This window comes from Devosia sp. RR2S18, assembly GCF_030177755.1.
Classification (GTDB): Bacteria; Pseudomonadota; Alphaproteobacteria; order Rhizobiales; family Devosiaceae; genus Devosia; species Devosia rhizosphaerae.
Map to the genome: position 1 here is coordinate 634,277 of NZ_CP126539.1, position 57,671 is coordinate 691,947.

At 58.9% G+C, this 57,671-nt stretch carries 45 protein-coding genes and 2 pseudogenes (2 of these 47 running past the window's edge); 34 read left to right on the top strand and 13 right to left on the bottom strand.

Going from position 1 to position 57,671, the window contains the following annotated elements; translation table 11 throughout:
- Together QOV41_RS03165 and QOV41_RS03170 are read left to right on the top strand one after the other, a co-directional pair.
- On the top strand, positions 1 to 1,128 hold the final stretch of the coding sequence (locus tag QOV41_RS03165; RefSeq protein ID WP_284579461.1) for a type I restriction endonuclease subunit R. Its footprint begins 1,860 nt before the window's first position; the window shows 1,128 of its 2,988 coding nt (coding positions 1,861-2,988); its start codon lies beyond the left edge, outside the window; it ends in the stop codon at positions 1,126 to 1,128.
- A gap of 375 nt (positions 1,129 to 1,503) precedes the next feature.
- The gene (locus QOV41_RS03170; protein ID WP_284581433.1) at positions 1,504 to 2,037 is read left to right on the top strand and encodes a hypothetical protein; all 534 of its coding nucleotides are present in this window, start codon (positions 1,504 to 1,506) and stop codon (positions 2,035 to 2,037) included.
- Here the strand turns inward: QOV41_RS03170 and QOV41_RS03175 are convergent.
- The gene (locus QOV41_RS03175) at positions 1,927 to 2,397 is read right to left on the bottom strand and encodes a DUF2924 domain-containing protein (RefSeq protein WP_284579463.1); all 471 of its coding nucleotides are present in this window, start codon (positions 2,395 to 2,397) and stop codon (positions 1,927 to 1,929) included. The two genes, QOV41_RS03170 and QOV41_RS03175, sit on opposite strands and share 111 nt — an antisense overlap.
- 591 nt (positions 2,398 to 2,988) lie before the next feature.
- On the opposite strand from QOV41_RS03175, the gene QOV41_RS03180 reads away from it, so the two are divergent.
- Together QOV41_RS03180 and QOV41_RS03185 are read left to right on the top strand one after the other, a co-directional pair.
- Positions 2,989 to 3,462 (top strand): HD domain-containing protein, encoded by a 474-nt coding sequence (locus QOV41_RS03180; RefSeq protein ID WP_284579465.1) that lies wholly within the window; start codon positions 2,989 to 2,991, stop codon positions 3,460 to 3,462.
- Between the two features lie 104 nt (positions 3,463 to 3,566).
- Positions 3,567 to 4,442, top strand: coding sequence for a GIY-YIG nuclease family protein (locus QOV41_RS03185; RefSeq protein ID WP_284579467.1), 876 nt, complete (start codon positions 3,567 to 3,569; stop codon positions 4,440 to 4,442).
- A 49-nt stretch (positions 4,443 to 4,491) separates the two neighbouring features.
- On the opposite strand, the gene QOV41_RS03190 is transcribed toward QOV41_RS03185, so the two are convergent.
- From QOV41_RS03190 to QOV41_RS03200, 4 genes and pseudogenes are all read right to left on the bottom strand, one after another.
- Positions 4,492 to 5,418: a hypothetical protein gene (locus QOV41_RS03190; protein ID WP_284579468.1), complete on the bottom strand. Its 927-nt coding sequence runs from the start codon at positions 5,416 to 5,418 to the stop codon at positions 4,492 to 4,494.
- A 23-nt stretch (positions 5,419 to 5,441) separates the two neighbouring features.
- Positions 5,442 to 6,164, bottom strand: coding sequence for a ribonuclease J (locus QOV41_RS19705; RefSeq protein ID WP_350151213.1), 723 nt, complete (start codon positions 6,162 to 6,164; stop codon positions 5,442 to 5,444).
- Positions 6,165 to 6,209: 45 nt separating this feature from the next.
- Positions 6,210 to 6,764: pseudogene (locus QOV41_RS19710) on the bottom strand (MBL fold metallo-hydrolase); the annotation flags it as partial.
- Positions 6,761 to 8,572 carry an inositol monophosphatase family protein gene (locus QOV41_RS03200; protein ID WP_284579472.1) on the bottom strand — a complete coding sequence of 604 codons (1,812 nt, stop codon included), beginning with the start codon at positions 8,570 to 8,572 and terminating at the stop codon, positions 6,761 to 6,763. The gene QOV41_RS03200 and the pseudogene QOV41_RS19710, both read right to left, overlap by 4 nt.
- A 95-nt stretch (positions 8,573 to 8,667) precedes the next feature.
- Here QOV41_RS03200 and QOV41_RS03205 point away from each other — a divergent pair, with 95 nt between their 5' ends.
- A complete protein-coding gene (locus tag QOV41_RS03205) occupies positions 8,668 to 9,339 on the top strand; it encodes a hypothetical protein (RefSeq protein WP_284579473.1) in 672 nt (223 codons plus the stop codon).
- On the opposite strand, the gene QOV41_RS03210 is transcribed toward QOV41_RS03205, so the two are convergent.
- Genes QOV41_RS03210 through QOV41_RS03225 form a run of 4 tightly spaced genes read right to left on the bottom strand, consistent with a single transcriptional unit; the run spans position 9,336 to position 17,755 of the window.
- The gene (locus tag QOV41_RS03210) at positions 9,336 to 12,569 is read right to left on the bottom strand and encodes a UvrD-helicase domain-containing protein (RefSeq protein WP_284579474.1); all 3,234 of its coding nucleotides are present in this window, start codon (positions 12,567 to 12,569) and stop codon (positions 9,336 to 9,338) included. The two genes, QOV41_RS03205 and QOV41_RS03210, sit on opposite strands and share 4 nt — an antisense overlap.
- A 2-nt stretch (positions 12,570 to 12,571) precedes the next feature.
- On the bottom strand, positions 12,572 to 15,268 hold the full coding sequence (locus tag QOV41_RS03215) for a PD-(D/E)XK nuclease family protein (RefSeq protein ID WP_284579476.1): 2,697 nt from the start codon (positions 15,266 to 15,268) through the stop codon (positions 12,572 to 12,574).
- A gap of 58 nt (positions 15,269 to 15,326) precedes the next feature.
- Positions 15,327 to 17,420, bottom strand: a complete 2,094-nt coding sequence (locus tag QOV41_RS03220) for an AAA family ATPase (RefSeq protein ID WP_284579478.1) — start codon at positions 17,418 to 17,420, stop codon at positions 15,327 to 15,329.
- A gap of 56 nt (positions 17,421 to 17,476) precedes the next feature.
- Positions 17,477 to 17,755, bottom strand: a complete 279-nt coding sequence (locus tag QOV41_RS03225; RefSeq protein ID WP_284579479.1) for a hypothetical protein — start codon at positions 17,753 to 17,755, stop codon at positions 17,477 to 17,479.
- Positions 17,756 to 17,844: 89 nt separating this feature from the next.
- Between QOV41_RS03225 and QOV41_RS03230 the strand changes: the two genes are divergently transcribed.
- From QOV41_RS03230 to QOV41_RS03280, 11 genes and pseudogenes are all read left to right on the top strand, one after another.
- On the top strand, positions 17,845 to 18,852 hold the full coding sequence (locus QOV41_RS03230) for a helix-turn-helix transcriptional regulator (RefSeq protein WP_284579480.1): 1,008 nt from the start codon (positions 17,845 to 17,847) through the stop codon (positions 18,850 to 18,852).
- Positions 18,853 to 19,006: 154 nt separating this feature from the next.
- On the top strand, positions 19,007 to 20,227 hold the full coding sequence (locus QOV41_RS03235) for a hypothetical protein (protein WP_284579482.1): 1,221 nt from the start codon (positions 19,007 to 19,009) through the stop codon (positions 20,225 to 20,227).
- Complete coding sequence (locus QOV41_RS03240; RefSeq protein WP_284579484.1) at positions 20,224 to 22,014, top strand: phospholipase D-like domain-containing protein; 1,791 nt, start codon at positions 20,224 to 20,226, stop codon at positions 22,012 to 22,014. Before QOV41_RS03235 ends, QOV41_RS03240 begins: the two co-directional genes overlap by 4 nt.
- Before the next feature lies 1 nt (position 22,015).
- Positions 22,016 to 24,568: a DEAD/DEAH box helicase family protein gene (locus QOV41_RS03245; RefSeq protein WP_284579486.1), complete on the top strand. Its 2,553-nt coding sequence runs from the start codon at positions 22,016 to 22,018 to the stop codon at positions 24,566 to 24,568.
- A 1,020-nt stretch (positions 24,569 to 25,588) separates the two neighbouring features.
- Positions 25,589 to 28,237, top strand: coding sequence for an AAA domain-containing protein (locus QOV41_RS03250; protein ID WP_284579487.1), 2,649 nt, complete (start codon positions 25,589 to 25,591; stop codon positions 28,235 to 28,237).
- Positions 28,188 to 29,633 carry a coiled-coil domain-containing protein gene (locus tag QOV41_RS03255; protein WP_284579489.1) on the top strand — a complete coding sequence of 482 codons (1,446 nt, stop codon included), beginning with the start codon at positions 28,188 to 28,190 and terminating at the stop codon, positions 29,631 to 29,633. The genes QOV41_RS03250 and QOV41_RS03255 overlap by 50 nt, the downstream gene beginning before the upstream one ends.
- An 8-nt stretch (positions 29,634 to 29,641) precedes the next feature.
- Positions 29,642 to 31,642: an AAA family ATPase gene (locus QOV41_RS03260; protein WP_284579490.1), complete on the top strand. Its 2,001-nt coding sequence runs from the start codon at positions 29,642 to 29,644 to the stop codon at positions 31,640 to 31,642.
- A gap of 494 nt (positions 31,643 to 32,136) precedes the next feature.
- The gene (locus QOV41_RS03265) at positions 32,137 to 33,222 is read left to right on the top strand and encodes a DUF2357 domain-containing protein (protein WP_284579492.1); all 1,086 of its coding nucleotides are present in this window, start codon (positions 32,137 to 32,139) and stop codon (positions 33,220 to 33,222) included.
- A gap of 512 nt (positions 33,223 to 33,734) precedes the next feature.
- A complete protein-coding gene (locus QOV41_RS03270; RefSeq protein WP_284579494.1) occupies positions 33,735 to 35,621 on the top strand; it encodes a hypothetical protein in 1,887 nt (628 codons plus the stop codon).
- A gap of 36 nt (positions 35,622 to 35,657) precedes the next feature.
- The gene (locus QOV41_RS03275) at positions 35,658 to 36,056 is read left to right on the top strand and encodes a DUF6508 domain-containing protein (RefSeq protein WP_284579496.1); all 399 of its coding nucleotides are present in this window, start codon (positions 35,658 to 35,660) and stop codon (positions 36,054 to 36,056) included.
- Between the two features lie 91 nt (positions 36,057 to 36,147).
- A pseudogene (locus QOV41_RS03280) lies at positions 36,148 to 36,985 on the top strand (IS630 family transposase); the annotation flags it as partial.
- Positions 36,986 to 37,182: 197 nt separating this feature from the next.
- On the opposite strand, the gene tnpC reads toward QOV41_RS03280, so the two are convergent.
- The 3 genes from tnpC to tnpA all read right to left on the bottom strand — a co-directional run bounded on the left by tnpC (position 37,183) and on the right by tnpA (position 39,539).
- Entirely contained in the window at positions 37,183 to 38,727 is a 1,545-nt protein-coding gene (gene tnpC / locus QOV41_RS03285; RefSeq protein ID WP_284578503.1) for an IS66 family transposase, read from the bottom strand.
- 69 nt (positions 38,728 to 38,796) lie between these two features.
- Positions 38,797 to 39,150 (bottom strand): IS66 family insertion sequence element accessory protein TnpB, encoded by a 354-nt coding sequence (gene tnpB, locus QOV41_RS03290; protein WP_284577182.1) that lies wholly within the window; start codon positions 39,148 to 39,150, stop codon positions 38,797 to 38,799.
- Entirely contained in the window at positions 39,147 to 39,539 is a 393-nt protein-coding gene (gene tnpA, locus QOV41_RS03295) for an IS66-like element accessory protein TnpA (protein ID WP_284577183.1), read from the bottom strand. Before tnpA ends, tnpB begins: the two co-directional genes overlap by 4 nt.
- Here tnpA and QOV41_RS03300 point away from each other — a divergent pair.
- On the top strand, positions 39,538 to 39,849 hold the full coding sequence (locus QOV41_RS03300) for a transposase (RefSeq protein ID WP_284579498.1): 312 nt from the start codon (positions 39,538 to 39,540) through the stop codon (positions 39,847 to 39,849). The genes tnpA and QOV41_RS03300 overlap by 2 nt on opposite strands.
- Before the next feature lie 110 nt (positions 39,850 to 39,959).
- Here QOV41_RS03300 and QOV41_RS03305 read toward each other — a convergent pair whose 3' ends face one another.
- Positions 39,960 to 40,793 carry an IclR family transcriptional regulator gene (locus QOV41_RS03305; RefSeq protein WP_284579500.1) on the bottom strand — a complete coding sequence of 278 codons (834 nt, stop codon included), beginning with the start codon at positions 40,791 to 40,793 and terminating at the stop codon, positions 39,960 to 39,962.
- A 133-nt stretch (positions 40,794 to 40,926) separates the two neighbouring features.
- Between QOV41_RS03305 and QOV41_RS03310 the strand changes: the two genes are divergently transcribed.
- The 17 genes from QOV41_RS03310 to QOV41_RS03390 all read left to right on the top strand — a co-directional run.
- The gene (locus QOV41_RS03310) at positions 40,927 to 41,862 is read left to right on the top strand and encodes an N-carbamoyl-D-amino-acid hydrolase (protein ID WP_284579502.1); all 936 of its coding nucleotides are present in this window, start codon (positions 40,927 to 40,929) and stop codon (positions 41,860 to 41,862) included.
- A 90-nt stretch (positions 41,863 to 41,952) separates the two neighbouring features.
- Positions 41,953 to 43,152, top strand: a complete 1,200-nt coding sequence (locus QOV41_RS03315) for an ABC transporter substrate-binding protein (protein ID WP_284579503.1) — start codon at positions 41,953 to 41,955, stop codon at positions 43,150 to 43,152.
- Positions 43,153 to 43,240: 88 nt separating this feature from the next.
- Positions 43,241 to 44,101 (top strand): branched-chain amino acid ABC transporter permease, encoded by an 861-nt coding sequence (locus QOV41_RS03320; RefSeq protein WP_284579505.1) that lies wholly within the window; start codon positions 43,241 to 43,243, stop codon positions 44,099 to 44,101.
- A gap of 46 nt (positions 44,102 to 44,147) precedes the next feature.
- Positions 44,148 to 45,158 carry a branched-chain amino acid ABC transporter permease gene (locus tag QOV41_RS03325; protein ID WP_284579506.1) on the top strand — a complete coding sequence of 337 codons (1,011 nt, stop codon included), beginning with the start codon at positions 44,148 to 44,150 and terminating at the stop codon, positions 45,156 to 45,158.
- Positions 45,148 to 45,945, top strand: a complete 798-nt coding sequence (locus QOV41_RS03330) for an ABC transporter ATP-binding protein (RefSeq protein ID WP_284579507.1) — start codon at positions 45,148 to 45,150, stop codon at positions 45,943 to 45,945. The genes QOV41_RS03325 and QOV41_RS03330 overlap by 11 nt, the downstream gene beginning before the upstream one ends.
- The gene (locus QOV41_RS03335; RefSeq protein WP_284579509.1) at positions 45,942 to 46,661 is read left to right on the top strand and encodes an ABC transporter ATP-binding protein; all 720 of its coding nucleotides are present in this window, start codon (positions 45,942 to 45,944) and stop codon (positions 46,659 to 46,661) included. The genes QOV41_RS03330 and QOV41_RS03335 overlap by 4 nt, the downstream gene beginning before the upstream one ends.
- A 41-nt stretch (positions 46,662 to 46,702) precedes the next feature.
- On the top strand, positions 46,703 to 48,160 hold the full coding sequence (gene hydA, locus QOV41_RS03340; protein WP_284579510.1) for a dihydropyrimidinase: 1,458 nt from the start codon (positions 46,703 to 46,705) through the stop codon (positions 48,158 to 48,160).
- A gap of 17 nt (positions 48,161 to 48,177) precedes the next feature.
- Positions 48,178 to 48,912 (top strand): aspartate/glutamate racemase family protein, encoded by a 735-nt coding sequence (locus tag QOV41_RS03345; RefSeq protein WP_284579512.1) that lies wholly within the window; start codon positions 48,178 to 48,180, stop codon positions 48,910 to 48,912.
- 23 nt (positions 48,913 to 48,935) lie between these two features.
- Positions 48,936 to 50,249, top strand: coding sequence for an alanine racemase (locus tag QOV41_RS03350; RefSeq protein WP_284579513.1), 1,314 nt, complete (start codon positions 48,936 to 48,938; stop codon positions 50,247 to 50,249).
- A 24-nt stretch (positions 50,250 to 50,273) separates the two neighbouring features.
- Positions 50,274 to 50,654, top strand: coding sequence for a RidA family protein (locus QOV41_RS03355; protein ID WP_284579514.1), 381 nt, complete (start codon positions 50,274 to 50,276; stop codon positions 50,652 to 50,654).
- Between the two features lie 230 nt (positions 50,655 to 50,884).
- Positions 50,885 to 51,799: an N-carbamoyl-D-amino-acid hydrolase gene (locus QOV41_RS03360; protein WP_284579515.1), complete on the top strand. Its 915-nt coding sequence runs from the start codon at positions 50,885 to 50,887 to the stop codon at positions 51,797 to 51,799.
- 58 nt (positions 51,800 to 51,857) lie between these two features.
- Positions 51,858 to 53,159, top strand: coding sequence for an ABC transporter substrate-binding protein (locus tag QOV41_RS03365; RefSeq protein ID WP_284579517.1), 1,302 nt, complete (start codon positions 51,858 to 51,860; stop codon positions 53,157 to 53,159).
- 17 nt (positions 53,160 to 53,176) lie between these two features.
- Entirely contained in the window at positions 53,177 to 54,037 is an 861-nt protein-coding gene (locus QOV41_RS03370; RefSeq protein ID WP_284579518.1) for an ABC transporter permease, read from the top strand.
- The gene (locus QOV41_RS03375) at positions 54,030 to 54,836 is read left to right on the top strand and encodes an ABC transporter ATP-binding protein (protein WP_284579519.1); all 807 of its coding nucleotides are present in this window, start codon (positions 54,030 to 54,032) and stop codon (positions 54,834 to 54,836) included. Before QOV41_RS03370 ends, QOV41_RS03375 begins: the two co-directional genes overlap by 8 nt.
- Positions 54,833 to 55,669, top strand: coding sequence for an ABC transporter permease (locus tag QOV41_RS03380; protein ID WP_284579520.1), 837 nt, complete (start codon positions 54,833 to 54,835; stop codon positions 55,667 to 55,669). Before QOV41_RS03375 ends, QOV41_RS03380 begins: the two co-directional genes overlap by 4 nt.
- A 25-nt stretch (positions 55,670 to 55,694) precedes the next feature.
- Positions 55,695 to 56,720, top strand: coding sequence for an Ldh family oxidoreductase (locus QOV41_RS03385; protein WP_284579521.1), 1,026 nt, complete (start codon positions 55,695 to 55,697; stop codon positions 56,718 to 56,720).
- Positions 56,721 to 57,671, top strand: partial view of an iron-containing alcohol dehydrogenase gene (locus tag QOV41_RS03390; RefSeq protein ID WP_284579522.1) — the 5' portion only. Its footprint extends 264 nt past the window's final position; only the first 951 of its 1,215 coding nucleotides appear in the window; the start codon lies at positions 56,721 to 56,723; its stop codon lies off the right edge, out of view.

Consider the following 57,671-nt stretch of genomic DNA (forward strand, 5'->3'; position numbering starts at 1 on the left):
CAGAAGTGGACCGAGGCGGAACTCAACGGGTTTGCCGAGACCGAGCTGCCCGGCCGCTTCGATGGCTTCAAGCCTGATGGCACGCCCTATGTCGAGAGCTATCAAATCTTGATCGTCGCCGAAAAATACCAGACCGGATTCGATCAACCCAAGCTCTGCGTCATGTATGTTGATCGCAAGCTCGCCGGTCTCCAGGCGGTGCAGACACTGTCGCGTCTCAACCGCACCATGACCGGTAAGTACATAACTCAAATCCTCGACTTCCAGAACACGATCGAGGACATCCAGAACGCCTTTCGGCCCTATTTCCAAGGTGCCGCCCTCGAGTCCATGTCGGATCCCAACCAGGTCTATGACCTCGAAGGCCGTCTTCATCGCTTCGGCTATTTGGATAAAGAGGAGATCGAGCGCTTCGCCCAGACCTACTTCAAGCGCGAACTCGACGGTTCCGACCGCCCGCGGCTTGAGGGATTGGTGCGCGCGGCTGTCGCTCGCTTTGAGGCCGACGACGATGAAGGCAGGCAGGAGGAGTTCCGTCAGCTCCTCAAGAGCTTCAACCGTTTCTACGCTTTCATCGCTCAGGTTATGCGGCTCGAGGACACAGACCTGGAAAAGCTCGCCACTTATGGCGAGTGGCTCTCCCGCCTCTTGCCCAACCGCCAGATTCCGCCTGAGATCGGCATCACGGAGGACATGCTCCGGCTCCACGCTTTCCGCGTCGAGCAGAAGGAGGACGGCGTTGCTTCGCTCTCACCGACCGACGGTGAGGCGCTACCCGGAATCAGCGAGTTTGGTGCCAAGCCCTACACCGAAGACGAGCGAAGGGAATTGTCAGAGCTCGTCAAGAGCTTCAACGATCGCCATGGCACCAACTTCTCCGAGGCCGACATGCTTCGCTTCGAGCAGGTCAACCGCGAGATCCTTGACGAGGACCTCACCGAGATGCTGCGCAACAACCCGCCGGACGTGGTGTATTCTGCTTTTTCGCAGGCCTTCTTCCAAGGCGCGATCCGCATGTTCCAGCGGGACAATGAGATGCGCAACGTCGTGCTCTCGGATCCTGAGATCCGTGCCACGGCGACGCGACACTTTTTCAACAGGGCCCTCAGAGAAGCCCGCTCGCCCTAGTTTGCCCTATATACGTGCGCTAACTGGTGCGATGTTGACGACCAAAGCGCTGCTGTTGCCGGAGGTGAGGCGAATGCCGGCGCGGTCCATCATTATTTGGTGCCGGGCCGTGAGGAGCTAAGGCTCACAACGGAGAACTCACCCTCAACCGCTGACACTGTTGTCGACTCGCATACTCCAACGCGAGAGGTGAACATGAAGACAATGCTATTGCTCGCGGCCGCTGTACTCGGCGCCTGTTCCTTTTCGCCCACATCTGGCGCCTTCGCTCAGTCCGATGGCGCGGTGCCCTGCGATGACTTCCAGGCTCGTATCAACGAAGGGTTAGCAGAAGGCGGACAGCAGCCAGTCCGGTGGGTGCCCGATGAGGTCTCCATGGGACTCACGACAGTTCGCATCCGGGACTTTCCGGAGACCGAAATGGTGCTGAGCTGCGACGAGAATGGTTTTATCGCTTTCGGCGGCAGTCTATACGAGCGCACTGCACAGTCCGAATTACGCTGGCGCACAATGCTCCTTTCGATGGTTCGAGCCATTGATCCTGTAGCAAGTCTCGACCATGGACGTGCAGTTCTGCAATCGTTAGATCAGGCAGCAGGAACTAGAACATGGGCCGACAACCAAGTGCCAGTCGGGCAATATCGCATCGAGGTTCAAAGTTCCGGTGGCGAGTTCGCCGACTCTATCGAGATCGAGCCGGACTTGGGGATCTCGTATAGAAGTCCAAGCACTATTGATGAAAGCATCCTCCTCCGCTGTGATGCGACAGACAATCTGCTGGCAAACGGTGCTGCAGCCTCAGAACGCCGGTTCGCACATATCATCATGCGGACGATCACCAGACTTAAGGCCGAAGAAGACAAGACCGTTCCAGGAAGTGCCGGTGATGCGCTTCGCTATCGGGCTTAGGGACTTGTATGGCTGACCTTGGTAGTCGAAACCGTCGTGCAGTACAGTTACCGTGTGCTCAACCCCCTTCCACTCTCGCACCAGCCGGGTCCCAGGCTGCGGCACGCGGTCTGATCGTACTTTCCGAACATCACTTTTCCCACCATCGAGTTCCTGTCCCATCGCCTCTAAGCGCTTTAGAGTCTGCGCGCTAAGGCCGCCGAATCTAAGCTCTTGCAGGCGGTAGGCGAGCCTATCCTCAAGAGTTCGACGGTTGAACGGACCTGGCTCTGAGCCGAATAGCTCCCGCCAGCGTTGTTTCAGGGCATCGACTGGTAGTTCTCTGAGTTGGGCGATCTGGGCAACCGGTGAAATCGTCATAGCGCAACCTTCTTTGAGATAGATGAGGTGTTAGCGCTCTGTTTCAGGTTCTCTTCCAGTCCAATCACGGGAGGATAGGAAGCTTTGCAGCTTGACTGAGAACTGGACTGCCGGATGAAGGCGGTTGCTAGCAAGGTAGTAAGCTCAAGAAGGGGATTGTCGTTGGTGCCTTTGCTGCCAGACCCCTTGTTCATCGGTATCACCTAGTTCCAAGCTGAGAGACCGGAACGTGGCAGCGCTACTTGGACGGGCCAAGGGTGAAAACCGTCGTGGTATTCTGCTCGCGGTTATTACCCCCGAAAGCTTGGATTTACTTCTTCGATACAACGCCGCTGCCGCTGTCCATTCGACAATGGCCTCTACCTCGCATCGTCAGGTGCACCTTGGCTTCTAACGTTGGGAGCCCTCGAGCTGTCGAAACATTGCACGGAAGACGGTTTGCGCAGGTGGGAGCCCTGTTGATGTCGCTTTCCGTCTCAGTTGCTCGTTTGCTCGGGCGTAGCTATCGTGACCGCATCGCTGGCGATTTCCGGCCTTCGAACATTTGGGCGAAACTTACGATGAAGGTCTCCACGCCGCCTGGAGCAGCGAATGAGCACACTTGAGCGAGCGCTCGCGCTGGCAGCGGAATCGCACGCAGGTCAACTGGACAAAGGCGGGGCGCCCTATATCCTGCACCCGCTCCGGGTAATGGCTGCTATGACTTCCAACGAGGAACGTATCGTGGCCGTGCTTCATGACGTAGCGGAGGATTGTCCTGCATTCCCGCTCTCTCGTTTGGCAGCAGAATTCGGTGACCGGATCGGCCACGCGTTGGACGCCCTCACTAAACGTACTGGTGAGCAGTACAGCGAGTACCTGGATCGCGTCGCCGCGAATCCCCTAGCACGCGCTGCAAATCTTGCTGACATCAAAGACAACAGCAATCTGGAACGGCTTGGCCGGCATCCTCTTGCTGAAGACGAGGAACGTCGGGCGAAGTACGCGGTGGCCTTGTCCTTGCGCAAACTGACTGACGCGTTTGCTTGTCTGAAGCACTGCACCCGGGTTCAAGGAGCCCGATGAATGCCGGAGTCTCCCAGCGCTAACGGCGACGACATATCCGCGCGTGACACATCTGCAGCTCCTCGATAACTTGCTGGCGTCGGAAACGCTGGTGGCGAGCTTAGGTGGACTTCAACGATTTACTTGGCGCCGCATCAATCAACCCTGCAGGCGTCATCGTGTTTCGGCATAGGCCGCCTGAGCCCAAACTCAATAGCGTCATGCCTTGGCTCGCTGCCGAGCGCCCTGACCTGTTCAACGCCTATCAGCAGACGCATGGGCATAGAGTCGAGGCAGCTTTGTTGGGCGCGGAATACGTCGCATCCTTCTTGGGCCACGAACCCAGCAGCGCCCTGTTCGTGGGCCTTTATCGGGTTGGGCAAACCCGGCGCCTGACCCACAAAGAGTACTGGGAAGTTCCTGCATACGCCGAAATGAAGCAGTGGGGAATGACTGGGTTCTCTGAGGAGAGCGGCCGCTCCCATACTTTGTGGTTCGACCTGCAACTGACGGATTTCTACTCGGCTTGGAGTGGCAAGCTAGTCGTCGGCTGGCCGCCTCCGGAGCGCTCCTGGTGGCGTCGGGCTCACAAAAACAAGTTGCCCGTACAGGCTATTCACGAGAGTAGCGCCTTCGTCCCAGCGATGCCGGACTGGCAGGATCTGGTTGTCAGCTGGCAGCAGCTCTCCGTGCTGCCGACTGCATGGAAGAATGCTTTGTCTCATTGGCGTGGGGTCTATCACATCTTCGATGCCGCTTCAGGAAAAGGGTATGTGGGCTCCGCCTGTGGTGCGGACAACATTCTCGGGAGATGGAGCCAATATGCCTCGTCCGGTCACGGCGGAAACCGGCTGCTAAAGCAGCTCGACCCGACGAATTTCCAGTTTAGCGTCTTACAGCGGCTATCACCCGACCTACCGGAAACCGAGGTTGTCCAGATCGAGTCTAGTTGGAAGAAGAGGCTTCACACACGAGCGCCTTTTGGACTCAATGACAATTAAGGGACACTGCGCAAAGCCGCCGACGTCAGCCAAAGACGGGTATATGGGGTTAGGCTATGTATGCAGCGACACGCTCGCGGAAGTCCGCCAAGCTCATCATGCAGGCATCATGCATTCCATATCCGGCGAAGCTCGCGGCGAAGAAGCGCAAGTTGAAGTCAGGGGTTTCCTCAATCTTCTCCAGCGCATTAAGAAGCTTGCTGCTGCGGGGGTTGTGATTGGCTAGCAGAAACACGACCTCTGGGACGCCAGAAACCTCGACCGAAGTTACCGCCTTGCTCCGGTTGAATTTGACAAGTCCCAGTCTGTCCAGCTGTTCAAACTGTCCGGCTATGGTTTCGTTGAGCTGGCTTCGGGTTTCCGTCCGACCGAGCATGGTTTTCAAATCGGCGATGTGCTTAGCGATGCTGGCGGTACCTTCGTAAGCGTCGATTCCGTACTTCATTTCAATGAAGACTGGTACGCACCGTGAACCGCTCTTCCGCTCGCTGCTTAACCACCTCAGTCCCACCATGTCCAAGCGCGCACCGACTGCTGAGTCCGCATACTCGATGTCCGTAATGAAGTACTCGGTGCTGTTAGCGATGCCGGACCGGTTGTTCTCCCAGGCTACAAGCTGCTGAAACTCTCGTTCCGATTTCCGGGTTCTGGCAAAGAACAGATCCATGATCTGCTTGAGCTGCGGGAGGGCTGCAATCCATGCGTCGCAGTCGGCTTCAGCGATGATCTGCGTGGGCAGAAAGGGCACGCCGTAACCGCTGTCTCGAGCGTAGTTATGGTCGAATTCAGCGACGTACTGTCCCGACCTATCCATGCGGGAAAGGCGCAGGATACTTCCGCCTCTATAGTAGACGTTCACATAGCTACCCCGAAGAGCCAGCATCAGCGTATCGTCCGAGCGTACTCTCGTTGTGAGTGACCGGAGGACTCCATGGTCCAGATCATCAAAGAACTCTTTTGAGATCACTCCGCCCATGCTTACCCGCCTACTTGGTTTGCCTATACATCCCAGTGCTCCCCATCCTTACGCTCCAGTGCATTGCCAAATAGTTCACCAAACTGGGCCGGGGCGAAGGTGTGGATGGGGACAAGCGTTTTTGGCTGCACCGCCAAGGTCAGGCGCTTCAGATCCAAAATGCTGGCGTGTCCTGAGGTGTGTATCTGGTAGAAGGGTAACCCGCGCCGGGCGCAGTCGGCTTTAAATCCCTCACCCAGCCCTTCCTTGAGGTAGCCGTCCCATTGTGACCAGATCACTGCTGCTCCCTCCAGGGCACCAAGGGCGGAGAGTTCAGCCAGCATCCATGGGCGAACCACCATGACGGATTTTGCCGCGCTGGATGCAAGCTGTTCAGGCCACACTCGACGCCCTTTGTAGGCAGCAACGATTGACGCGATGCCGTTCTTCTTGAGCGTCACTCGTTGTGCCTGCGGGATAAACACCTGAACATCCTGCCAAGATCCTTCGGGCTTCGGGATGCTGGGCAACCCGGTAGCTTTGAGAACTTCGGCCGCATAGGCGTCCACCAGCAAGCGGCGCCCCTTACGTTTCGCAGCTCTGTAGACCGTGACGACACGGTCAATGTTCTGAGCAGAGCAGGCGACGAGCGCCATTCCTGATGTTGCGTCGAATACCTGGGCGAACTGCTCCTCCAGCTTGCTCTCCGTTGGGAAGCTCTCATCCTCCCCGATGCGGCCAATGCTGGAGCCTTCCATGAGCATCACGTCGACACTCTGGGGAGGATTTTGGATCAACCTCTCGAAGAGGGCTCCCTTGCGTCCATGAGCTCGCAAGTCTCCGCTATAGAAAAGCCTTTTGCCTCCGGCATCCACCAGGAGAGCATAGGCATCGAAACCAGAATGGTCGACAAGGTAGGGCGTGATGGTGAATGGCCCGATCTGCAACGGAGCACGGTCCTGAAGGTGCCGCGTCGCAAGGGGGGCAAAGCCACCGGGGACGAAGGCGGCTGCGGCTCTCATGATGCGCTCGGTACTGGCGCCTAGGAACAGTGGCACTGAACTACTGGCCAGCGGGATGAGGCCCCAGTGGTCGCGATGACCATGCGAAAGAACAATGCCGATGAGACTAGGGTCATCCCCTCGGAGGCCTGACACCTTTGGGAGCAGATTCATGGTAGGCTCTTCAGCGCTTAGCGGGAGCCCAAGGTCGAACAAGATCCGCTGGCCTGAGCTTTCCAGCTCTATGCAGGTGCCGCCGATTTGCTGAGTTCCCCGGTGTATCCGCACGCGCATGCCTTCGGCACTTCTTCCTGTTGATGCTGAAGATTGTCCGCACTCTGAGCTTGTGATGTTCCCCCCGCTCATCGGTCTGCTCCCGCGTCCAGAAGTCCTTCGGCAAGCTCCAGGAGATCGTCCGGCCAGTACTCCATAGGGCGAGGTTCGGCGGCTCCACCCAGTTCCATAGGGCGGCAAGACAGGATCATTCTGCGCCACTGGTCCGATATGCCCTGGCGCCCCTCGGCAGCTCCGACAAGGGCACCAGCGATTGCCCCATTAGTATCGGTGTCTCCGCCCTCGGATACAGTAGTTGCAATTGCGTCTGCCACCGAAGTGCCACCGCAGAGGTGATAGAAGGCATTCTGCAAGGCGATTAGAACCCATCCTATGCTGGTTTCGTAATCCGCAGGCTTGGAGCTTGTAGCGCGGCGTAGAATGTCTCGCACAAGATCTGCCTGATCGCTTCCCCCAGCGTACGCGAGCGCAGCGTCGAACATGTCTTCGCGCGTCCCTCCACCTACTCCAACGGAGATGGCGGCCGCGAAGGCCGAGCACGCTGCCAAACAAACAGGATGAGGGTGGGTAAGGCAGCTATCGTCGGCCGCCAGTTCTGCAGCATGCTTGGGATTACCGGAGGCGAACACCCCAATTGGGCTGACGCGCATCAACGATCCGTTGGCTTGGCTGTTCTGGTTTAGCTGCCCCAGGGCCAACGCGGCTCGTGTCGTGCCACCGACATCAAAGGGAGAGGAGCGATACCACTTCCGGTATGCCTCCAGGACCATGCTCCTCTCAAACCGTCTGTTCTGGGTGAGGCAGCGAGCGAGCGCGAGGGCCAACTCGGAGTCATCGGTCGGTTGACCTGCGATGATCGACCAAGGGCCGCCATCTGCCAACTCATGCAAACCTTTCGGGTAGCTGGACGCGATGGCTCCCTTGCCCTGAAACTCGACTAAGGCACCAAGTGCATCACCGGCCACTTGACCCAGGAGACATCCCTGCGCTCGAGAGAGCCGGCTGGAGTCCTGAACCCGCTTCCGCGGCTCTGCGGGCCGGGGGTCACCAGGATCTGGCCTCATAACCTGGGACCAGTCACGGTCTACCAGCTGCGTTACCGCGGCAGAAGCACCCCCGAAACAAAGTTCACTCCGTGCTCTTCCCTGCACGTCGTACTCGATCTTGTTGCCAGCGCTGTCGATGAGGATGCCTCCAGCGCCTATTAAGAGGGCGTGGCCTGCAGCGAAGTCCCAGGATGACAGCGGATTTAGTGCGACAGCAGCTACGGCCTCTCCGCACGCGGCGAGAGCAAGCCGGTACGCTGTGCTCGGTACAGCGACGAAGCGGGCGGGCGCGACTGCAGTGGCGTTCTCATGCGGGCTTTGCGAGGCGACATAGGAAAGCGCCACCACGGCGTCTTTCGTCAACTCCCTGCCCACCAGCAGCACATCGACGGCCGCTCCGTTGCGCCGGACTGCACCTGCGTCCTCAGCCCAGGAGATGAGATCGCCTTCATCGTCAGGATAGCCGAAAGCATAGACCACCCCCAGAATAGGTTTGGCATCGCGCAGAAGCGCAACCGAAACACTCGAACCACGGCGTCCCTGCAAAAATGCGCCGGTTCCGTCATGTGGGTCGACCACCCAGACGTATCTCGACGGTGTGCCGCCGAAACCAGCTTCTTCGCCCAGCCAACGGCAAGGCAGGGCTGAAAGCAATTGCTGCTTGAGCAGGTGTTCAACCTCCAGATCTATAGCAGCAACCTGGCCCTGTCCCCGGCGGCCAGAGGGCTTATGAAACTCCTCGCGCAGCATTGCACCTGCCGAGCGGGCAGCCGCGATTGCCACTTCGAGGATTGATGGAAGATTGATGCTTTCGGCGGATTCTCGTGTTTGCAAATTTGTCTCGCTGGTCTTTGTGGATGCAGAGACCGTACAGTCTGACTTCGTGAAAACCGGACGCCGTCGGAATTTTTAGCGAAGGAGAGCTCCTGATGTCTCTGATCCCCGACTATCAGAATTTCGTGGGGTTCTACTGGACATTCCCGGTTCCCTCGGCAGGGTTCACCAGTCTGCCCAAGGACGTTGAGGAAGCGGCTCGGCTGAGCCGTACCATTCGATATCAGCGGCAGGTCGTTCGGCACTATGTTCAAAGCTTGCGAGGCACTCTTGTGGGCGAACTCGTGTTCCTTGAGCTGCAGCCGGACCGCGGGACAGAACACATTGAAGCGACTTTGGAGAAGGCACTGTCTCTTTGCCTGAAGCACAATGCCCAATTGCTTCTGGTCGATTTCGCGCAAGAAGGAGGGTGGCGAAGTCACCCCTTCATGTTCCGCTTAATGCAGAGGGCACCAGTTTCGAGCCTCGGCTTGCCCCCAGAACCAGCCATGGTAGACGGCGAGTGGTTTGATCCTATCGTTCATTTCAGGAGAGCTCGCAAAGCCGCTTCGGACCGCACTGCCGCCGCCCGCCGGAGAGAAGTCCTAGCAAGCCGCGTCAGTGTGTTGTCTTCGCAGCACGCGGGCTCGCAACGGTTCAAGGTCATCGCCGAGCAGCTGAACCTGGAGGGGACGACAACCGTCAACGGCCGCCGTTGGTCAGAGGCCAATGTAAGGGCCTTTCTGAAGAAGATGAGTGCCTCAGATAGGCAGGAGAGCCCCGGTTAAGCTGAGAACACGGTATCAAGGTCGGAGGGCTGCACCGACGGCTTATCGTCCGACCCTGAGTTTCCTACCGAACTTGTCGACCCATCCACTGCAGCGATCCTCAATAGAGCGCCAACAAGGGGCATGTGCACATACACACGCTCACACCGACGCCCCGTCGCCACCTGTAGGGCTTCAGCATAAAGACCGAGCTGTGGACCATGTTTGACCGCGCGAGCATCCCAAAGATCACGAGATCCGGGAAAGGTTTTGTGGTCGATCACCGAGTATCCTTCGTCATCCTCCATCAGGAGATCTATTCGGCCAGAGACTAGTTGCTGCTCTATCCCGGCGAAAATTGGGGCTTCACGCCTGGCCTTCCCATCTGGCCAGGTTCTGGAAATGTATGCATTCAACCGATCGCATGCGCCGATGATATCTGCCGCATTCACTTCATGTACTCGCCAGCGCTCGAGGATGGCTTCCGCGCGCTCGAGACGAGCGGAAGCGCCAGGGGTTGAGGTATCCGATGCGAAGATAGCATGAACGGCTTCACCTACCCGCTGCATGTCAGGGGCGCCAGTAACTGGGACGCGCGAGCCGAGTTCAACTCGCTCAACAACTTGATAAATTCTGTCCGACGAGTCCGTGCTTGGTCGCCGATGCAGCGCGGGACGCGTGACTGTCGTGCGCTCTGGACGTACAAAGCTCGGACGTTTTGCCCGGCTAACCAGCTCACTGGGGGGTGGAGCATCGACCACTGCTGGGAACTGATGCGTTCCGGCTTGGATGTGTTCTCCTCCTGGCACAGGTAGCTGCAGGTGCGGTCCTGCTCCGGTGTCAAGCACGCTCAACCACTCAAGCTTTCCGCCATCCGGCGGGGCGAAGCACAGGTAGTCGCGAGCTCTGGTAACTCCGACGTATAGTAAGCGCGTGTCCTCTTCTTGCGCTCTTTGTAGTGACGCCTTGCCAAGCTCCGAGTTCAGGGAGGTTACGTCGAGATGAACGTTCTTGCTCTGACTGCCGTACGGCCAAGGCCAGAAGCGAATCCATCGCCCTGCCAGTGGATTCTTCCAGTCGATCTCACTCTCGGCTTCCGCCACGGGCTCGAACAGGCGAGGCTTCGGCGCCTGGTGTAGGCCAGTAAGGATCACAAACGGCCACTCCAAACCTTTTGCGCCGTGGTAGGTCATGAGCTTCACAGCATCACCTTGACGGCTTTTGGGCCGCTGTGGATTTTCCGAGGCAAGCCAGAGAATGAACGCTGAAGGCGTGGCAGGCACGCCAGAGGCTGCACAACCAGCTTCGTAGGCGCGTGCGTATCCTCGTAGAGCTTCAAGATCGTCCAAGCGGGCGACGCAATCCCCCCAGCCCTCAATCTGTCTGAACACGGCAGGCAAGGCGATGATGGCGTCCAGCAAATCAGCTGGTGTTAACGTCAGCAGTCTTTCTCGCAGTGCCGCCAGTTCTCCCGCGATCGGAACGGCCGCCGAGAGTGCTGCGTCAGCATCTTGGGCGCCTGCTGCTTGCAACCAGAGGTCAGATTGGGGATCTGCTGAGAAGTACCGGGCTAGCTCAGCCAGAGCGGCGCGGTCGCTCGGGTCGGCGGCCCATCGATATGCGGCCATGACGAGCTCCACTTGCGGAGTCCGCAAAAGCCCATCCAGCTCAACAGCGACTTTGAGACCGGCCTGACTCAGAGCCTTGGAAAGGCTGGCGAGATGAGCTTTTGTGCGGCAGAGGATCGCAACATCTCCTGCGGTTAGGGGCCGCATCGCTCCACTTTTGTCTGTCACCACAGTTCCAGCCTCGATGGCGGACTTCACGCCACTGGCGAGGGCTGCATGTTGTTCTTGGATATTCTTCCCTGCTAGCCACCACACCGAGAGCGGCGCCTTGTCAAAGCCGCCATCTCCTCGCGCCGCGCCTGCAAACGAATGCTCCTCGGGTGGCAGCCCCATAGCTGAGAAGGCGGGTTCAAATGCGGAGTTGGCGAACTCGATGATCCCTTTGCGGCTGCGGTACGATGTTGCCAGCACATCACGAGCTGCGCTCGAGGAAGCCGCAACCCCTTCGAAAGCGGCCTGAGTCAGGGTGCAATCCGCATTCCGAAACCCGTAGATTGCCTGCTTCGGATCACCCACCCAGGTGCTGGAGTCGACCAAATCCGCTAACGCAGTGAAGATCGAAATCTGCAGCGGACTAGAATCCTGAAATTCGTCAACGAAAACACAGCCGACCTTCTCCCGCAGCTGCTCTCGCATTTCGTTGTCCTGCAGAACCTCCAAGGCCAGCATTTCCTGATCCGTGAAATCCAGCAAACCCCGCTCGGATTTGTAGGTCTGAAAAGCGTCCAGTGCGTCGGCCGCGCACTCGAACAGCAAATCGATAAAGTCGCTGCACTGCTGGTGAAGGCGTGGGTGCTCAGGGTGACGACAAGCCGCCTGGGTCACATCACTCAAGGCGTCCAAAAACTCTGCTCCGTCCTTCTTTGCGCAACCTAGCTTGGAAAGCCGTGCCCAGTCGGACCAGCTGATTTGTCGGCCGGCTCGGAGCGCAGCGGCGGCTTGCCTGAGTGTTTCAAGTGTAGCAGCTCCAGTCTTAGAAACTTCCACGGGCGCACTGCTTAGAGCCTTGTGAACTGAAACGCTCAGGTCCCGATCATAAGCTTCAGCGGTCTGACCCGTAGGGTTTGTAAGCAAAGCCAGAAACGACTCCCGCGAAAGCTTGGCGGATCGCCCTAGATCAGCCGCGGAAATGCCGTTCGCACGAGCAAGTTCGATGATGCGGCGGACTGTCGAGCGCCAGTCGCTCCGATCCGCGGCCGACGGCAGCTTAGGGTCGGTATAGCCCAGTGCATCCGCCAGGGCGTTGAGCGATGGTGCGTGCTTCTCTATTGCTGCGTTCGCTGCGATCGCGAAAGTGCGCGTGACGCTCTCTTCCGGAATAATTTCGGCGCGTGGCGACCGCCCCAGATCGATAGCGAACTCGGAGACGATCTGCCCGCAGACCGAATTCACTGTACCGAAGCGTGCTCCTAGCAGACGAGCTGCCGCACCTGCGTTACCGCTCTTGAACAAGGCTGTTCGGGAACGCTCTATCAGCTCGTCGGCGGCCTTTACGGTGAACGTCGTTGCGATGATCTGTTCAGGATCGCGTCTGGCTACCTCCTGTACGATTGAGCCGACAATCCTGGTCGTCTTACCGGCGCCCGCCGATGCGACCACGGTCTGTATTTTGGTGTCGATCATGTTCAGGCCTCCTCAACGCCTATGCGACAGAGACGAGTAAGCTCACAGTACCGGCATGGCTCGTCCGTGGGCACTACAGCGAGGTTCGGCGGGAGATGCTCAGCAGCATCTGCAGCACCCGCCGTCAGTGCGATCCCATTTCCAGCGAAGGAGAGCCATGTCTGCCAAGTAGATAGCAGATCGTCCCAGGTTTCCTCCAGGGTTCGGCGGCCCGTAACTTCCTCGTCAGCTACCAAGGCTCCTTCCAGGCCGATAAGGCGCCTTTGATTCAACAGGTAGTAAGCACCTGCAGCCCGCCCACCCTCAGCATCGGCCATGACACCATAGGCGGCCAGCTGGAGCGCGCGACCTTCTGAGAGCTCGGTACGACGACGACGCGCGCTCTTGCTCCACTTGAGATCGATGACGCCCAACCCGCGTGTGTGATGGCGAACCAGGAGATCGATACGACCGCGGATTGCCAGCTCCGCGCTCAAGCTTTTTGCGCAGTCGATCTCGGTCCCTACTACCTCGAAGTTCTTGTCAGCCAACCAGCGAGCCAGATGCAGGATCGCTTCTGGAACACGCGCACGAGCAGCAACAAGTTCAGCGGCAAGTTCTGGTTGCTGTAGCGGAGCGGCTACAACACTAAGCAGATCGTCAAAATGCCATGAGATCTCGGCTTCCAGTGCGCTCGAAACGACAATCGGGCCCGGTTGAAATACGCGCCTAGCAACCTCATGAGCCAGATTGCCGATAAGCTGGTCTGGTCCGGGTAGCTCTGCGAAGCGCCCCCCCGAGAGTCTCAGCACATCTGAGAGAAGCCAGCGAAGTTGGCAGTCCACAAGGCGCTCAAGCGTTGTTGCACTTTCCACGCGCCCTTGAAGCTTCGAAAGAATGGTTGGGGGGAGCTCCCATTTGGCTCTGGCTTGGGGAATAGGGAGGATCGAAATCTCGGCGCGAGAAAGAGTCCTTCTGCCCACCGCATGGCTCGGCCCTCGAAGCAGCTCCTCTGCGTTCCATGTCACCAGACGTCCGGCAGCGCCAAGGAGAGGCTGCAGCTGATGGGCAAGCGGGTGGCTTGTAGTTTCTTGACCTGCACTAAGGGTAGATCGAACGAACATCAGCTGACGCCCTGCCATTTGCACGGCATTGGCGTAGCTGCTCGAGATACGATTTGCCGCTTGGCTTGCAGGCTCCAGTTCGCATCCGGCAGCTTGCAACGCCTCAGTTTCTGATCGAGTCCACGGGTGCATGGGAACCCCATCGCCCGGTCCCTTGAAGTCCCACCAGACGATTCTTTCTGCACGGTCCCAAACTGCAGCTGGACTTGTCACAGCCCGGAGACCACCGGCCGTTGCAAACTGCTCTGGATTGGCCGCCCCATTGGCCATTACCTGCTCCAGGATCCGCTCTATGAGCAATGCAGGCAGGAAATCCTCGGCAAGTGCGTCGACAGCCTCAATGAAGGTGCTTGCTGTTCCCATGGCTGCCCGCAGGATCGGATCGCCCTCACTGGCGTCCGTTTCCGCCGCCCACTGAGCCACGCGCGCCGCTATCGAGCGCGCGGCTTCTACGGGAATTCCCTCTTGGCGATCATAGAGGCCACCTTGCGTCCAGTCACGCCACCGGCTGACCCGCTTTTCCACCTCGGCTTCCGGAGCTGCCTTTTCTGAAAAGCGATCCAAAAGGTCGGCTCGTATCTTCTCCCAGGCAGCATTCCAGACCGGACCTCCCGCTCCCGGTTCCTGGATCAATGCGCGGGCAAGTCTGCGAGCAGCAGAACGCCCGATTGGTGGGCGGGGCAAGAGAAGCAGATCAAGCAAGGGCTTGGGATTGAACGGCCTCCAGACCGCTGCGAAGGCGAGTGGAAGAATCTGAAGAGCTCCGCGGTACGGAGACGAGAGCGAATGACCGAGCTTCGGTAAACCCCTGGCAGCCAGAGCCTCATCGAGGAGTGCCGTATCACCGCTGGTATCGATTACCACGGTCCCTGAGAGTTCTTCTTCAGGTCCAGCAGCCAGCCAATCAGCAAGAGCCTCTGCCGCCATGAGCGAAGTGTCTGCTTCGATCAGGATCGCCGTCCCATCACCGACTAGAACGTCCGCGCAGCCGCCCTCAAGAAAGTGCTGCACCCGATCAAGGTCGGTACCATGGTGATCCGAGCTTGGCAGCTTTCTGCCTTCGATCTTGGTGCCGCAGGCTTCAAGAGCATCCAGGAGCCGCCCCCAGACTGGAGGCAAAGATTGCCGCTCTTCGACTGTGGTGATGGATGTAATTGAGAGCTGCGGCTTTCCCTTCAGCGCTTCAAGGGCATCGAAAAGCCGATCACCACTGCCCTTGGCCACGGCCTCGCCGGAACGTTCGACCAGCGCGATCTCATCAAGCCGCTTAAGCCCGGTTGAGATGGGTCGCCAGCCTCCGGTTACGAGTTGGTCCCGATAGTTCAGGAGGCTTTTTGCCGTTGCAAAAGGGTCTCGAGAGAACGATGCGGCGAAGAAGCAATTAGGCTTCACTGATAGTGCTGCGCGCAGCTTGGTCGCATATTCCGCTATCCGCACGGCAACAGCTGCAGCAGGTGCAGTCAGACCCAATTCGAGTTCCAGCGTTGCGAGCAGCCCACTGGGGCCCACCACGTCAGCGCAGATAGCGCCGGCACCCGAACCGGGGAAGTCGGGGTAAACCGCACCATCGCAGTGCAGACCGAAAACCAATTCCATAGCTGTTCCCGAAGCAATTTCAGTGAATGAGCTCCCGAAGCCCTTAAGACTTCGTTTACTATAGCGAGGCACCAAACCCGACGGGGCGGCTTAAGCTGGTCTGTTTCAGCGAGATTTCATGAGCCAGCATCGACACCAGCTCCAGCGGCTCCAGGGAGCCAAATACTTCAGCCTTGCGTCGGACGAGTGCAAAGTCTCCGGGGGTTAGTGGATGGAGCTGGGCAAGGCTTTGCGGCGCAACACACCCGAAGTGTGCCTCGAACGCGCGCGCGGCCTGCTCTTTGCTCATCGGTCCGAACGTCACCTTGAAGAGAAAGCGGCGCATCGTTGCGGGGTCCAAATGGTCAACGTAGTTCGTCGTTGCGGCAAATGGGCTCGGATGACGCTCCATCCACGTCAGCATCTCGTTTACTTGGCTGACCTCCCAGGAACGCTGAGAGTTTCGGCGGTCCGCGAGCAGCGAATCCACCTCATCCATAATAAGGAACAACCTGCGATCCGCTGCTTCTTCGAAGGCCTCGGCGATGCGCTTCTCGGACTCCCCTACATACATGCCAAGAAGATCCGAACCCCTTTTCTCCAGGACATCCAGGCCCAAAGAGAGGGCCAGGTGACGGGCGTAAGCGCTTTTGCCCGTCCCCGGAGCCCCGGAGAACAGAAAGGTAAACGGACCAGGTCCTACAGCTTGAACTCTGCGGGTCAGCAGGGACAAGTTTGTGTCTGCTGAGGATTGCTCAGTGTCGAATGGCACCTTTCCTGGAGCAAGCTCCGGCGCTTGCCGGCGCCCCATGGCCTTCAGAAGCGACTTTGACGAGGCTATTGCGAAGTCTGCTCCGCCACTGGCTAGGCGCGAAGCTTTCAGACCTGCCTCAATCAGCGCAGGCGGTGCCTGCAGAGAGGCAAGCCGAACTGTCTCCTCATCCGTTAGCCGCAACGACTGGGCATCGGCAAGGCGCTCAACGATGCGCTGTCTTGAAGATTGGTCCGGCTCCTCGAATGCGACCGCATGTAGCATGCGCCTCAAGATCGATTGGCCCAGCCTCTCCGGAAAATTGCTGATCCAGATCGTTGGAACCGGGCAACTTTCCACGATGCGGTTCATGAACACTTTGGAACCGGACCGGTTTGAGAATTCCTGGTCATCAATACCGTTGAAAATGTCGTCGGCTTCGTCGATCACCAGGATGACGCGGCCGATACGGTCCGCGAGCGATGACAGAAGCGAAAGGTGCGCAACTCGATCAGCTCGGCTGGGTTCAGCTTCGCGATTGCCTGTTTCCCCGACGAAAACCACGTGTGCTTTGAGCTCTCGCCCTAACAAGCGAGCGAATTCCGTTTTTCCTGTCCCTGGAGCCCCGTAAAAGAGAACGCCCGCTCCCCGGGCCTTCTCTTTGAGCGCACCCCCAATAATATCAAGAACCTGCTGGCGGCCCTGACCAAGGTGCTGAAAATCGCAGAGTTCCAATGACGTCTCGGCAGGCTTGCCCAAGAGCGCTGCAGTCAATGCTGCTTCCTTGGTGGATCGCTGTGCGAGAACCCTTAGAAGCGTTCGAGAAGCTGCGAAGTCGCCCCCGCCTCGATTTTCGATTAGGCCGAGTTGGCTTAGTGGCGCATGGGCGCTGAAGATATTGGTTTCAGCACGACGCAGACCACAGACCCGCAGTAGGGTTCGGCTGCTTACCTCATCGCTACTTGGATCTTCACCTGAGTACGCTTCGCGCAATTGCTGGAAAGCATCTATATGGGTCAGGCGTACCAGCGCACCCACTATCATTGCCTCCCGCCGAGGCAGTTGTAGGGTTTGCGAAACCCAGTCGAGGCGTTTCTGAAAGGAAGATTTCGCAGGAACGCTGCGGTACGCAGAGGCGATCTGCGAGCGGGGAACTCGGATCACCGTTTCACAAAAATGCTCGCGTTTTGCGCTGTCAGACAATTCGTCGAGCGCTTCAATGGCCAAGTTGAGCGGCTTGCGGTGGCTTTGGTACCAATCGACGAAATCTGCAGGTAGGCTTACACGAGTGCGGCCCTTCTCCGGGCTGAGAACCGCAAGCGCATAGGCACGAAGTTGGTACTTCTCGAAGGAACCGAAAGGGACATCTAGAACGTCAGGGATCTCTTGGTGATCGAAGCGGAATACCTGGGATGGCTGCATATTGATCCTGTGGGGCTAAGTGGTGCTCTGATTAGGGCCGGGCTAGTCCAGGTCGTTCACAGCATGAGGCGCTTCAGCCGCTTGGCGCAGGTGACCAAGGTGCCTTCGTCGCCCACCACCACGTAAGTATTGAAGCTGCTCTCAATTCTGGCGAATGCCTTGACGCCCAGGCCATCCTTCGCCCGAGCACGAGCCTTTTTGTCCATGAAGACAAGTTCCGCGCCGCCACGGCGTCGATAGCTGCCGTAGGTGATCAGCGCGTCCAAGGCCTCAGCCTTGAGGCCTCTCTGCCTGATACGTGCCTGCGCATGAACGCTGATCTGAATGTCTTCCACTACTCGGCCTCCCTCGACTGCGTGTTGGGAGAAACTTAACCCGGTCCGACGACAAAATCGGTCGCCCCTGCTCGGGCTTGGAAGTTTGGATGTCGTATAAAAAAGCTGCAGAGTTACTTCACCTTGCCGTGGAGCTTTCGTCCTCGCACTTGGGCCTCACTCTTGCAGAGATCGACTCGCGATCTACGGCTCAAGGTGCTTCTGCCCGAAGGAACACGCAAAGGCTGCTCGACGCAGTTAGGGAAGTGTTTGGCGACAAGCTGATCGAGACGCTGGACTACGAGGGCCGCAAGCGCGTCAGACTTGAAAGGGGTAAGCTGCGAGAGCTCGTACACCTCGAAGCGGGGGAGCTGGCTTCTTTAGATCACGCTATCTCAGCTCTTCGGGCCCAGAATGACCATGCTGACGCGTCTCGCCTCGAGGAGTTGCGCACCAAGGTGCGACTGATGGCTCCTGAACGGAGCAGGCGGAAGATCGAGACTGACTATGAAGCGCTCCTGGGAGCCAGTAGCCTAATGGTCCGGCCGGGCCCGCGTCCGAGCGTCGAGGCGAAGGTCATGGAGCCGATTACTGAAGCGATTCTGGCTCTCAAGAAACTTGCTTTCAAGTACGGCAGCGGACCCAAAGGTGATGTGGAGCGGCTGGTTAGCCCCTACGGTGTCCTAACGGGTCACCGCGTGTACCTGGTTGCTCAGCTTAACGGCCACGAGTGGGGCGATCCCCCTGTCTGGCGAGTGGACAGGATGAGAGATCTGAGGGTGACCGACGAGGCATCGAACGTTCCCGGCGACTTTGATCTTGAGGCGTTCTCACGAAGATCGTTTGGCGCCTTCCACAGCGCTGAAGAGTACGGCGAAGTTATCTGGCGCTTCACCCCAAAGGCAGCGGACCGAGCCAGAAGCTTTCACTTCCACCCAGATCAGGAGCTGAAGGACGAGGAGGATGGATCTCTCATCGTTCGGTTCTCCGCCTCAGGCCACCTGGAAATGGCTTGGTTCTTGTACGCATGGGGGGACCAAGTAGAGGTCGTGGCCCCCCTCGCGCTCAGGAACATGGTTCAAGGATATCAGCGGAACGACTTCCCAGGAATGCCGTGAAGCAGTTTGTTGGTTTCCATCCGAGACCTGACCGCTTCTCACATACGGTTTGCGCAACAACGTAGGACTTCCGGGTGCTAGATGGTGTACCCCGTGGGGTATCTTCGACAATACGACGCCTGAAGGCTAGCTCCGCATAGGAAGGAATCTCTTTTTGACTTGGGGAATTTTGGCACCAGATACGGTGATCTCTCAGCGGCGTCAGCAGAACTTGGGACTCGCGGCTGCGGTGCGACATTTCAATGACCGTGCGGTCCCAGGACTTGGTGGGATGTGGTTCCCAATGCCCGTTCTCTGGTCGGTTCTCGCAGTCTCAATCGCAGAGGAACTCAAACACCCTGCGCTTCCTATCGGGAACGCTATTGAAGCTTTGGCTATGCAGCAGGCCAAAGACGGGCCGACAGATCGCCGAGTTCGCGGAAAGAGGAAGCTACAGGGGCTCAATGATTGGAGCTTTCAAAGTCTCACCAGACGGGGGACTTACGTTGTTCAGCCGATCCGCATGGCCATGGTTCAGCCGCTTGTTGCCTTGGGATTCGTTGAGGGCAGCCGCTATGGTGCATTCAAGATCCATACAGCCGGTAAGAGGATGCTGGAGTTGCCGGTCATGCAAAGGTATCGCCATATTCTGCTTGCATGGGCGAAGGGCGAAAATCCTCGTGGCTTGTCCGAAGTTGTAGCTGGGCTAAGTGCAACCGGCGAAGTGCGTTCTGAGTTTCGGAAGCTTATTTTAGCACGGTTAGTCGATGGTGATGATGCTGCCAGCATCCGTAGACGGAACCTCGTTGCGCTCGCTACCGGCCCCTCCGCTGCACAACTAGAAAGCCCACTTCCTCTACGGAGCATAGAACCGGATCATTGGTCGGATTTGCGAGGCGGAGCTGCGTTTATGGATTTGCGAGATGCAGCACTTTCGGTCTTGGATCAGCTGGAACAACAGTTGCTGCGTCGTCGGGACGCAAACGAACCCGTCCGTTTGTCCGCTGAAGAGGCTCAAAAGGCAGCGGCGGAACAATTAGATGCTCTATATCAAATTGCTAGTCGCCAAGGCGAGCGCATTACCGCTTCTGGCGAATCGATCAGTAATGAGTTTTTGTCAGAAATCAACGACCTTAGGGCGGCGGGTCTAGTTCGAGCACTGGCGGAGCGGGATGGTACTGTTATATGTTGGCGAGGCGGTCATCTTTGTCTCGGCGCAGCGGCAGGCGAGATCAAGGTAAGTCCTGATGCGGAGGAGGAAAGCCATCCCGCAACACAAAACGATGCTTTCGCCCCGCAGCTATTCCGTCTTTACAACTTGCATTGTCTGGTCAGCGAGTTGAAAGGAAAGCCAAATCCGGGTTCCCGCGACAGTCGAGATCTCGAGGCGGCATGATGCACACTACGCTCTATACACTCTTCATGCCACCGAAAGACTGCTTTGGCGATTTTGGTTTTTTGTGCGGTTTTACCGCAACGCGTCAGATCTTAAATCAAATTAAGCGAACCTTTAACGGTGACGTTACGCGGCCATCAATCGCGGCCTTCATTCATCCAAGTTTAGATGTGGTGTCTGACATTCCTGGCCTCGCATGGATGTGGATGCGCCTTAAGGATCGAGGGTACAATCTGCTACATGCCAAAGTAGGTTTGATGGGCTTCCGTCGAAAAGAAGGTAGCGGGTACGTCATTCGACTGGCTGTGAGCACAGGCAATTGGACGCAAGATCCTTTAACGGACAGTATCGATCTATTTTGGTCGATTGATGTGGATGTCGATAACCCGAATTCCCAGGAGTGTGCAGACGTCCAAGCGGCTTGGGCGATGTTCGTGTGGTTGCGAAAGAAAGCCGATTGCTCGCTGATTGAACGGGACTACGACGGCCATCGCCCGGATTCTCACCTGTCCGCCGCTGTCGATCAGCTTCCCAGGTCAGATTTGCGGCCGCGTTTCATCGATAGTCGAGAGCAAGCGCTCTTCCCTCAGGTCGTTGAGCGTCTCGGACGACGGAAGAAGGCGAACCGCCTGATTGTCGGTTCCGGCTACTTTGAGGCGGCGGGGGATGGCGATGCCGGTCTCGTTGAGCGGATGCGCCAGACACTCGTTCAAAACAATGCACTTACAAGAAACGCGCAACTGGATCTCTTCCTGAATCCGCAGTCGTGCCAAGGTCTGGCCGAGCGTGCCGAGGCATTGATCAGGTGCGGCTGGGCATTGCGTCGGCCATATTCGGCACTTCATGGCGAAGATGGGCGGCTTCACGCCAAATTTGTGCTGCTAGCTGGGGGCTCTGAGGACGCGGAAGGACGACTATATCTTGGTTCGGGCAACCTGAGCCGCGTTGGGTTTGAGACCGCAGCAAGCGGGGGCGGAAATATCGAGGCAGGAGTGATTGTAGATTTGCCCAGTGCGCTCCCTTGGCGCGGCAAAAAAGGCCTGTCCAGCCTGCTTCCGGTGCAATTCAACGAAGTTGTTTCTCTGACTTCACTTCAGTCAGGAGGGGATTTCATCGCTCCAGAAGAGCCTTTGTCCCATCCTCCGGTGAGCTGGCTGATTTGGGATGACGAAGTCCTCTCGGCTCCAGAAGGAGTCAGTATCAGTGTTATCGGCCAGGACAACCAAGTTCGGTTGACACCTTGCGAATGGCCGGCGCCCGCTCCCGCCATTGTCACTCTGTCAGCACATGGGTGGCGTTTGCCTGTTATTGCTGACGGTGTTTTAGTGGTCCCACGGTCGCCAGACATGACGGTCGAAGACATTTTGGCTGGACTGGGATCATTCCCTGAGGCTGCCGACTTAGACGGGCCCGAGGACGGTCCAGAAGGTGGTGAGGCCATTGCTTCCGAAAGTGATCGAGTCGACGCACCTACGGCAACCTACGCCATTCGACGGATGATGGGCCTGCTTGTCAGGCTGGGCGAGATTCAAGCCGATGTTGATCCACGAGACTGGCAACGATGGTGCCGTGAGCTTCGACAGAATCTAAGCGCTATCGCAAAGCAAGAAACTGAAATGCTGTCGTTTTTTAGGAGTGCAGGAGCCAATCCACTTCCTGTCCTTGCTGATCCGCGCATGTGCCCCGTGGATGCCGACATCAAGCTTTTGAACGACGCGCTTGTGGCCGTGGCGGGCAATTGGGGCCTGGAAGGGTATCCTTCACTTTGGTCGGAGGAGGCGGCATGAAATGAAGTGGTCACACGTTGCAGATGAACTCGAAAAATACGCGCTTGTAGCATCTTCGCTTCTGGATGACGGACAGCGTGCTACAATCGTGGAACTGGCCGACCGAGTGCGCTCAGGCAAACGCGCCGCATTACTCGCCGATGAAGTTGGCATGGGTAAAACGCGGATCGCCGCGGCTTTGATTGAGGCGGTGAGGCGGGCGGGTGGTAGATCAGCGATTGTCTTGCCCGCCGGGCTGGGGGTGCAGTGGCAAAAGGAAATTCGTCTCTTCAACCCCGATGATAAGACCCTTTTGCCGCTCCGCAGTTACGACAGCTTCATTTCTGGCTACCTGCACGTCGGTGACTCAGAGGGCGACGTTCGCCGCCAACGCAGTCATAGCGAATGGCTGACGTCTCGCCGGCAACAGCGCGAACTGCCAGAAAACGCTTGGGACAATGAGCAGATCGTTATGATCTCTCATACTTTCGCTGCCATGCAGTTTCCTGCCCGCAATGACGGTCCGGCCGGCGGGTGGAGGCGCGAACTGTTGCCGAACGTTGCGAGGTTAGTCGCGGGACGACGCAGAAATATCCTGCGTGACAATTTTTACGCCAATGAGATGGGGCATGTTCACGCTACTCGGCGGGCCGCGCTGGCAATAGCTAAAAATATTGAGAGCCATGAGCTCACGCACGATCTTTCGGGAGATCAGAGGTGGCTACCAGCCGATGAATACAAGCGAAAAATTCTACCCCTTATTGGATACGGTCTTGGCCAGTTTGACTTAGTGGTGGTGGACGAGGCGCACAAAGCGCGTGGTAGCAATTCCAGTCTCTCAAACATCCTTGGACCGATCACTTGGGAAAGCAACGACCCCTTCAGGTTAGGGATGACCGCAACTCCTGTTGAGCTGGACGCAAGCCAGTGGATTGATACGCTCGGTCGACTTAGCGGCCGCGATGATAAGCACGATGTGACCGCTCTTGGAGAGCTTGCTGAATGGATCAGCGGCTATGTTGGAAGTGTCCAGCGCATTCAGCAAGAAGAGCTTGATGAGGGTCTAACGATTGAGTTTGAAAGCGCGGCTGAGGAGTTCCGTAAGGCGCTGAAACCTTTCGTTCTGCGTCGAGACAAAAGAGATGATCCCGAATTTCGTGCTTTCCAAGATAAGTATGGCGATTATCGCAACGTAAAGGACATCGCCGTCACGCCTGAATCGGAAGGCTTCACGATTGATTGGCTTCGTAGGTTCTGCGCAGCGGAGGCGTTATCTCTGCTGCCGCAAAACGACCAGCGAGTTAAGCGAGCTAGGCTTTCAGTTGCGCAAGGCTATGGATTTGGCCTGTCTAGCGATGAAGAGACTGAAATTGCCTCGGTCCCTGAAGCGACAGGGGAGGCGCCACATGAAATTTGGTTGGACGCTTTCAGCAAAGGGTCGGCAGATATTTACGACCACCCGGCCATCCTTGCTGCTGTAGCGCTTATTGAAAGTTACGCTGAGCAGGGTAAAAAAGTATTGGTTTTTGGTCGATTCATCGCACCAATGAACGCTCTCACTCGCCTCCTTGACGCCCGCGAAATGTTAAGGCGTCTAAGAGACGGTAAGCGTTGGCCGGGGAAATCGGTTCGCAAAGAAAATATTCTTGCAGTTCTTGCTGCGGCACGAGACCACACGCTTAACGTGCCACCCGGGGGAATTACGGCAATAGACCATCTCCTTGAGACTCAATACAGCGAATGGGCTAACGCGCGAAGAACTGACTTGGCACGGCTCCATCGTGAAATTGAGGAGCTTGCTCAACACGACGGAAGTGCCGAGCTGTTAGTTCGCTTTTTACGGCACGATGGCGAAGTGGAGTTGCGAGGCGATATCGGTTCGCTGTTGGAGGCATTGGAAGAGAGACGTCAGGCAACCGACGGATCTTGGACCGGGGAGGAGCTCTTGGTCTTGTTCAAGACATTGGTGGCGGAACTTTCTGGCGATGAAGACGACGAAAATCCGGACGATCTTTCATCACGATTGGCGGTCCACTTGGCAGATTACTCTGGACGCGAAGGCAATTTCGCCCGCATGATGTCTGGCGACACCAGTCCCCAGACAAGACGGCTCCTCCAAGCGGCATTCAATCGTCCGGCCAGTTGGCCGATGGTCCTGCTAGCCCAATCACGCGTTGGGCGAGAAGGCCTTAACCTGCACGAAGCGTGCCGTACAATTGTCCTTTTACACGCGGAGTGGAACCCAGGTGTTGTCGAACAACAGATCGGGCGTGTCGATCGAAAAAACAGTCTGTGGCTGAAGGATTTCAAGCAGTGGCAGCCCAGTGCTGGCGATGAAGGCCCGCCTCGTATTCTCGTACATCCGATAGTTGTCAAGGGAACTTACGACGATCATCAATGGCAGATACTGAAGGCTCGTTGGTCGGAGCTGCGAGCTCAACTTCATGGTGATGTGCTCCCGCAGCTCACCAGCCAAACGCCATATACTCCAGAGAAACAGGCGTTTGCTAATCGTATTTCAATAGCCACACCAAGCTTCGCGCCGCCGAAGCTTTCGAAACATAGTAAGGAATAACCATTGCGTGGTCGCATACGACTAAGATTTCAGGGGTCGGTAACTGGCGGAGGGAACTTGAGCTAGTGCGGGTTAACTTCTTGTCGACGTCGTATCAGCAGAACGCACCAGCCTCTTGGTCAATCCAAATGAAAGAGCGGTGGCATCTCAGAAGCTGGGTGGTCTGCCCCCACCGAAGTGGTCCTTTTTGAATTATGGGAATGGTCCCATTTGAAAGGATACGCAGATGCCCAGGAGAGGGCCTACGGCTGAAGAGATAGTCGCCAAGCATGCAACCGTAGACGCGTTGTCTTACGACTCCCAACATAAAGAACGACCGCTAGGCCTCCTCTCTTCGCGAGCTCCGAAGCAACCGCGTGGTCCAACCTGCAGCAGCAGACTCAGGTACGGGGGTGACAAATACAGTCAACCCAGAAGACCCCGCACCGCTTAAGACGAGAAACTTAGAACACCATTGCCGTGCAGATACCGGGTGCGTAGGGTGGTGGCGTATTGTATTCCGCATAGTACCCAATCTCTTTGTTCGACGTTACCATCAGACGCATGCTCGAAATGCACCCCAAAGGGGTGAGCAATGCGCAATTGCTCTCGCGTTTAAGCTCGTCTGGTATTCGGCTGCCACCAAGCGAGTTACTTGCCGCTCTGAGTTCCCTTGCCGAGAGGGGCGAGATCAGGCGCAATTCGGATGGCCGTTGGGCAGCGGTGAGGGAGAGCAACGGGGAACAGAGCTCTGCGCCAAAGCCCTCCGATCTACAAGCATCGGACACAGGGACGCTTCATGCGGTAAACGCCCTCGTCCGGAGCGTACAAGCTTCCAGCTTTGAAACTGCTGACCTACTAGAGAGCGGGCGTAGCCCGGGGGAGCTACCTGAGCTCTCGAGCCTCCTTAGGTACTTTGCTGCAACGCAACGCCAAGACCCACGAGGGCGCATTGAGGAGTATGCAGATCGCCATGGAAAAGTATGGCAGCTGTTTCATACCCGCGGGCACTGGTGGACAGAAGCTGAACTCACCATCGCAATGGAGCGCCTTCCCGAGGGATTCAGAGAAGCACTACAGCGTCGGACCTTAAGAACGGCTGCCGTTGGTTGGCCTGTTTCGGTCTTCCAAACACCAGAGGGTACTGCTTGTATTCCCGGGCTGATCGTACCTGTTACCTGGCGCATTGATGGTGCTGATCTCCGCATCATTCCCGAAGCTGTTGAACCTAGTCTCAATCCTGCATGGCTTCAGAGAGCAGCGAGGAATTCAAAGTGGAACCAGGAGCAGCTTCTCGAAACGCTTCTTAATGCGGAAGAGCAGGGACTCGCGGGCATTGGAGATCGCATTCGCTATGCGCTGGCAACGCTCGGTGCTGGTGAGCTCCGACCCGCCGATCTAGCGCAATCACTTCCACTTTCGTCGCAAGGAGTTCGTAACGCTGCAGCTCTTTTCTTGTCGGAGGACGCTACCTTCACCAAGGGCGCTGCGGCGGATCTGGAAAGCCTAGCGAGCCTGCCGGCGGAAGCTCTACAAGACTCGGCGCTATACCGGATGCTTGTCGGCGGGTCGTCAGCGGGAGATCCGATTGCTTCTCCCATTCCTATCTCGGACTTGACAGATAGTCAGCTCTTGGCAGCTGACGCATGCCTGGCCGGCCCTCTAACCGTTGTTCAAGGGCCGCCCGGCACTGGCAAGAGCCAACTGATTTTAACGCTACTGGCGTCAGCTGTTTTGAACGGGCGGTCCGTTTTGTTTGCGGCGAAAAATCATCAGGCTCTGAACGAAGTAGAAAAGAGACTGGCTGAACTCATTTCTGACGTCCCCCTCTTGGTACGAGGAAGAGACGCCGAAGGGGAACGTGACGTTAGCTTCCTCGATGTCATGGCAGAATTGGCAAGAGAGGAAGCAGCTCAGAGTGCTGGTGCTGGTGATGTTGATGATCAGCTCAAATCCGTTGTGGATGCCGCCGCTCGTGCTGGCGAAAACCGGCGTAGAATGCATCTACTGCAAAATGCACATAGTGCACTGTCTGAATTAGCGGACCGTCAGGATGCACCCGAGCCAAAGCGAATGTGGGGTCATGCCTCGCGACTGAATTGGCTACTAGCTTTATTCCGCCGCATTAGGGCGCCAAGGCCGCAGAATATCTTGGATGCGCTCCCGGCGGAGGCGAGCCTCGCCAGTGTGCAGGAGCGCAGGGGTGAGTTAAGGGCGCTGATAGCCCGGACTACTGCCGAGCTGGAGAGCGGGAAGGCCGAAGCAAAGCAAACCTTCGAAAGTGCGCTCGGTCTGCTGAGGAAAGTGGCGGCCCTTCGTACCAAACCGAATGCGGAGCAATGGCGCCGAATATCAGATCGGTATCGGGACCTGGATTTTAATCGAGTTAAACGCTCCACCGCCCTCTCTGCGGCCGATGCGGCAGATGTGGTGCGCCATCGGCCTATTTGGGCAATGAGCACACTGTCTGTGCCCTCTCGGATCCCTTTGATACCGGGGCTTTTTGATTATGTTGTTTTCGATGAAGCGAGCCAATGCGACGTTGCATCAGCGCTCCCTCTACTGGCGCGGGCCCGTCGGGCGGTAATCGTCGGCGATCCCATGCAGCTCCGCTTCATTCCGAGCCTGAGCAATCGAACCGAACATGCATTGATGGACGCGGCGGGGCTGCCAAAGACGAGCCGCTTTGATTTTGCGCAAAGCACTAATTCTCTGTTCGACTTCGCGAGCCGTCGAACCATGGCACAACGCTGTTTCCTCCGGGATCAGTTTAGGTCCGCCCCTGCAATTGTGGACTACCTCAATGCCGACTTCTACCAAGGCCGGCTTGTTGGTCGACGCGAGAACGACTTTTTCAATCCGCCTAAAGCCTACAAGCCGGGGTTGGCGTGGGAAGACGTTCAAGGACTAGCCACACGCGAGGATGGAGGTACCGTTAACGCCGACGAGGCCAAACGCATCTGCGATCTGTTGGCGGACCTGGCTGCTGACGACAGCTTCAGAGGTTCAGTTGGCGTCTTGTCGCCGTTCAACGCTCAAGTGGCACTGATTACGAGGGAAGTGAGCAGCCGTTTGTCTGTCGAACAGCGCAAGCGCCTTGCCCTTCATGTCGCCACCATTGACAAATTTCAGGGTGGAGAAGCCGACGTTATCTTCTTCTCTCTTGTTCTAACAAGGTCAGCGCCTTTTTCGGCACGAACCTTTCTATCAAAAGAGCGGCGTCGCTTGAATGTTGCGATCAGCCGAGCCCGCGCCGTCTGCATAGTCGTCGGCGATCTAGAGTACGCCCAGAGATGCGGCATCAAGCACATTGAGTACCTGTCTGGTAAGGCCAACGGCAATTGGAGTCCTCCACGCGCGCCGTTCGATAGCCTATGGGAGCGCCGGCTAGACACCGCAATGCGGAATCGAGGACTTCAGCCGGTACCTCAGTACCCTGTTGGCTCAAAATATCTGGACTTCGCCCTCGACCCAGATGGGGCAAAAATCAACATCGAAGTCGATGGACGCCGGTGGCACACGGACGCCGACGGAGAACGCAAAGTAAGTGACCGCATACGCGACGAAGAAATGAGGGCAAGGGGCTGGCGAGTCATGCGCTTCTGGGTGCATGAACTGCAAGCTGATATGGGGGGCTGTATTGACCGAATCCAACGAGAATATAACGAGCGACGAGCGGCCAAGTCGTAGGCGCAAATCGCCCGCTCAAGGCCTTTGGATCTGGTTGGTGGCCGGCCTGGGGATCTTGGTACTCTGCCTCAACCTCTTTGTGTTCATTCTGATTCAGAGCAACCAGCGTGCGATGGATGCTCGCGAAACGGAAGTGCTAAGGCGTGAGCAGCAAGCCGACCTTCTGCTGCAACAGCGCCAGGGGCTTCTATCTGAGATCGATCAACTCAAAGCTAACCGCGAGGAAGCTGCAGCGGCCAGCACTGACGCGGAGCGGATAAAGCGAGAACGGGATCAGGCGCTCCAAGCTCTCAATCAGGCGCAGGACGCGAGTGACAGTGCAAACCGCCAAATGAGGGCGGCTGTCGCAGATCGCGACGATGCTAGGGCGGAGCGGGATGCTCTAAGTGCAGAAGTGGAAGCGCTTGCCCGTGAACGGCAGGCGGTCGAGGAGCAGCTCGTTCCGCTGAGAACTGAGAAGGCAAACCTTGACCGCTCGATAGGAGAGGCTCGTATCCAGGAGAGGGAAGCCGAAGACGCAGCAGAATCTGCTCAAGAGACATTGGCGAGGTTGACTACCGAGGTAGCCGAGCTACAGGAGCGAGCGGGGCGGCTCTCCACCCAGGCTGAAGCGTCTCGGCGCAGCATGGAGGAGGCGCAGACTAGAAGTGCCGCAGCTTCCGAAGCAGAAGCTGCCGCGACAGAAGCTGCTGAGCAGGCCGAGGCCAGGGCTGAGGGCGCTCAGCAACGGGCTGATGATGCGCGAGAACGAGCTGTAGCATCCGAAACGCGCGAGCGTGAAACTCGCCAGCGCATCTCTGACTTGCAGGCGCAGGAGACGACCCTTGGAGAGCAAGTTGCGGCGCTCAGCGAGGAGCAGGCGGCGCTTCAAGCTCGAGTTGAGGCTAGGTCCGAAGACTTGCAGGCTGATGAAGAGCGTGCTGCTGGACTCCAACAGCAAATACAGGGCTTGCAAGAAGAGTTGACTAGTGAGCGGGCAAGGTTGGCAGCTGTGCAAGAGAGAGCCGCTCTGACACAGTTCGACGAAGCCGCTGCCGCCGCCGCTCAGCAAGCTCGCGAAGCGGCGGAAGCCTCTCTGACGACCTTGCGTGCAGAATTAGATCTGCACCGACGAGAGCTCCAGCAGCTGCAGGCGGAACTTACTGCGGCTCGAGCGCTAGCAATACAACTTGCGGATGTGGAGCTCGAGTTGCGCAACGCGCAGGCGCAACTTGCAGAAGTAGAAGATCGCATCTTGCGCTCAGGGCAACAAGCTGCGGCTTCTGATGCGCGGAATAGCGGCGCCTCCGCCAGCATACCGGACCCGCAAGCGGAGACCGACTCTGTTAGTCCAGCTGCTGGCTCTCCCGATAGTGCCCCCTCTGCCGGCACGCATCCTGCTAACCTACAACGATGATGGCCTCCATGGACGCTTCTACGCTGGTCTTACCAGCCCTCATTGCGCTTTCTCTTCTGGCTATCCTCACCTCCGCCATCGGAATCGTGTTCCAAATCCGCCGTGAGCGCCTACCCGACGCTACTCGCTACGAAAATGTTCGGGAGTTGCGCCAACAAGAGGAGCGCATTCTCGCAGAAAGGCGAGATGAACTGAGCTTGGTCGAGCAGAAGATCCAAGAACGCGACAGGCTAATCGCTGAGGTGACTGCATACGAGGAGCGGATCCTTTCACTGCGTGCTGAGATGGACGATCTCTCCTCAGCGCGCATGGACATCGACGCAGCCAGGCGGGAGGCCGCCGACGTCGCGGCAGAGTTAGCTGAGAAGCAGCAGCATCTAGCCGCACTTGAGGAAAAGCTCAGCGAACGTCAGCAGGCTTGGGATAGCATTGACCAAGAGAGAGAAGCCAAAGAACGCGCCGTTGAGCAGGCGGAGCGAAGACTAGAGGGTCTTGCTGCCGATATCGACCGTTTGGCGGCTGAACGGCTGGAACTTGACGGGCAGTTGGGGCCTCTCCGCGCTGAAAGAGAAATGGCCTTCAAGGCGCTGGAGGAAGCCCGTTTGATGGATGCACGGATCGCTGCACTCGCGGTGGAACAAGAGCGCCTCTTATCAGACATTGCAGATGCCTCGGCCCTGAAGGACGAAGCAGACAACGTTCGAGCTTCACTCACGCAGATGCGAGCTCAGGCCGCCAGTCTTGAAGAGGATGTGACAAGGCTCTCTGCGCTTCGGGCAAAACTCTCGGCGGAAACTGGCACTGAAGCTGGGCCAGCCAACGATCAAGCGTTGCTTGCCGATTTGCGGCAGCTACCGGGTTCGCTTGCTGAGCCAGCGATACTACGCGCGCGTAAGCGGGAGGAAGCGGATGCGCTTAGGGAGGTATCACTCTACCTTCGGGATCTTGGGCTCAAGTATCCTGACAGAGCCGTTAAGGCATTCCACACTGCGCTTAAGATCAATGACTATTCTCAGCTAACCGTTCTCGCGGGTGTTTCGGGAACCGGCAAGAGCCTCCTACCCCGCCGGTACGCGGAGGCTATGGGTATTCATTTCCTGCAGATTGCGGTCGAACCGCGATGGGATAGTCCTCAGGATCTTCTCGGCTTCTACAACTATGTAGAAAAGCGCTATAGGGCCACGGATCTCGCTCGAGTGCTTGTACAGCTGGATCCATTTGACACATCCGGGCTCTCTCAGGGGGACCGCGGCGACCACATGGCGCTTGTTCTCCTCGACGAGATGAACCTCGCACGAGTGGAGTATTACTTTTCAGAGTTCTTGAGCCGATTAGAAGCTCGGCCGCGCCAAGCTGAGGCGGACGATAGTACCAAGCGCAGTGACGCCCGCATCCCGCTGGATATCAGAGGATTGAAGCAGCAACTCTCGCTCTTTCCGTCGCACAACATCCTTTTCGCCGGAACCATGAATGACGACGAGAGCACGCAGTCGCTTTCTGACAAGGTTTTGGACCGAAGCAACGTCATGCAGTTCGCGGCTCCCCGCAACTTCGAAAAACCACCCGCGGATGCAAGAGCACAGAGACCGGAAGAGGGTCAGAGCTTCACGCAGTGGCGCAGTTGGCTGCAGGCGCCCGACTCAATGAGTGATCAGCGACGCCGCCATCTCGATGGTCACATCGGGAAACTGGCAGAGATTATGGAACGCTGCGGTCGCCCGTTTGGGCACCGGCTAAGGGACGCAATGTTGGCTTACATTGCGAACTATCCAAAAGATCGAAATGGGCAAGGTGATGAGGCACCACTGGCCGATCAAATTGAGTATCGAATTCTCCCGAAGCTGCGTGGAGTCGATCTGGAAAGCCGTGGACAGGAGTTCGATGATCTTGAGCGTTTGCTCCGCGACTTGAGTGAACCCCAGTTTGCCGATCGCCTTGCTGATCTTCGCCAGCAGCAGGAGTCCGGAACAGGTCTTTTTGTCTGGCGGGGGCTCACTAGAGGCGAATGAGGGCAGTTCCCGAAGTTTGGTTGCGGCCGTGGGCACTCGCTGAAGCAACTGGCAAGCATCGGCTCAGGATCCGCCCCGGAGAGTTGATCATTCCGGATGATCACCGTTCCTCCTTATGGTTGTTTGATCCCAACTCGGAGCACATCACAACGAGCACGCGGCTAGCAGGCTTGGCGCCGGTCGCAGGGTTCGGCCTGACGGGGCGCCCGAGAAGTCTTCATCTGCTACCAATGGCTCTTCGTCGTAATGCCCCCACGACGCTTGTAGGACCAATTGGGGAAACCCAGATAATCTGGCTCAATGGCTATAGCCGTCCCCCAACTACATTAGAGCCCAAGACGCCGGCAGAAGTTGCCGCCCGTCATCTACTTCTAAGAGCCGAGTCGGTGTGGGACCGTCTCCGCGAGGTAGAGAATGCCATCGCGGACCCAGCCAATCTGTGGCAGGAGCTGCGACGGCGGTGGACAGAAGACACCGACGAAGCCGACCCGCGGATGGACGTTATCGTTCGTCAGGCGCTCGAACTTTCGCGCACATTGGACGAGCTCGATCGGTCTCCACGTCGTGTACTACGGCGTACGCATGAAATGCTCCCCCTCGCCAGAGTGCAGGAGATGGACCGCCGCGCCATGAATTGGCTGGTTCGCCAACCTGGGGAAACACTTGCGGAACGTGCAGGCGACGCTCAGCGCGTCCTGGCTGTGGTCCGGCGTGAAAACTTCGATACTCTCGAAAACCGAGTTGTAAGAGCCTATTCCGAACTTGCTGGTTTTGTGGCTCGTGACTACCTGGAACGCAACGCTCGAAAACGAGCAACTGGTCGGGCGCTCCGGGTAAAGGACTATGGCAAGCGCGTTAAGCGACTGTCGCGAGATTTCACCCAGCTAAATATCCGTTCAACCGAGCCCGGCGTAACCCCGAACTTCGTTCTTCAACAGAACCCGAGCTATCATGCCGTTTGGGAAGCATGGCAAGAGCTACTCGATCAAGATAAGCAGATTGATGACCTGTGGATATGGCAGGCCGCGTCTTGGGAAGAGTTCTGCGCCCTTGCGCTAAATGTAGCAATCGGGACGATCTCTGGGGCCAAACTAATTGCGTCTGCTCCTCTCATTTTCAGGGAGGAACAGCAGCAAGGGTCCTGGATTTCACACGACAACCCTCTGGGTGTATTCCATCTCCCAGACCATAAAGTCGTTGTTGAGGTGCAATTTCGTGTCGCCGAGCGCACAAGCGCACAGGCCGATCTCGGAACGCAGCTGTGGGTTCGCTTTGGACATACTGACGATCCTGCTGGCTTCCACAAATACCTGCCGGTGTGGTGCTTGTGGGACGCCGCGGGCGGCCTGCCAAGGGGGGAAGTGACAGAAGTCGCTACCCTAATCCAACGGTATCGGAGTGCCGGTGTGGTCGGCAGCCTAGTGATCCGTCCTGCTCCTCACGAGACCTTAGAAGTGGTCGAGGCAGAAGGCTCAGCCCTGGCGGTAAGCATGGCCTCTGAAGGACCAGGGTTGCGGGACGCGATCAATACCATCGCTCAGTTCATCATCAGCATGGTAGAGCGGGAGGTTAGCCGGTGAGGCGCTGGCTCGGCATCGACATCAACGGTTGGCGCGATACCTCGGCGAGAGACTGGGAGCCAGACACCTCGGGGGCTCTGCTCGCGGAGATTAAGGTGCTCCAGGGCGGCGTGGAAGGTGTAGCCGTAAAAGGGCAAAGCGGCGATTGGGTGGGTGGCCCACAGGCCTTGTTGTCGCCTCATGGCAGAGGAGCCGGTTGGGGTCGTGTAGGCGCTTCCGAACGCAGGCTTCTAGTGAGAGAACTCTGGAACGAACTTGTCGCGGGAGCCTCTGCAGGTGACTGGCCAGCTTGGTACGCAGCCGTTGAGGCTCTGTCGAAGAGCGCCCAATCCATTGTGGTCAACGTACCAGATTCACCCGAATTCGAAGAGGGCGCTCAATCTCGGGTCTTACAGTCACTCCGCGGGCGAAAGCGCGCTCGGCCAATATTGCTTTGGCGCTCTGTCGCGCTGTTCTTAGAGGCTTTTGCTCAAGGGCGAATACCTCGATCTGCCGAAAAAACGGCTACTACGGTGCTTGTCCACGCCGAGAGGGGCATAGAAGTTCAAAAGCTCACCCTCCGGCAGGTGGACGGCTATGCAGACCACTTCGCCCCGGAACGGGATGGCTATGGGGAAACGCTCTTCTCGGAGTTGGGACTGGACGCTCTACGGGGTCGACTTCTGGCCGAGACACTAGCTCTAAACGACGAACTCAGAGACTCTCGCGCCGAACAAACCCGTCTGCCAGCTCGACTGCTGTTTGGAGAGGCTTGCCCAGGCGACAGAGAAATCTTGAGAAGAAACAATGGTACCTGGATGGAGGTGCTTGCGCCTGCACTGCCAGCTGACTTGTTGCCCGAGCCGACCGAGGAAGTTCCACCACGCTGGGTAAGCGAGAGGACCCTGTTAGCCACCCCCCTTGAGCCACAACTAGCAACTACCCTTGCTAGGAAACTTGAGCCTCATTTCCCCGGCCTTGAGCTTGTCTCTTGGGAGTTCTTGTCGCGTGGGGCGCTTCGCGCTGGGCGTTTGATTGAAAGAGGCCTTCCACACTATCTTGATCATCTCACACCGATAAGCTTGGCAGTTCTGGAGCATGCGGGGCCAACCTTCCGCAGCCTGATGCCGGCAACTGCGACTGTTCCAGCGAACCGAGAGTACGTCTCCGACCCAATAACGGGGCATCGTTGGGGCCGCGGCAAAGACCGGATCGATTTCTTTGTCCTGAAAGGAGCTTCCGAGGTACGCCATTGGACCGTTTCGGTCTCCGAGCCGCCCGAGCACGACGTTGGTGTAGAGCTCACTCTCAAGCAGACACCTGGACAGAGTTGGGCCAAGCTATCTCTGCTTTCAAAGGACTGGCCCGAACTTCAGCCGATCGAGCTGGAGTGGGATCGCTTAGATCCGGACCAGCGCACTCCTGAAGAGGTTCTCGAGGCACTCGAGCGGCCGGCCCCTATCATCCCCAACAGGATTGTGGAGGACGCGCATGCAGCAGCTTGGGAAGATGATGCGCGATCGCCCGGACTGGCTTCGGTGCTGGCTACTGCGTCTAAGGATAAGTCAATCCAGCTTAAGCCGCTCGCGGATGCGATTAGGCGAAGCAAGTGGTTGCCGCAATACGGCCGCAGCTTCAGAACTATCAGCACTGATGGCCATGTGCCTGAAGGCGTTCCAGAAGAAGCAACAGGAAAGTTGGATGCTGCGTTGGCAACCGTGGGGGACGCCGTCTTGGCGGTTGCGGAAGGACGTCGGTCACCGTTCAAAAACAACACTGCTCTTCTATTCACCACTTGGGCTTTCGGCCGCTGTCCCATAGCTGTGCAAGAGCAGTTGGTCGCAGCACTGGAGCAGGAGCAGTGTGGGGCCTTCAATCCACTATTGTCCGCCCCTAGATCCAAAACCGTGATCATAGCTGGGGCGGGGCGTGCAGTAGAGGATGTCGACTTAATTGCGCGCCTGATATCCACCTTGGCGCAGCGGCAGATGAGCAGCACAGTGCTGGGGGCACTGTCTTCTGTTCTGTCGAGGCGAGCTAGAGCGCCTTATGCGCTTTCCTCCGAGCTTGTCGATGACATAGCAGAGAAGCTCGTGGGAGTACTGCAGGAGCTCAAAACTCAGCAGAGCTTTCATATAAAGTTCAAGAACACGCTTCTGAGTTTTTCGGGGCTATTGAGGTACCGTGAAGTCGAGCCCTGGGCGCTGGTTCGCGACCGCTCAGTGCTAGCTGACCAAGCGGCGCAAACGCTTGAGCAGATCAGGGCGACTTTGGAACATCGGCAAAGTCGAATACCCCAGGGGGCAAAGAAGCTGGGAATTGTCTCTGAGTTGATCGAGCTTCTCTCCGGACAAGGGGGGGACCCCAACATCCTTAGACACATCGATGAACTGAGTGAGGACGGTCCTGAGGAATTCTAGCCATGCAACGCATTGGCGCTATTTGGGAGATGTGAAATGCCGAATACCAGCCTTCGGATCCAACGGCTCGCGGAGTTCAGAACGCGCTTACAAGACCGAGACGATTTCGGGGAATTGAATTCAACCCCCGGCAGCCCCGCATATGTGAGCTTAGGCGATACGGGGCGTGACTTTATTGAAATGGCTTACGAGGCGGGATGGGTTGAGCAAGACTTCCATTGGATGGAGTGGAACGGAACTGCCGAAGCCGCGCGGTTAAACCGCCTGGAAGGGGTGAGAACAGCGACAGAGACGGAGATGGCCAGAGTGCTGACGGCGTTAATTAGGGGTGATCGCTTCAATGAAGGGCTGCTGCTAGGCGCCTTTCAAACTGGTTTGCTGACCGCCCTTTCAGAACGGGCCGCAGTGTTGGACGCCGAGCAGTGTTCAAAGTAGGTCTAATACCGAATCTCGATAACCGTGACTCGGCGGGGATTCCCAAATCGGTTGGTTTCTGAATCATAAGTGCGAACGAGGGAGGTTCGCCATGCCGGTTCCGTTACGAGATGATTTCGAGGCGTCGCAGTTGAGGGTGTTTGCCCGCAAGACAAAGGACGCGCCGCAGGCGCGGCGGCTTCTTGCGCTGGCGGCAATCTATGACGGTGCATCGCGCACCGATGCGGCTCGCATCGGCGGGGTGACGCTGCAGATCGTGCGGGACTGGGTGGTCAAGTTCAACGCCCAGGGGCCGGACGGGCTTATCGACCGCAAGGCGCCCGGACAGCCCTCCAGGCTAAACGACATGCATCGGGTGGCGATCGCAAGAATGATCGAGAGTGGTCCGATCCCGGCGGTTCATGGCGTCGTGCGTTGGCGGCTGGTTGACCTCGCACAATGGATCTTTGAAGAGTTCCGCATCAGTGTGGCCAAGCAGACCCTGAGCCGGGAACTGCGAGCAATGGGCTATCGCAAGCTTTCTGCTCGCCCGCGACACCACTCCCAGGCCGAAGGCGCAATCGAAACGTTCAAAAAAAGTTCGGCGCCCGCCTGGACGAGATCGCGCTCGAAAAGCGCATCAACTCCGCCGACATAGAGATCTGGTTCGCCGACGAGGCGCGGATCGGCCAAAAGAACAAGATCACACGACGCTGGGCAAAGCGCGGCACACGGCCCTGCGCACCAAACGATCAGCGCACGGTCTCGACCTACATTTTTGGAGCCATCTGTCCCCGGCAGGGCAAGGGTGCTGGCCTCGTCCTGCCCTTCTGCAACACCGCGGCCATGAACCTGCACCTGCCGAGATCGCCACGGCAGTCGCGCCACAGGCTCACGCCGTGCTTCTCCTGGATCAGGCCGGCTGGCACCTGTCCAGGGACCTGGTAATCCGTAAGCGGTGTTCTGCGGCCACTTGGGCTCAGGGTCGAGGGAACTGAACGACGTTGTTGCCGCGCATGAAGGCGATGGCTCCTTCGCTGTTTAGAGCGGCTAAGGCAGCATCGCGCGCCTCGCTGTCGGTCTCGAACTGATTGGGAGGGCGCCTCGTTGCTGGTGGTTTCCGATTATGCCGCCAGAGCCAAGAGCGTCAATCGCCCAGCTTTGCAGCATAGTTCCACGGCAGCAGATCGTTGATGCGGCTCTGCTTGTAGTCGGCGATGATGGCGTGGAGTGTTGCGGCCAGCCAGGCATAGGGATCGACAGCGTTGAGCTTGCAGGTTTCGATCAACGAGGCGATGACAGCCCAGTTTTCAGCACCGGCATCATGGCCGGCGAAGAGCGCGTTCTTCCGGTTCAGCGCGATCGGGCGGATGGTCCGCTCAACGGTATTGTTGTCGAGCTCGATGCGGCCATCGGTGAGGAACAGCACTAACCCCGACCAGTATTTGGCGATGTAGCTCAAGGCCTCCCCAAGCGGCGCTTTCGCGGAGACGCGGGCGCGATGAAGGTCGAGCCAAGCCTTTGTCCGGGCGACGGCTGGTCCGGATCGTTCCTGGCGAGCAGCGAGACGCTGTTCGGGGCCCAGGCCTCGGATCTCGGCTTCGATGGTATAGAGCTCGCCGATGAGCCGCACACCCTCTTCCGCAATCGGGGCGGTGCCGGCGCGCGTGATCTCGATCAGCTTGCGACGGGCATGGGCCCAGCAATAGGCGAGTTGGATACCCGCGCCGACGCGGCCGGGCGCGATCAGTCGGTTGTAGCCGGCATAGCCATCCACCTGCAGGATGCCGCCAAAGCCCTGCAATATCTGTTCGGCATGAAGACCACCTCGGCCCGGGGCATAGGTGAAGGCAACACCGGGTGGTGCGGTGCCATTCCAGGGACGATCATCGCGGGCCAGGGCCCAGAAGTATCCGGTCTTGGTTTTGCGGGCACCGGGATCGAGCACTGGCGCGCGAGTTTCATCCATGAACAGCTTGGATGAGCGCTTCAGATCCGCCATTAGGGCAGCATAGACCGGACGCAACTCGAAGGCGGCCCGACCAACCCAGTCGGCCAGCGTTGAGCGGTCCAGATCAACACCCTGACGACTGAAGATCTGCGCCTGGCGATAGAGCGGGAGGTGGTCCGCATACTTGCTGACCAGGACATGGGCGACCGTGGCCTCGGTCGGCAGCCCGCCAGGGATCAGCCGAGCGGGCGCCGGCGCCTGCACCACGCCGTCGGTGCAGGACCGGCAGGCATATTTGGGGCGACGGGTCACGATCACGCGGAACTGGGCCGGGATCACGTCGAGCCGCTCGGAGACGTCCTCGCCGATGCAGTGCAGCCCGCCGCCACAGCCACAGACCAGGCTTTCGGGTTCGATGATCTCTTCGATCCGCGGCAGGTGTTTGGGGAGTGAACCACGATTGGTACTGCGCGGCTTGGCCGGACGTCGGGCCAGCCGGTCCTCGGCGTCCTCCGCGGCCTGGACAACCGCGATTGCCATTTCCAGATCCTCCAGCGCCAGCTCGAACTGGTCCGGGTCGCTCTTTTCCGATCGACGCCCGAAGGCCGCCTGCTTGAACGCGGCAACCAGCTTTTCCAGTTGAGCGATCCGCTCGTCCTTGCGCTGATCACGCACCTCCGCTGCGATCAGCATCGCCTTGAGGGCAGCAATGTCATCGGGAAGTTCGGCGGCATCGAGCATGGCCAGAATCTACCAGATCAGGCGCCGCCGATCCCGCAAAAAGACCAGCCCTGAGTCATCCTGCCGCAGTTATTCGACCGCTTCTGGTGCCCGCGCTTCTACCGCCCGAACCCGCCGCCAGTCGAGCCCAGAGAACAGCGCCTCGAACTGCGCGTGGCTCAACGTCATCAGGCCGTCCTTCACCGCAGGCCAGCTGAAGTTGTGCTCTTCGAGGCGCTTGTAGGCCATGACGAGACCCGTGCCATCCCAGTAGAGCAACTTCAGCCGATCGCTTTTGCGAGCACGGAACACGAAGACCGTGCCGGTGAACGGGTCCTCGTGCAACACGTTCTTGACCAGCGCAGCCAGGCTGTCGTGACCTTTGCGGAAGTCGATCGGCTTGGTGGCTACCATGATCCGCACCCGGTTCGAGGGGAAGATCATGTGATCGCCGTCAGTGCACGAACGACCGAAGCAATCCGGCGCGCGGAGGCACCTGGCTCCAGCCGGATGACCACCGATCCCAGCACGATCTCCGGCCCGACCGCCGCCACTGGTTCCGCCGCCGTTACATCCTCAACGACTGGAGCGACCATCAACGTCGCGAACTCCATCTGGTCCTTTGGCGCCGGTAGCACCAGCTTCCCGTTTCTAGCCATCGTCCGCCACGAGGAGACATGGTTGGCCTTCAGACCATGCCGCAGCGCGACCTCGCCCACCGTGGTCCCAGGTCGAAGTGTCTCGGCGACAATCCGAGCCTTCTCATCATCGGGCCATTGCCGGTTGCGGCGGCGCCTACCGCCACTTGTGAGAAACTCCAATGGAGCGTCCATGGAGAACCTCCCGCACCAACTTCAATCCGTGCGGAATCTCATGGCTGACAAAAGAACGGAAGGTGGGGCGGGAACACCGCTTACGGTAATCCCGCCCAACATCACCATCCTCCCGCTGCCGCCGAAATGCCCCGAGCTCAATCCGGTCGAGAACGTCTGGCAGTTCATTCGCGACAACTGGCTCTCCAATCGAGTCTTCAACTCCTACGAGGACATCCTCGACCATTGCTGCGATGCCTGGAACAAGCTCACCGATCAACCCTGGAAAATCATGTCCATCGGAATGCGTGATTGGGCGCACAGGTTCTAATCAGTGGGACTTGGTATGAGCGCCAGGGAGAAGACTCCCGCACTCAAAGATTGGCAAGCTGCGCGATTTCCGGTGGGCCCGAGCGATCGTGAAAAACCGAGCCACGCCGGTCATCGATATTTCTGAAGAAGCAGCCCGAGGACGCCTTCGGCGCCGACGGGCGTCAGAGAGAGCTGCTCGGTCAATGTTTTCGCCGCCTGCCTAGTCAAGGCGGCAAATTCCTCGAACCTTCCTTCGAAATCGAGGAGTGGGATGACGAGGCTGATGGTGGCGATGCAGCGGTTGTTGCCGTCCAGCACTGGCGAGGCAAGACAGGCCAGGTGCGGATCAACCTGACCGCGCAACGCCAGCGCATCCATGCCCCGGGCCGCGTCAATTGACGCGAGAAATTCCTGGGGTGTCATCCTGCTGCCGTCGCGCAGAACATAGTCTTGTTCCGGGACGTTCCTTAGGATCTCCTCCTCGGGCAAGTCGCGCAACAGGAAGCGGCTGGATGCGGTGCGCGGCAAGGGATGCCGAGAGCCTTCAGCCGAAAGCAGGTAGGTCGGATTGGGGCCGACCGCCGCGATAAGGACGATCTGCCGCCAGTTGTCGACTGACACAAACTCGGCAAGCTGATTGGAATCACGGGCTAGGGTTTCGGTGGCATCGCGAGCGAATCGGCCGAAATCCATCCGCTTTACAGCAGCTCGCCCGATCAGCGCAGCCTGTCGCCCGAGCTGGAAATGGCGACTGTCGAAGCGATCAATATAGCCCCGACCCGTCAGCTGCTCAACCAACAGGTAGGTCGTGGACTTAGGCGAGCGGACCGCTGCCGCGATCTCGGGAATTGTGCACGGCCCATCGTACCGAGCCATGAAGTCAAGAATATCAAGGACGCGATCCGTGCCTTTGCCCCGCACCGCCGGGCCTTGTTTACCAGGCGTAGTCTTGTTCGTTTCCAACACCAACCCTCTGTATGTGTGCTTTCAGCCGCAGTTTGTCGTGATGCGCATTAGCAGCTTGACACCCTATAACTTGGATGCCACGTTCATTACAACAGACAGTGTCCAGTATATTGGATTTTGGAGGGGTGTTTTGTCACGGATTGTTACGGTCGCTGCCGCGCAGCTTGGTCCTATCGCCAGAGACGAGAGTAGGCCGCAGGTTGTAGAAAGATTGATCAATCTGCTGCGGCAAGCCAAGACACATGGTTGCGAGTTGGTAGTGTTTCCGGAATTGGCGCTTACGACCTTCTTCCCCCGCTGGTTCATGCAAGACCAGGCCGAGATCGACAGCTTCTTCGAGCGGGACATGCCGAGCGCGGAGACGCAGCCGCTGTTTGATGCAGCACGCGAGATGCGTATAGGATTTTACCTCGGCTATGCCGAGCTTGCAGAACAGGACGGCCGCATCCGGCATTTCAACACTGCCATCCTGGTGGACAAAGCTGGGCAAGTAGTCAGCAAGTATCGAAAAATCCATCTTCCCGGTCATGCCGAACACGAGCCACAGCGCCCGTTCCAGCACTTGGAAAAGCGTTATTTCGAAACGGGCGACCTTGGCTGGCCGGTGGTGCGCGCCTTTGGCGGCCTCATGGGCATGTGCATCTGCAATGACCGGCGTTGGCCGGAAACCCATCGCGTCATGGGCTTGCAGGGCGTCGAGATGATCATGGTGGGCTACAATACTCCGGTTCACAACCCACCCGCGCCCGACCACGACCGTCTCAGCGACTTCCACAATCACCTGGTCCTGCAGGCTGCTGCTTATCAGAACGGCACCTGGGTGATCGGGGTCGCCAAGGCGGGCAAGGAAGAGGGATGTGACCTGATCGGCGGCAGCGTCATTGTCGCGCCCTCGGGCGAAATCGTCGCTCGCTGCTCGACGCTAGGCGACGAATTGGCCGTCGCCCGATGCGACCTCGACATGGGTGTGTCGTACAAGAACACGATCTTCAACTTTGCGGCGCATCGCGAACCCCAGCACTACGGGATGATCGTCGAGCGCAAGGGGGCAGTGATCGAAAGCTAAGCCGGGGCGCATGCTCCGTCTTCGAGCAGTGGGAAGCTCGGATGAACGCTTGTGGCGTGGGGCCGCAAAATCAAGGGAAGGAAAATGAAAATGCCAAAGAAGAATACCGTGCCTCTGGCCATGGCCTTGGCGGCGATGGCGTCGTTGGTAGCCATGGGCACTGTCAATGCGCAGGAGAAAGTGATCAAGATCGGCCAGCTCGGCGTGATGAGCGGCCCAGCCGCCTCATGGGGGCTGGTGAACCGCTATTCCGCCGAAGCGCACGCTGCCATGATCAACGAGGCGGGCGGCTGGGAAGTGGATGGCGAGAAGTATCGCATCGAGATCGTTAGCGTCGATGACCGGAACGATCCGCGCACCGCAATCGCCGGTGCCGAGCGCCTGATCTACCAAGAAGGCATCAAGTATATCATCGGTACCAACGTCGACGACACCACCCAAGCCATCCTGCCGACGCTGGCGGCTGGCGGTGCCTTCGCCGTCTCCTATGGTCATACCCGTTCGCTATTCGAGACGCCGAACGACAATACTGGCCTTGGCAATATCGCCGGCTACCAGATGTCGCCGATCATCTACAAGTTCCTCGTCGAAGACCGCGGCATCACCTCGGTAAGCTTCATTGCGCGCAACGATCTCAACGGACTCGGCAACCGCGATGCTGGCGTAGAAGCGGCAAAGGCGCTTGATCTCGAAATCCTGTCATCGGACGCCACCTACGAAACCGGCACGACTGACTTCTTCCCGGTACTGTCCCCGCTGGTGCGGGCCAATCCGGACATGCTCGTGCTGTCGGGCGTGGCGCCTTCCGATGCGGGTCTCCTGATCCGTGCCGCGCGTGAGCTGGGTTACACCGGCATCATCAGCACCGAAACGGCGCACGACGCCGCAGTTCTCAGGGAAATCGCCGGCGAAGCCGCCAATGGCTTCATTTCGCAGGGCGGTGCCAGCACTCCGGAAATCCGTACGCCTTACGTCGAAGAGTTCATGGAGAACTATGAAAGCGTGGCTGGTGAGTGGAACGACGAAGCCGGTACTAAGATCTACGCGCTCGAGATGATCCTCCAGACCATCAGCGCCGCTGGCACCGCGGCGATCACCGATGTTGAGGCCTTCAAGGCAGTGATCCCGGATGTCAGCCTAGAGAATCCGTTCGTTATTGGCGGTGAGCCGCGCCTGCGTTGGGTCGGTGCCGATTGGTTCGGCCATCCGCGCCAGGTCAGCGTGCCCGTTGTTGTCAATGAGTTCCAGGACGGCGCCTTCAAGACCCTGGTGGTTACCAGCGTCGAATAATGTTGTCCCGGAGGTTGACGCAAGTCCGCCTCCGGGCTCCCAAACGACCGGACCGCCTGAGCGGTTATTTTTTCTCGTCGGAGCTTAGATGGAACAAGCGCTGGTAAACGGCCTCGTTCTGGGCATGAACTATGGTCTGATAGCCTTGGGCTTGACGATGATATTCTCGCTCATGAACGTGCTCAATTTCGCGCACGGACAGATGTATGTCCTGGGTGGCTTCGTCACCTACTTCGCGCTCAACACCCTGGGTGTTCCCTATATAGTTGCCGTTCTTCTGGCAGTGCTTGCACTGGCGGCGGTTGGCCTGCTGTTCGAATATGCCCTCTTCCGGCCGGTGCGCAAGCGCAGCAACCGGGAGGAAAGCACCATGCTGCTAGCGGCGGGCACGGCCCTTCTGCTCGAGAGCCTCATCCTTCTTTTCTTTGGTGAGAAGCAGCGTGGCGTTCCCCCCGTGGCTTCGGGTGTGTTCGAGATCGGAGGCGCATTCATTCCGGCTAGCCGCGTGCTGGTCTTCTTCGTCGCGCTCGCTGCAATCATCCTGTTCATGATGTTCATGCGCTATACCCGGCCGGGACGGGCGTTGCGCGCCATTGCCCAGGATCGCGAGGTCACAGCCCTGCAGGGCGTGAACATCCAGGCCTATTCGGCGCTTGGCTTCATGATAGGTGCAGGCCTTGCCGGCCTTGCAGGCGCGCTGCTGATCACTGTTCTTTCCGTCAATTCGGGCATGGGTACTTCCATCTCCATCAAGGCCTTCATCATGGTCATGCTGGGTGGGGCGGGCGTGATCCCGGGCGCCATCATTGGGGCCTTCGTCCTCGGCTTTGCGGAAGCGTTCGGCTACGCCTTCATCCCCAGTTCCATGACATATCTGCTGATCTTTGTGGGCCTGATCATCTTCCTGATCATTCGGCCGCAGGGCGTGATGGGCAAGCCATGGGGTTGATCATGACGCGTCGGTTTTCACTATGGTTCGGCAAGGAAGCATCGGCATGACCCCGACACGGCGCAAAGCTCTTTCATTTGCCACCTTCGCCCTCGCCTATCTTGTCATCGTACCACTGGTGCTGTCAGGCTCGCCCTACATGCTGGGCGTGCTCTCGATGTCGGCCGCGCTCAGCGTCATCGCCATGGGTGTCTGGGTAACCTTCACCATCGGCCGCATTAATCTTGGTCAGGCCGCCTTCGCCCTGGTCGGTGGCTTCACCGCCGCCATCCTGACCACGCGCTTCGAGCTGTCCTTCTGGATCGCGCTGCCGGCCGCCGGTCTGGTTTCAGCCCTGGTGGGGGTCGTGCTGGGCCTCGGCATCCTGCGGCTGCGTGGAGTCTATTTCGCGATGATCACGCTCAGTCTTTCAGAAACAATGCGACTGGCGTTGCTCAATGGTGGCGATTTCACTGGCGGCGCCACCGGCATCACGTCGATCCCGGTCCCGGGTGAACTCAGCCTCTTCGGCCTCGTCATCATTCCCGATTTTGCCGGTAGCCATTCGCACCTGGCCTTCTACTTCCTCTCGGCCTTCCTGCTCCTGGCCAGCGTCGTACTGGTCTGGCGGTTGATGGACAGCCGACTTGGCCGCGTCTTCGCCTCGCTCCAGCAGGGGCAGGAGCTGTCGCAGAGTCTTGGGATCAACATCACCAAGTACCGGCTGATTGCCTTTGGCGTGAGCTGCTTTCTGGCCGGTATTGGCGGCGCGTTCTTCGCCGCAACCCAGCAGAGCATCTATCCGGGCAGTTTCGTGGCGTCGGATTCGATTTCGTTCACGCTCTACTGCTTTCTGGGTGGGCTTGCCTACGTCGGCGGCCCGGTGGTGGGGGCGTTCCTCCTCACGCTCAGCTTCCAGTTCCTGCATGACCTGCAGCAGTATCAACAGCTGGCATATGCGCTCATCATGATCGGCATAATGATGTGGCTTCCCAATGGCCTGCTCAGCCTGCGGTGGCCCTCATGGGGCCGCAAGACGACCAGTCCAGCCAGTGGGGAGACCGGCAATGTCCAATAGTGCTGCCGCTTCGCCGATCCTAGAAGTGTCAGGCCTGACCAAGCGTTTTGGCGGTCTGATTGCGGTTAACGACGTGAGCTTCAGCGTCGAAGCTGGCCAGATATTCACGGTGATTGGACCCAATGGCGCGGGCAAGAGCACGCTGTTCAAGCTGATTGCGGGCTTCACCCGCCCCACCGCTGGCACGGTCCGCTTCGGGGGGCGAAACCTGGTGGGCATGCAGCCCCATGCGGTAGCCCGCCTGGGCGTCGTGCGCACCTTCCAGGAGACGACGATCTTTCGGGAGATGACGACGCGCGAAACGATTGAAACCGCCTTTCACCTGCAGTGCAAGGCCAGCAGCTTTGGCGCGTACTTCAATTCGCGCCAGGCCCGGGCCGACGAGGCGGAAGCCAGGCGCTGCACAGATGACATTCTCTCGCTGTTGAGGCTTGAGCATGTCCAGCAGGAGCAGGCCAAGAACCTGCCGCACGGCTATCTGCGGGCCCTTGGCATCGCCATGGCCATGGCGGCGCGGCCTCGCATCCTGCTGCTCGATGAGCCCTTCGCCGGCATGAATCCGGAGGAGACCGACGCTGCCGTGGACATGGTGCGCCGTATCCGCGACCAGGGGATCACGGTCATGCTGGTCGAGCACGACATGCGCGCGGTGATGCGCATCAGCGACCGCATCGCGGTGATCAGCTTCGGGCGAAAGATCGCCGAAGGCACGCCGCAAGATATCCAGAACAACCCAGTGGTCATTGATGCCTATCTGGGACAGGAGGACGAGGAGTTGGGCATATGACCACTTTGCTTACCCTCAGCTCGATCGATGCCCGCTACGACAAGGTACGGGCACTCAACGATGTATCGATCCATCTCAACGAAGGCGAAGTCGTCGCCCTGATCGGGGCCAATGGCGCGGGAAAATCGACAACCCTGCGTGCCATTACCGGCCTTGTCCGCCCTCAGGCGGGGCAGATCAGCTGGAAAGGGGAGCGGATCGACTCGCTCCGCCCCCACCAGATCGTAGAGCGGGGTATTTCCATGGTGCCCGAGGGGCGGCATGTGTACCCGTTCATGAGCATTCGCGACAACCTCCTGATGGGTGCATTCCTGCGCCGGGATAAGGCAGGGATTGCCGCTGATCTGGAACGTCTCTTCTTACGCTTCCCTCGTCTGAAAGAGCGCTACCGGCAGCAGGCCGGGACTCTGTCAGGCGGCGAACAGCAGATGGTGGCCATTGGCCGTGCCCTCATGGCCCGCCCCCGCCTGCTGCTGCTCGACGAGCCCTCCCTGGGACTTGCACCACAGGTGATCCGCGAGATTGCCCGCGTCATCAAGTCGGTAAACCAGGAGGATAAGGTCAGCATCCTCCTCGTGGAGCAGAATTCGCGCATGGCGCTCAAGGTCTCGCATCGTGCCTATGCCCTGGCCACGGGTAGGGTTGCACTTCAGGGCGACTCGGCGGACCTCCTGGGTAACGAGGAAATCCGAAAGCTCTATCTCGGGGTCGCTTGACCCCAAGATCATGACAACCTGTGAATATGCTGGAGAAGCAAATGAGTGACTTCGACGTCGTGATCCGCGGCGGCACCGTGGCAACCGCCAGCGACGTTTTTGTCGCCGATGTGGGGATTGCCGGGGGCAAGGTGGTGGCTCTCGGGACGGGTCTGGCCGCGGGCCGACGGGAAATCAATGCGACAGGCCGCCTGGTCCTGCCTGGTGGCGTGGACAGCCACTGCCATATCGAAGAGCCGGCTGTCGGCGCGGTCCATAATGCCGACAGCTTCGCCTCGGGCACGGCTTCGGCTGCAGCGGGCGGCACTACCACTGTCATTTCGTTCTCGCAGCAGGTGAAGGGCGAGGGCATCAGCCAGCAACTCGCCGACTACCATGAGAAGGCGCGTCAGGCGCTGATTGACTATTCATTCCACATCGTCATTTCCGATCCTTCGGCCGACGTGATGGCAGCCCTGCCGGGGCTGATCGATCAGGGTCACCGGTCGATCAAGATCTTCCTGACCTACGACAACGTGGTTCTGGACGACGAGCAGACCTTGAACGTCCTGGCACTTGCCCGGCAGAAGGGTGCGCTGGTCACGGTTCATGCAGAGAACCACTCGGCCATCAAGTTCATGACCAAGGCGCTGGAAAAGGCCGGGCTCACCCTGCCCAAGCACCACGCCTGGGCCAAGCCGATGGTGGTGGAGCGCGAAGCTTGCCACCGCATCATTGCCCTGGCGGAACTGCTCGACGTGCCGATCCAGATATTCCATGTCTCGGGTGCCGAGGCAGCTGAGGAAATCCGCCGCGCCCAGAACCGAGGCCTCAAGATTTACGGCGAAACCTGCCCGCAGTATCTGATGCTGACCGCGGACGATCTCAATCGTGCCGATTTCGAGGGCGCGAAGTTCCTGTGCAGCCCCGCGCCGCGCACCCGCGCGGACCAGGAAGCACTCTGGGACTATATCCGCACCGGCGTTCTGGGTGTCGTCTCGTCCGACCATGCTCCCAATCGTTTCGACGACGTTCACGGCAAGAAGGTGCGTGGCACCGATGCGCCGTTCAGCGCCATTCCCAACGGTGTTCCCGGACTTGCCACGCGTTTGCCGATCCTCTTTTCCGAAGGGGTCGGCAAGGGCCGCATCGATCTGCAGACCTTCGTTGCTATCACGGCGACCAATCCGGCCAAGCTGTTCGGCATCCATCCGCAGAAGGGCACGATCGCAATCGGCGCCGACGCCGATATCGCCATCTGGGATCCCAACAAGAAGGTCACAATCCGCAACGAGCTGCTGCATCATCAGGTCGACTACACCGTCTATGAGGGTGTCGAGGTGACCGGCTGGCCCGAGATCACGCTGTCGCGGGGCGATGTGGTGGTCGAGAACGGCAAGGTGCTTGGCAAGCCGGGCAACGGCAAGTTCCTCGCGCGTGGTCCCTACGACGCCATCAAGCCTCTTGGACGCCATGTAACGCCATTCGACCCGGTCTCCGGAACCCTGGTCGCCAACTGAAATCCCTGGAGACAGACATGAAGATCAAGGTTATCAACCCCAATACGACCCAGTCGATGACCGACAAGATCGGCGGGGCCGCGCGCGAGGCGGCGGCTGCCGGGACGCAGATCCTGGCCGCGAGCCCGCGTATGGGCCCGGTCTCGATCGAAGGCCATTATGACGAGGCAATCAGCGCCATCGGCGTCATCGACGAGGTGCTGAAAGGCGAGCAGGAGGGGGTCGATGGCTATCTCATCGCCTGCTTCGACGATCCGGGCCTCGGCGCCGCCCGCGAAATGGCCCGTGGGCCGGTGGTAGGCATTGCCGAGGCGGCCATGCACACCGCCAGCTACATCAGTGGCGGTTTCTCGGTGGTGGCGACACTGCATCGCAGCCGCATCATCCTCGAGCACCTCGTGCGCGCCTATGGCATGGACCACAAGTGCCGCAAGGTCCGGACCACCGAACTTGCCGTGCTGGACCTTGAGGTCGAAGGCTCGGATGCACAGTCGATCATCATCGAGGAATGCCGTCGCGCCATTGCCGAAGACGGATCGGACTGCATCGTGTTGGGTTGCGCCGGTATGGCCGACCTTGCGGCGACGATCTCGCGGGAATGCGGCGTTCCGGTGGTGGACGGGGTCACCAGCGGCGTCAAGGTGCTCGAAGGGCTGATCGGGTTGGGTCTCAGCACCAGCCGGGCAGGCGGCTATGCTCGTCCGCTCAACAAGACCTACATCGGCAGCATGGCGCAGTACGAGCCCAAGTAGGCCGTGCAACGAAGGAGACTTTCATGACACACCCGATAGAGCCGGGTCTGCCTCTGCCCAAACTCACGGACGTCACGGTCGACTATCGCAGCAAGGGCTTGCCGGGCGACCTGACAGAGACGTCTCTTTCCGCTCTCGGCGGCAAGGGCTGGAACATTCTCGGGGGCGACCTGCCGCTGCCGCTGGCGACTCTTGATCTCGACGCCATCGAGCACAACAGCCGTTTCATCCGGGCTGTGACGGGTCACTACAAGGTTTCGCTCTGCCCGCATGGCAAGACGACGATGTCACCGCAGCTGTTCCACAAGCAGATTGAGGACGGGTGCTGGGGCATAACGTTGTCCACCCCGCATCAAGTTCATGTCGCTCGCCACTACGGGCAGAAGCGAATTTTCCTCGCCAATCAGATACTCGATCCTGTCTTCCTGAACTATATCGCTAAGGCTCAGGCCAAAGATCCGGATTTCGACTTCTACTTCCTCATCGACTCCCCCGAAGGTGTCGATGCGCTGGAGCGCGCGGCCGCTCAGCAGGCCGGACACCGTCCTTTTCAGGTGCTGGTCGAAATGGGCAGTTCATTTGGCCGCGCGGGTTGCCGCACAAGTGGCGAAGCGTTGGCGCTGGCCGAGCGTGTCGCCGCCATGTCTCGTGCAGCCATGCTGGTCGGCATCGAAGGATTTGAGGGCAGCATTCGTGGCGAGGGCCAAGCCCAGATCGAAGAGCGCATTCTCGATTTCCTCGGGCTAATGACAGAAACTGCCCGGCAGGTCGAAGAGCGCGGACTGTTCGGTGGCCGGGAAATCCTGTTGACCGCTGGCGGCTCGAGCTTCTTTGACCTGGTGGCCCGCGCTCTCAGCAGCGCAAAATTGAGCGGTCCGACGAGGGTGGTCCTCAGAAGCGGGTGCTACATCACGCATGATGCGGGAATGTACAAGCATCAGATAGACCGTGCCATGGAGCGTTCCCCCGAGCTTGATGCGCTGGGCATTCGTCCGCGCCAGGCACTCACGGTATGGGCCGTCGTGCAGTCCCGTCCCGAGGACGACCTGCTGTTCCTCAACGTCGGCCGGCGCGATGTGTCTTACGATTCCCACCTGCCCGAAATCCTTGGATACGTGGCCGATGGCGTGCTCAGTCCGGTTGGCGCCGGGCACGAACCGATCGCGCTCAACGACCAGCACGCCTTTGTTCGATGCCCGCCCGAAAGCCCGCTTCGCCCTGGAATGGTGGTTCAGCTCGGGATTTCGCATCCCTGCACGACCTTCGACAAGTGGGATGTCCTTCTGGCAGTGGACCGTTCGCTTAACGTAATCGGCGCAGTCAAGACGTTCTTCTGAACGCGCCAAGCTTGGAGAGAAAAATTGATACAGCGACTACTTCTTGAAGGCGCCACTAAGCGCGCTGGCGCCTATGCCCATGCCGTGGTGGCGAATGGCATGGTCTATGTTTCCGGGCAAGGTCCAGGCAATCCCGACACCGGTGCAATACCGGAGACGTTCGAAGCGCAGGTGCACCAGGTCTTTGCCAATGTGAAACAAATCCTGGAGGGATCGAAAAGCCAGCTTTCCGACGTCATCAAGCTCAATGTCTACCTTTCCGACCTCGAGACATTCGGCGCCTACAACCGCATATACGAGGAATATTTCGGCGAGGTCCTCCCCGCTCGGACAACGGTAGGCTGCAGCCTGCTCGGCTTCATGGTGGAAGTGGACTGTGTAGCTGCGGTGCGCGCCGACGCCTGATCCAGGCTTAGGAAGAGCGATGCTGGGCGAGTGGCAAGATCTGCCACTCGCCCTTTTTTGTCTTCATTTTTCCTTAACCCGTCAGACGCGCCCCCTGTACACAGCTCATTCGTAAAATCCGATCGAATATCGGATCGACTATTGAATCAGAAATTTGGCGATGTTAGCGTCCACGATATCGCAGAGGGCAAGCTCGCTTGCACGGTGCGTTGCAGGAGGATTTTGAGAGAATGAGCGCAAGAAAAATGAACCTGGCCGTTGGACAGCTTGGGCCGATCCAGCGCGCCGACAGCCGCCAGGCAATCCTGGCGCGGCTGATGGAAATGATGCGCGAGGCTAAGTCACGTGGTTCCGAGTTCGTCGTTTTTCCCGAAGCGGCACTGACGTCGTTTTTCCCGCGCTGGTACATCACCGACGAGGCTGAGCTCGAAAGCTATTACGAAACCGCCATGCCCAACCCGTCGGTGCAGCCGCTATTCGATCTCAGCGCCGAACTCGAAGTTGGCTTCTACATCGGCTACGCCGAACTGGCCCACGAGGGTGGACAGAAGCGTCGCTTCAACACGTCTATTCTGGTTGATCGCTCGGGCCGAGTGGTAGGCAAGTATCGCAAGATCCATCTGCCGGGCCATGCCGACCACCAGCCTGACAGGCCATTCCAGAATCTTGAGAAGCGCTATTTCGAGAATGGCGACCTCGGCTTCCCCGTGTACGAAATGGAAGGCCACCAGGTCGGCATGTGCATCTGCAATGACCGGCGCTGGCCAGAGACCTGGCGCGTGCTGGGCCTCAACGGAGCCGAGCTCGTCTGCCTGGGCTACAATACGCCCATGCTGGAGCCGCGCACGCCGCAGCATTCGCACCTGACTTCTTTCCATCACCTGCTCAGCGTCCAGGCTGGCGCTTACCAGAACGGCATGTGGGTCGCCGCAGCCGCCAAGGCGGGCGTCGAGGAAGGCTGGCTGCTGGTAGGCCATAGCTGCATCGTTGCGCCCACCGGTGAAATCGTCGCCCTGTCCAATACCATCGAAGATGAAGTCATCACGGCCACCTGCGATTTCTCGCGCAACCGCGATATTCGCGAACACATCTTCAACTTCGAACAGCACCGCCAGCCGCACAACTACAAGATCATCGCCGAATAGTTTTACCCCGGCGGCGGGCGCCAATGCGCCATGCTTCCGACCCAAAGGAGGATACCACGTGCTAAAACCTACTCCCATTCGGACTCTTGCCCTGGCCGGGCTTCTGGGCGGCCTGATGTTCTCGCCATTGAGCCTTGCGCAGGATGCATTCATTCCCGCTGAGGCCGAGCCTGGGACGGATATTCCCTCGGCTGACGTCAATTTCGGCATGAAGCCATACGCGGACAACACCTTCTATATCGTGGGTATCCAGCAGGGCTGGTTCAACGATGTGGGTATCAACATCTTGCCAGAGCCCAATGGCGTGGCATTGTCCGAGGCCAATACCATTCCGCTGCTGCTCAACGGTCAGGTCGATATTAGCAGCAACTGGTGCGTGGGCATGATGCCCACCTATGCCGACACTGACGAACTCAAGTGCATCGCCTTCATCGATAACATCGTCTCGGCTTCCATCCTTGCCAATCCTGAACTCGGCCTCAAGTCCTTCGCTGACTATATCGAGGAGGGGCTGGATTTTGACGCGGCAATTAAGGCCGCGTTGGCTCCTCTCGACGGCAAGACCCTCGTGGGTCCGCCAGACGCAACCGCACGGCCGTTCGAATTGACGGCAGGCGACCTCGCTGGCGTCACCTGGGAATTGCAGGCGATGGAGGATTCCCGCTCGCTGGTCCTAGCCATGTCGGGACGTGCCGATTTCGTCCATCCCAACGGCGCCCCGATCGTCTACAGCCTGCTCAAGGCCGGCTGGACACCGCTGATCACCCTCGATGATCTTCTGACGCACGGCCCGCGCGGCGAGACCTCGCCTATCGTGGCCCTCGTAAACAGCACCGGCATTGCCGCCAATGGGCGCTTCGTCAACGAGAACCCGAACACTGTGCTGCGGTTCCTGTCGGTGGTGTGGCGCACGATTGATGCGCTCGAAAAGGATCCCTCCCTCTATGACCTGCAGGCTCCCTATCTGAACAGCGTCGCCGGCACGAGCCTGGATGGTGCCGAGATCGCCGACATGGTTGCAAACCTGCACCCCTACATCGGCTTTGACGGCAGCGAACCCTGGTATGCTGACCCGACATCGCCGACCAATATCGACGCCGTCTACAATGCTATCATCGACGATCTCGTCGAGGGCGGGGTCATTCCCGAGGGCAAGATTTCGGTCGAGACATTCGCCTGGAACCAGCCGATCTGGGAACTGGCGCGTGATTACCGCAATAAGGCCGAAGAGCTGATCGCTGCCGGCAATGCAGCCGGTCTCGCGGGTGAAAAGGCTGAACTTCTGGCGTCTGCAGAGCAGCACTTCGCCTGGTTCAATTTCCTTGACGCCTATCGCTTCGCCCTAGCGGCAAACGAATAGTCTTGGGGAGGGCGACCATGTCGACACGCGATAATCACACCGCCGTGGCAAGTCCGACGCGATCGCCCTCCCTGCTCTCTCGAAGCCTTGCCAGGCTCGACCCTGTGGGTGTGCTTGGCTTGGTGTTGACGATTGCAATCTGGCACGTCATTGCCACGCTTCAGGGGCGAGTGGTGCCCTCTCCCTTGGCCGTCGCCAATGAAATTGTCAGCAATTTCTTCGTCGCCCCGACGTTCCGCTATTATGGCATTGCCGATGCGGGCTACCTCGACGCTATTCTCTACACGACCAGCAACGTCCTGATGGCGACAGCTGCGGGTGGGGTAATCGGCATAATCTTCGGCCTGATGACAGCCCGCCGTCGCCTGCTGCGCTCCGCATTCGACCCGATTTTCAGCACGCTCAGCACCATTCCGATCTTCATCGCGGCGCCCTTCCTGCTGCTGTGGTTCGGCGTCAACCGGTTCAGCGCGGTCGTCATCGTGGCCTTGTATGTCATGACCATCGTCTATGTTTATGCGCAGCGCGCACTCTATAATCTTCAGCCGATCTACGAGCAGTATGCACGCACCCTTGGCGCCAACGAGCGGCGGCTGTTCACCGATATTTTGGTTCCAGGCACTTTGCCCGAAATCCTTGGCGGGCTGCGCATTGCTCTCGCCGGAGCCTGGGGCCTGGCAGCCATTTCCGAGCTGATCGGCTCGCAGCGCGGTGCCGGCAAGGTGATTCAGTCGCTGGCAAATTCGGTGGACGTGAAGGGCATCTTCTGCGTGCTGCTGCTGCTCGGCATCACCGCCACCCTGATTGACTGGTGCCTGGCGCTTGGTATTGGGCGGCTCACCTCTTGGGCAAATCAAGCAGGATCGAAAGATGATTGACACCCACCCCGCTATTTCCATCCGCAACGTCTCGCGTCTCTTCAGGCGCCGAGATGGCGGTGACGTCATCGCCGCCCGCGACATTTCCATGGACATCCCGCGCGGACAGTTCGTCTGCCTCGTCGGACCATCTGGATGCGGCAAAACCACAATGCTGCAGATGCTCGCGGGCCTGCTGAGCCCCAGCGGCGGCGAAATTCTCGTGGATGGCGCCCCTGTATCGGGTCCCGGGCCGGATCGTGGAGTGGTTTTCCAGAAGGACAGCGTCTTTCCCTGGATGAGCGTCATAGACAATGTGGAATATGGGCTCAAGAGCCGGGGCGTTCCCGCGGCGGAGCGTCGTGAGCGGGCGCGGCGTTACCTCGCCAGTGTCGGCCTCTCAGAAGTGGAGAATGCATGGCCGCGTGAATTGTCGGGCGGCATGCTCAAGCGCGTTGCCATTGCCACCGTCTTCGCCAACGGCTCGCGTGTGCTGTTGCTGGACGAGCCATTCGGCGCGCTCGACTATGTAACCAAACACCAGTTGCACGACGTTCTGCTATCGCTCTGGGCGGAAGATGGCGAGCATCGCACGGTCGTTTTCGTCACGCATGACATCGATGAGGCACTGCTGCTGGCCGATCGGGTCCTGGTGTTCAAGAGCGGCGATGTCGCTGCCGATCTTGCTGTCAACAGCGCGAGGCCGCGAAGCACCGATAGCCTGCTGGAAGCAGAAATGGTCGATCACAAGCATAGTCTGCTTGGCCATATCGGGCTTGGACCGGCCAGTGTGCGTCGATCTCGCGGGTTGCCGGAATGAACCGCGTCCAAGGCAACAATGGCTGGGTTGGTCTGCTTGCGCTGATCGGGCTGGCGCTGGTCTGGCAGCTTGCTTCCATGCTGGTGACGGTCGAGATCACGCCCGGGGTGCCCATGGTTCCCGGCTGGCAGGTTGTGCTGACCAGCACTTTCGTCTCCATGTCCAATTTCTGGATGGGTGGTTTCGGCATTCCAGCGGCAAGCGCGGGGACCGAGCCCAGTTACGGCGTTGCGCTGCTGTCCGTGCTCTTCAACTCGCTCGACACATTCCGCCGCCTGCTTCTGGGTTGCTTTATCGGCGGCGGGCTTGGCTTTATCCTGGGCCTATTGCTGTCGCTCTCGCAATGGACCAATCGCCTGGTCGGACCAACGATGCGCTTCGTGCGCACCCTGCCGCTGCTGGCCATGATCCCCCTGTTCCAGCTCTGGTTCGGCATCGCTGACTTCGGCATGGTAACTTTCATAGCCTATGGCGTGGGCGTCATCCTATTTACCTCGGTACTCAATGCCGTGCCGCGCATCGCGCCGATATACCTGGCGAATGCACGGTGCCTGGGAGCCTCGCCCTGGCGCTTGTTCCGTACCGTGACCATCCCGGCTATCCTGCCCGAGGTCCGCTCGGCGGCAGTAATCGCCATGGGCGTTGCCTGGGCCGCAGCGCTTGGCGCGGAATATCTGGGCGCTCAGTCTGGTCTGGGGCGCATCGTGGTGGCGTCGGAAGCTTTCGGCTATCTCGACCGCATGTTCCTGACGGCCGTGATCATTGTGCTCTATGCGGCTGGGAGCACTTACCTGCTCGACCGCGCCTTCGCTCGGGTGCTGCAATGGGGCTAAACCTAAACGCGGTGGAGACGAACCGGTGAAGATTACCCAATCGCGTGCCGAAGCAGTGGCGTTGGCCGTGCTTGAGGCGGCGGGCGTTCCGACGAAAAGTGCGCAGATCCAGGCTGGAATCCTGATCCAGTCGGAAATGCGCGGACTGGCCTCACACGGCCTCCTGCGCTTGCCGCGCATCGTGGAGCGTATTCGCAACGGCGTTGCCAATCCGGTGACCACCGGCACCCATGTCTGGCGCTCGCAGTCCCTGCTGGAAAGCGATGGCGAGAGCGGCCTTGGACCTGTCGTAGCCATGGCGGCCATCGAGGCCATTACCGAGCGTGCGCGCCAAACAGGCATTGCCCTGGCTGCCATATCCAATAGCGGACATCTGGGCGCGATCGGCTGCTATGCCGAAGACATTGCCCGTTCCGGCCAGCTCGCCATCGTGCTGTCGACCAGCGAGGCGTTGGTGCACCCCTGGGGTGGCCGCAAGGCTATGCTCGGCACCAATCCGATCGCTGTTGGTGTGCCCGCCGACCCAGAGCCGTTCGTGCTCGACATGGCAACGGGCCTTATCTCAATGGGCAAGGTGCATGATCATGCCAATCGCGGCGTGGCGCTGCAGCCGGGCTGGGCGCTCGATGGCGACGGCAATCCGACAACCGATCCAGTCGCCGCCAAATCCGGAGCCATCGCGCCGTTTGGCGAAGCCAAGGGTTATGGGCTGGCGCTGGCCTTTGAGCTTCTCGTCGCCAGCCTGACCCGCTCCGCCGTGGGCACTGATGTGGTTGGAACGCTGGACTCCATCCATCCGGCCAACAAGGGCGACCTCATTATCGTCATTGAGCCAAGGACAGGCGTGGCCGAGCTGTTGAACGACTATCTCAAAGCCATCCGCGCCTGCCCGCCTCTCGAGCCAGAAAAAAGCGTTTCGGTGCCGGGTGACGGCTCGCGTGCCCGCCGTGCGATGGCGATGACCGACGGCTTTGCCGTGCCAGAAGTCATTTGGTCGCAACTACTCTCGCTTGCCGGAATGGCAGCCCCTCTCGATACCCCGGAGCCTTGAATGTTTGGTACTCTTCGCAGTCCCCGCGCCGTCTACTTCGGAGCCGGGCAGCGCAAACTTCTCGGAGAACTGGCAGCGCGGTTCGGGCGACGTGCACTGATTTGCACCGACGAGCGCCTGTCGGCCGACTCGATGTTTCAGGCCATGATGGCTGACCTGGTCGAGCATGGCGTCGAGCCGCTGCTGTTCGACCGGACCATCCCTGACCTGCCTGTCGCTGCTATCGAAGATGCCATCGCCTTTGCGCGCGGCAAGAGCCCAGATTGCGTCATCGCTATCGGTGGGGGAAGCTGTCTCGACATGGCCAAGGCAACGGCGTTGCTCCTCGCTCATGGGGGCAGTCCGCAGGACTATTATGGCGAGTTCAAGCTGCCGGGGCCTGTCCTGCCGATCATCGCCATCCCAACCACCGCCGGCACCGGCTCCGAAGTCACCCCCGTTGCGGTTCTCTCCGATCCGTCACGTACGCTCAAGGTCGGTATTTCCGATCCGCATCTCATTCCCCAGATAGCCATCTGTGATCCGGAGTTGACACTGAGCTGCCCACCCGGACTGACGGCCGTCGCAGGCGCCGATGCGCTCACTCACGGCATCGAGTCCTTCACGGCCATTCGCAAGCAGGCCGGCGACAAGCTGGCGCTCCGGCAGGTTTTTGTTGGCAAGAATGCGATCAGCGACGGCTTGGCTATAGAGGCTATCGAGCGCATTGGCCGCTCCCTGCTCCCCGCCATTGCCGACGGCCGCGATGTCGAGCACCGCTCCAACCTTATGTATGGGGCGATGCTTGCCGGCCAGGCCTTCGCCAATGCCGGCAATGCTGCGGCCCATGCCCTGCAATATCCAGTTGGGGCTGTCACCCATAGCGCCCATGGCATCGGCGTTGCGGCACTGATGCCCTATGTCATGCAGTTCAACCTGGTGGCCCGCGAGGCCGAGTATGCGAGGATCGGC

Bases quoted from the DNA above. Each gene is read 5' to 3' on its own strand.
- tnpB (WP_284577182.1), bottom strand. From the start codon at position 39,150: ATGATCTTCCCCTCGAACCGGGTGCGGATCATGGTAGCCACCAAGCCG.
- QOV41_RS03335 (WP_284579509.1), top strand. From the start codon at position 45,942: ATGACCACTTTGCTTACCCTCAGCTCGATCGATGCCCGCTACGACAAG.
- QOV41_RS03240 (WP_284579484.1), top strand. From the start codon at position 20,224: ATGATGCACACTACGCTCTATACACTCTTCATGCCACCGAAAGACTGC.
- QOV41_RS03230 (WP_284579480.1), top strand. From the start codon at position 17,845: ATGTCGTATAAAAAAGCTGCAGAGTTACTTCACCTTGCCGTGGAGCTT.
- QOV41_RS03265 (WP_284579492.1), top strand. From the start codon at position 32,137: ATGGACGTTATCGTTCGTCAGGCGCTCGAACTTTCGCGCACATTGGAC.
- tnpA (WP_284577183.1), bottom strand. From the start codon at position 39,539: ATGGACGCTCCATTGGAGTTTCTCACAAGTGGCGGTAGGCGCCGCCGC.
- QOV41_RS03330 (WP_284579507.1), top strand. From the start codon at position 45,148: ATGTCCAATAGTGCTGCCGCTTCGCCGATCCTAGAAGTGTCAGGCCTG.
- QOV41_RS03210 (WP_284579474.1), bottom strand. From the start codon at position 12,569: ATGATCGACACCAAAATACAGACCGTGGTCGCATCGGCGGGCGCCGGT.
- QOV41_RS03220 (WP_284579478.1), bottom strand. From the start codon at position 17,420: ATGCAGCCATCCCAGGTATTCCGCTTCGATCACCAAGAGATCCCTGAC.
- QOV41_RS03215 (WP_284579476.1), bottom strand. From the start codon at position 15,268: ATGGAATTGGTTTTCGGTCTGCACTGCGATGGTGCGGTTTACCCCGAC.
- hydA (WP_284579510.1), top strand. From the start codon at position 46,703: ATGAGTGACTTCGACGTCGTGATCCGCGGCGGCACCGTGGCAACCGCC.
- QOV41_RS03205 (WP_284579473.1), top strand. From the start codon at position 8,668: ATGTCTCTGATCCCCGACTATCAGAATTTCGTGGGGTTCTACTGGACA.
- QOV41_RS03320 (WP_284579505.1), top strand. From the start codon at position 43,241: ATGGAACAAGCGCTGGTAAACGGCCTCGTTCTGGGCATGAACTATGGT.
- QOV41_RS03180 (WP_284579465.1), top strand. From the start codon at position 2,989: ATGAGCACACTTGAGCGAGCGCTCGCGCTGGCAGCGGAATCGCACGCA.
- QOV41_RS03360 (WP_284579515.1), top strand. From the start codon at position 50,885: ATGAGCGCAAGAAAAATGAACCTGGCCGTTGGACAGCTTGGGCCGATC.
- QOV41_RS03260 (WP_284579490.1), top strand. From the start codon at position 29,642: ATGGACGCTTCTACGCTGGTCTTACCAGCCCTCATTGCGCTTTCTCTT.
- QOV41_RS03315 (WP_284579503.1), top strand. From the start codon at position 41,953: ATGCCAAAGAAGAATACCGTGCCTCTGGCCATGGCCTTGGCGGCGATG.
- QOV41_RS03300 (WP_284579498.1), top strand. From the start codon at position 39,538: ATGGAGAACCTCCCGCACCAACTTCAATCCGTGCGGAATCTCATGGCT.
- QOV41_RS03250 (WP_284579487.1), top strand. From the start codon at position 25,589: ATGGAGCGCCTTCCCGAGGGATTCAGAGAAGCACTACAGCGTCGGACC.
- QOV41_RS03245 (WP_284579486.1), top strand. From the start codon at position 22,016: ATGAAGTGGTCACACGTTGCAGATGAACTCGAAAAATACGCGCTTGTA.
- QOV41_RS03325 (WP_284579506.1), top strand. From the start codon at position 44,148: ATGACCCCGACACGGCGCAAAGCTCTTTCATTTGCCACCTTCGCCCTC.
- QOV41_RS03170 (WP_284581433.1), top strand. From the start codon at position 1,504: ATGGGACTCACGACAGTTCGCATCCGGGACTTTCCGGAGACCGAAATG.
- QOV41_RS03175 (WP_284579463.1), bottom strand. From the start codon at position 2,397: ATGACGATTTCACCGGTTGCCCAGATCGCCCAACTCAGAGAACTACCA.
- tnpC (WP_284578503.1), bottom strand. From the start codon at position 38,727: ATGCTCGATGCCGCCGAACTTCCCGATGACATTGCTGCCCTCAAGGCG.
- QOV41_RS03380 (WP_284579520.1), top strand. From the start codon at position 54,833: ATGAACCGCGTCCAAGGCAACAATGGCTGGGTTGGTCTGCTTGCGCTG.
- QOV41_RS03275 (WP_284579496.1), top strand. From the start codon at position 35,658: ATGCCGAATACCAGCCTTCGGATCCAACGGCTCGCGGAGTTCAGAACG.
- QOV41_RS03350 (WP_284579513.1), top strand. From the start codon at position 48,936: ATGACACACCCGATAGAGCCGGGTCTGCCTCTGCCCAAACTCACGGAC.
- QOV41_RS03375 (WP_284579519.1), top strand. From the start codon at position 54,030: ATGATTGACACCCACCCCGCTATTTCCATCCGCAACGTCTCGCGTCTC.
- QOV41_RS03345 (WP_284579512.1), top strand. From the start codon at position 48,178: ATGAAGATCAAGGTTATCAACCCCAATACGACCCAGTCGATGACCGAC.
- QOV41_RS03370 (WP_284579518.1), top strand. From the start codon at position 53,177: ATGTCGACACGCGATAATCACACCGCCGTGGCAAGTCCGACGCGATCG.
- QOV41_RS03190 (WP_284579468.1), bottom strand. From the start codon at position 5,418: ATGGGCGGAGTGATCTCAAAAGAGTTCTTTGATGATCTGGACCATGGA.